The organism is Actinophytocola algeriensis (assembly GCF_014203735.1).
Taxonomy (GTDB): domain Bacteria; phylum Actinomycetota; class Actinomycetes; order Mycobacteriales; family Pseudonocardiaceae; genus Actinophytocola; species Actinophytocola algeriensis.
Genome location: NZ_JACHJQ010000009.1, coordinates 283,063 through 336,078 on the forward strand (window position 1 = coordinate 283,063; position 53,016 = coordinate 336,078).

Annotated in this window: 72 protein-coding genes (2 of these 72 cut by a window edge); 59 read left to right on the forward strand and 13 right to left on the reverse strand. The window is 69.4% G+C overall.

What is annotated here, in order from left to right; translation table 11 throughout:
* From FHR82_RS37330 to FHR82_RS37355, 6 genes are all read left to right on the forward strand, one after another.
* Positions 1–568, forward strand: partial view of a DNA-directed RNA polymerase subunit beta' gene (locus FHR82_RS37330; RefSeq protein ID WP_184815341.1) — the 3' end only. It extends 3,332 nt beyond the left edge of the window; 568 of the gene's 3,900 nt are visible here — the last part of the coding sequence; its start codon lies beyond the left edge, outside the window; the stop codon is at positions 566–568.
* 122 nt (positions 569–690) lie between these two features.
* A complete protein-coding gene (locus FHR82_RS37335) occupies positions 691–987 on the forward strand; it encodes a hypothetical protein (RefSeq protein WP_184815342.1) in 297 nt (98 codons plus the stop codon).
* A 24-nt stretch (positions 988–1,011) separates the two neighbouring features.
* Positions 1,012–1,215: an SseB family protein gene (locus tag FHR82_RS37340; protein WP_184815343.1), complete on the forward strand. Its 204-nt coding sequence runs from the start codon at positions 1,012–1,014 to the stop codon at positions 1,213–1,215.
* A gap of 142 nt (positions 1,216–1,357) precedes the next feature.
* Complete coding sequence (locus FHR82_RS37345) at positions 1,358–2,110, forward strand: D-Ala-D-Ala carboxypeptidase family metallohydrolase (protein ID WP_184815344.1); 753 nt, start codon at positions 1,358–1,360, stop codon at positions 2,108–2,110.
* Positions 2,111–2,339: 229 nt separating this feature from the next.
* Positions 2,340–3,095, forward strand: a complete 756-nt coding sequence (locus FHR82_RS37350) for a D-Ala-D-Ala carboxypeptidase family metallohydrolase (protein ID WP_184815345.1) — start codon at positions 2,340–2,342, stop codon at positions 3,093–3,095.
* Between the two features lie 69 nt (positions 3,096–3,164).
* Complete coding sequence (locus FHR82_RS37355; RefSeq protein ID WP_221464756.1) at positions 3,165–3,677, forward strand: DinB family protein; 513 nt, start codon at positions 3,165–3,167, stop codon at positions 3,675–3,677.
* Here FHR82_RS37355 and FHR82_RS37360 read toward each other — a convergent pair.
* Entirely contained in the window at positions 3,674–4,399 is a 726-nt protein-coding gene (locus tag FHR82_RS37360) for an ABC transporter permease (RefSeq protein WP_221464757.1), read from the reverse strand. The two genes, FHR82_RS37355 and FHR82_RS37360, sit on opposite strands and share 4 nt — an antisense overlap.
* Entirely contained in the window at positions 4,399–5,298 is a 900-nt protein-coding gene (locus FHR82_RS37365) for an ABC transporter ATP-binding protein (protein ID WP_184815348.1), read from the reverse strand. Before FHR82_RS37365 ends, FHR82_RS37360 begins: the two co-directional genes overlap by 1 nt.
* A 112-nt stretch (positions 5,299–5,410) precedes the next feature.
* Between FHR82_RS37365 and FHR82_RS47785 the strand changes: the two genes are divergently transcribed.
* The 29 genes from FHR82_RS47785 to FHR82_RS37510 all read left to right on the forward strand — a co-directional run bounded on the left by FHR82_RS47785 (position 5,411) and on the right by FHR82_RS37510 (position 23,900).
* Complete coding sequence (locus tag FHR82_RS47785) at positions 5,411–6,541, forward strand: sensor histidine kinase (protein ID WP_184815349.1); 1,131 nt, start codon at positions 5,411–5,413, stop codon at positions 6,539–6,541.
* On the forward strand, positions 6,538–7,143 hold the full coding sequence (locus FHR82_RS37375; RefSeq protein ID WP_184815350.1) for a response regulator transcription factor: 606 nt from the start codon (positions 6,538–6,540) through the stop codon (positions 7,141–7,143). Before FHR82_RS47785 ends, FHR82_RS37375 begins: the two co-directional genes overlap by 4 nt.
* A 404-nt stretch (positions 7,144–7,547) precedes the next feature.
* A complete protein-coding gene (gene rpsL, locus FHR82_RS37380) occupies positions 7,548–7,922 on the forward strand; it encodes a 30S ribosomal protein S12 (protein WP_133906284.1) in 375 nt (124 codons plus the stop codon).
* Positions 7,922–8,392, forward strand: coding sequence for a 30S ribosomal protein S7 (gene rpsG / locus FHR82_RS37385; protein WP_184815351.1), 471 nt, complete (start codon positions 7,922–7,924; stop codon positions 8,390–8,392). The genes rpsL and rpsG overlap by 1 nt, the downstream gene beginning before the upstream one ends.
* Before the next feature lie 63 nt (positions 8,393–8,455).
* Positions 8,456–10,555: an elongation factor G gene (gene fusA / locus FHR82_RS37390; protein ID WP_184815352.1), complete on the forward strand. Its 2,100-nt coding sequence runs from the start codon at positions 8,456–8,458 to the stop codon at positions 10,553–10,555.
* Positions 10,556–10,754: 199 nt separating this feature from the next.
* A complete protein-coding gene (gene tuf, locus FHR82_RS37395) occupies positions 10,755–11,948 on the forward strand; it encodes an elongation factor Tu (RefSeq protein ID WP_184815353.1) in 1,194 nt (397 codons plus the stop codon).
* Between the two features lie 295 nt (positions 11,949–12,243).
* Positions 12,244–12,549, forward strand: a complete 306-nt coding sequence (rpsJ, locus tag FHR82_RS37400; RefSeq protein WP_003938093.1) for a 30S ribosomal protein S10 — start codon at positions 12,244–12,246, stop codon at positions 12,547–12,549.
* A gap of 13 nt (positions 12,550–12,562) precedes the next feature.
* Positions 12,563–13,216, forward strand: a complete 654-nt coding sequence (gene rplC, locus FHR82_RS37405) for a 50S ribosomal protein L3 (RefSeq protein WP_184815354.1) — start codon at positions 12,563–12,565, stop codon at positions 13,214–13,216.
* On the forward strand, positions 13,213–14,100 hold the full coding sequence (gene rplD, locus FHR82_RS37410; protein ID WP_184815355.1) for a 50S ribosomal protein L4, sunset domain variant: 888 nt from the start codon (positions 13,213–13,215) through the stop codon (positions 14,098–14,100). Before rplC ends, rplD begins: the two co-directional genes overlap by 4 nt.
* Positions 14,097–14,393, forward strand: coding sequence for a 50S ribosomal protein L23 (gene rplW / locus FHR82_RS37415; RefSeq protein ID WP_184815356.1), 297 nt, complete (start codon positions 14,097–14,099; stop codon positions 14,391–14,393). The genes rplD and rplW overlap by 4 nt, the downstream gene beginning before the upstream one ends.
* Before the next feature lie 33 nt (positions 14,394–14,426).
* Complete coding sequence (gene rplB / locus FHR82_RS37420) at positions 14,427–15,263, forward strand: 50S ribosomal protein L2 (RefSeq protein ID WP_184815357.1); 837 nt, start codon at positions 14,427–14,429, stop codon at positions 15,261–15,263.
* A gap of 19 nt (positions 15,264–15,282) precedes the next feature.
* Positions 15,283–15,564 (forward strand): 30S ribosomal protein S19, encoded by a 282-nt coding sequence (gene rpsS, locus FHR82_RS37425; protein WP_184815358.1) that lies wholly within the window; start codon positions 15,283–15,285, stop codon positions 15,562–15,564.
* Between the two features lie 20 nt (positions 15,565–15,584).
* Positions 15,585–16,016, forward strand: coding sequence for a 50S ribosomal protein L22 (rplV, locus tag FHR82_RS37430; RefSeq protein WP_184815359.1), 432 nt, complete (start codon positions 15,585–15,587; stop codon positions 16,014–16,016).
* The gene (gene rpsC, locus FHR82_RS37435) at positions 16,016–16,870 is read left to right on the forward strand and encodes a 30S ribosomal protein S3 (RefSeq protein WP_311771458.1); all 855 of its coding nucleotides are present in this window, start codon (positions 16,016–16,018) and stop codon (positions 16,868–16,870) included. The genes rplV and rpsC overlap by 1 nt, the downstream gene beginning before the upstream one ends.
* Before the next feature lie 3 nt (positions 16,871–16,873).
* The gene (gene rplP / locus FHR82_RS37440; RefSeq protein ID WP_184815360.1) at positions 16,874–17,293 is read left to right on the forward strand and encodes a 50S ribosomal protein L16; all 420 of its coding nucleotides are present in this window, start codon (positions 16,874–16,876) and stop codon (positions 17,291–17,293) included.
* On the forward strand, positions 17,293–17,541 hold the full coding sequence (gene rpmC / locus FHR82_RS37445) for a 50S ribosomal protein L29 (RefSeq protein ID WP_184815361.1): 249 nt from the start codon (positions 17,293–17,295) through the stop codon (positions 17,539–17,541). Before rplP ends, rpmC begins: the two co-directional genes overlap by 1 nt.
* A complete protein-coding gene (gene rpsQ, locus FHR82_RS37450) occupies positions 17,538–17,819 on the forward strand; it encodes a 30S ribosomal protein S17 (protein WP_184815362.1) in 282 nt (93 codons plus the stop codon). Before rpmC ends, rpsQ begins: the two co-directional genes overlap by 4 nt.
* The gene (gene rplN / locus FHR82_RS37455; RefSeq protein ID WP_184815363.1) at positions 17,816–18,184 is read left to right on the forward strand and encodes a 50S ribosomal protein L14; all 369 of its coding nucleotides are present in this window, start codon (positions 17,816–17,818) and stop codon (positions 18,182–18,184) included. Before rpsQ ends, rplN begins: the two co-directional genes overlap by 4 nt.
* A 1-nt stretch (position 18,185) precedes the next feature.
* Positions 18,186–18,500 (forward strand): 50S ribosomal protein L24, encoded by a 315-nt coding sequence (gene rplX, locus FHR82_RS37460; protein WP_184815364.1) that lies wholly within the window; start codon positions 18,186–18,188, stop codon positions 18,498–18,500.
* Positions 18,501–18,508: 8 nt separating this feature from the next.
* Entirely contained in the window at positions 18,509–19,072 is a 564-nt protein-coding gene (gene rplE / locus FHR82_RS37465) for a 50S ribosomal protein L5 (protein ID WP_184815493.1), read from the forward strand.
* 4 nt (positions 19,073–19,076) lie between these two features.
* On the forward strand, positions 19,077–19,262 hold the full coding sequence (locus FHR82_RS37470) for a type Z 30S ribosomal protein S14 (RefSeq protein ID WP_075126570.1): 186 nt from the start codon (positions 19,077–19,079) through the stop codon (positions 19,260–19,262).
* A gap of 73 nt (positions 19,263–19,335) precedes the next feature.
* A complete protein-coding gene (rpsH, locus tag FHR82_RS37475) occupies positions 19,336–19,734 on the forward strand; it encodes a 30S ribosomal protein S8 (protein WP_184815365.1) in 399 nt (132 codons plus the stop codon).
* Between the two features lie 16 nt (positions 19,735–19,750).
* Positions 19,751–20,290 carry a 50S ribosomal protein L6 gene (rplF, locus tag FHR82_RS37480; protein WP_184815366.1) on the forward strand — a complete coding sequence of 180 codons (540 nt, stop codon included), beginning with the start codon at positions 19,751–19,753 and terminating at the stop codon, positions 20,288–20,290.
* A 2-nt stretch (positions 20,291–20,292) separates the two neighbouring features.
* Positions 20,293–20,697 (forward strand): 50S ribosomal protein L18, encoded by a 405-nt coding sequence (rplR, locus tag FHR82_RS37485; protein WP_184815367.1) that lies wholly within the window; start codon positions 20,293–20,295, stop codon positions 20,695–20,697.
* A gap of 31 nt (positions 20,698–20,728) precedes the next feature.
* Complete coding sequence (rpsE, locus tag FHR82_RS37490; protein WP_184815368.1) at positions 20,729–21,382, forward strand: 30S ribosomal protein S5; 654 nt, start codon at positions 20,729–20,731, stop codon at positions 21,380–21,382.
* 1 nt (position 21,383) lies between these two features.
* On the forward strand, positions 21,384–21,569 hold the full coding sequence (rpmD, locus tag FHR82_RS37495) for a 50S ribosomal protein L30 (RefSeq protein ID WP_184815369.1): 186 nt from the start codon (positions 21,384–21,386) through the stop codon (positions 21,567–21,569).
* Positions 21,566–22,012: a 50S ribosomal protein L15 gene (gene rplO, locus FHR82_RS37500; protein ID WP_221464802.1), complete on the forward strand. Its 447-nt coding sequence runs from the start codon at positions 21,566–21,568 to the stop codon at positions 22,010–22,012. The genes rpmD and rplO overlap by 4 nt, the downstream gene beginning before the upstream one ends.
* An 82-nt stretch (positions 22,013–22,094) precedes the next feature.
* Positions 22,095–22,844, forward strand: coding sequence for a hypothetical protein (locus tag FHR82_RS37505; RefSeq protein WP_184815371.1), 750 nt, complete (start codon positions 22,095–22,097; stop codon positions 22,842–22,844).
* A 12-nt stretch (positions 22,845–22,856) separates the two neighbouring features.
* Complete coding sequence (locus tag FHR82_RS37510; RefSeq protein WP_184815372.1) at positions 22,857–23,900, forward strand: hypothetical protein; 1,044 nt, start codon at positions 22,857–22,859, stop codon at positions 23,898–23,900.
* Here FHR82_RS37510 and FHR82_RS37515 read toward each other — a convergent pair.
* Positions 23,897–25,624, reverse strand: coding sequence for a bifunctional metallophosphatase/5'-nucleotidase (locus tag FHR82_RS37515; protein WP_184815373.1), 1,728 nt, complete (start codon positions 25,622–25,624; stop codon positions 23,897–23,899). The two genes, FHR82_RS37510 and FHR82_RS37515, sit on opposite strands and share 4 nt — an antisense overlap.
* A gap of 265 nt (positions 25,625–25,889) precedes the next feature.
* On the opposite strand from FHR82_RS37515, the gene secY reads away from it, so the two are divergent.
* The 3 genes from secY to map are packed head-to-tail and all read left to right on the forward strand — an operon-like array spanning position 25,890 to position 28,551.
* The gene (secY, locus tag FHR82_RS37520) at positions 25,890–27,191 is read left to right on the forward strand and encodes a preprotein translocase subunit SecY (RefSeq protein ID WP_184815374.1); all 1,302 of its coding nucleotides are present in this window, start codon (positions 25,890–25,892) and stop codon (positions 27,189–27,191) included.
* On the forward strand, positions 27,188–27,742 hold the full coding sequence (locus FHR82_RS37525; RefSeq protein WP_184815375.1) for an adenylate kinase: 555 nt from the start codon (positions 27,188–27,190) through the stop codon (positions 27,740–27,742). Before secY ends, FHR82_RS37525 begins: the two co-directional genes overlap by 4 nt.
* A 41-nt stretch (positions 27,743–27,783) precedes the next feature.
* Entirely contained in the window at positions 27,784–28,551 is a 768-nt protein-coding gene (gene map, locus FHR82_RS37530) for a type I methionyl aminopeptidase (protein ID WP_184815376.1), read from the forward strand.
* Here map and FHR82_RS37535 read toward each other — a convergent pair.
* Positions 28,538–29,092 (reverse strand): hypothetical protein, encoded by a 555-nt coding sequence (locus FHR82_RS37535; RefSeq protein WP_184815377.1) that lies wholly within the window; start codon positions 29,090–29,092, stop codon positions 28,538–28,540. The genes map and FHR82_RS37535 overlap by 14 nt on opposite strands.
* A gap of 319 nt (positions 29,093–29,411) precedes the next feature.
* On the opposite strand from FHR82_RS37535, the gene infA reads away from it, so the two are divergent.
* From infA to truA, 9 genes are all read left to right on the forward strand, one after another.
* Positions 29,412–29,633 (forward strand): translation initiation factor IF-1, encoded by a 222-nt coding sequence (infA, locus tag FHR82_RS37540; protein ID WP_005166804.1) that lies wholly within the window; start codon positions 29,412–29,414, stop codon positions 29,631–29,633.
* Positions 29,634–29,657: 24 nt separating this feature from the next.
* Positions 29,658–29,771 (forward strand): 50S ribosomal protein L36, encoded by a 114-nt coding sequence (rpmJ, locus tag FHR82_RS37545; protein WP_010148647.1) that lies wholly within the window; start codon positions 29,658–29,660, stop codon positions 29,769–29,771.
* A gap of 147 nt (positions 29,772–29,918) precedes the next feature.
* Positions 29,919–30,299 (forward strand): 30S ribosomal protein S13, encoded by a 381-nt coding sequence (rpsM, locus tag FHR82_RS37550; protein ID WP_184815378.1) that lies wholly within the window; start codon positions 29,919–29,921, stop codon positions 30,297–30,299.
* 47 nt (positions 30,300–30,346) lie between these two features.
* Positions 30,347–30,484, forward strand: a complete 138-nt coding sequence (locus FHR82_RS37555) for a hypothetical protein (RefSeq protein ID WP_184815379.1) — start codon at positions 30,347–30,349, stop codon at positions 30,482–30,484.
* Between the two features lie 18 nt (positions 30,485–30,502).
* Positions 30,503–30,910 carry a 30S ribosomal protein S11 gene (rpsK, locus tag FHR82_RS37560; RefSeq protein ID WP_184815380.1) on the forward strand — a complete coding sequence of 136 codons (408 nt, stop codon included), beginning with the start codon at positions 30,503–30,505 and terminating at the stop codon, positions 30,908–30,910.
* Positions 30,911–30,927: 17 nt separating this feature from the next.
* Positions 30,928–31,533 carry a 30S ribosomal protein S4 gene (gene rpsD, locus FHR82_RS37565; RefSeq protein WP_184815381.1) on the forward strand — a complete coding sequence of 202 codons (606 nt, stop codon included), beginning with the start codon at positions 30,928–30,930 and terminating at the stop codon, positions 31,531–31,533.
* Between the two features lie 96 nt (positions 31,534–31,629).
* On the forward strand, positions 31,630–32,688 hold the full coding sequence (locus FHR82_RS37570; RefSeq protein ID WP_184815382.1) for a DNA-directed RNA polymerase subunit alpha: 1,059 nt from the start codon (positions 31,630–31,632) through the stop codon (positions 32,686–32,688).
* A complete protein-coding gene (rplQ, locus tag FHR82_RS46845; RefSeq protein WP_184815383.1) occupies positions 32,688–33,401 on the forward strand; it encodes a 50S ribosomal protein L17, sunset domain variant in 714 nt (237 codons plus the stop codon). Before FHR82_RS37570 ends, rplQ begins: the two co-directional genes overlap by 1 nt.
* A 56-nt stretch (positions 33,402–33,457) precedes the next feature.
* Entirely contained in the window at positions 33,458–34,228 is a 771-nt protein-coding gene (truA, locus tag FHR82_RS37580; protein WP_184815384.1) for a tRNA pseudouridine(38-40) synthase TruA, read from the forward strand.
* A gap of 386 nt (positions 34,229–34,614) precedes the next feature.
* Here truA and FHR82_RS37585 read toward each other — a convergent pair whose 3' ends face one another.
* From FHR82_RS37585 to eccE, 3 genes are all read right to left on the reverse strand, one after another.
* A complete protein-coding gene (locus tag FHR82_RS37585; protein WP_184815385.1) occupies positions 34,615–36,156 on the reverse strand; it encodes a S8 family peptidase in 1,542 nt (513 codons plus the stop codon).
* A gap of 208 nt (positions 36,157–36,364) precedes the next feature.
* Positions 36,365–37,093 carry a hypothetical protein gene (locus FHR82_RS37590; RefSeq protein ID WP_184815386.1) on the reverse strand — a complete coding sequence of 243 codons (729 nt, stop codon included), beginning with the start codon at positions 37,091–37,093 and terminating at the stop codon, positions 36,365–36,367.
* Between the two features lie 64 nt (positions 37,094–37,157).
* Positions 37,158–38,444 (reverse strand): type VII secretion protein EccE, encoded by a 1,287-nt coding sequence (gene eccE, locus FHR82_RS37595; protein WP_184815494.1) that lies wholly within the window; start codon positions 38,442–38,444, stop codon positions 37,158–37,160.
* Positions 38,445–39,144: 700 nt separating this feature from the next.
* On the opposite strand from eccE, the gene eccB reads away from it, so the two are divergent.
* The 3 genes from eccB (at position 39,145) to FHR82_RS37610 (ending at position 42,311) form a co-directional block, all read left to right on the forward strand.
* Positions 39,145–40,770: a type VII secretion protein EccB gene (gene eccB, locus FHR82_RS37600; RefSeq protein WP_184815387.1), complete on the forward strand. Its 1,626-nt coding sequence runs from the start codon at positions 39,145–39,147 to the stop codon at positions 40,768–40,770.
* 118 nt (positions 40,771–40,888) lie between these two features.
* Positions 40,889–41,200, forward strand: a complete 312-nt coding sequence (locus FHR82_RS37605) for a hypothetical protein (protein ID WP_184815388.1) — start codon at positions 40,889–40,891, stop codon at positions 41,198–41,200.
* A gap of 73 nt (positions 41,201–41,273) precedes the next feature.
* Positions 41,274–42,311, forward strand: coding sequence for a WXG100 family type VII secretion target (locus FHR82_RS37610; RefSeq protein ID WP_184815389.1), 1,038 nt, complete (start codon positions 41,274–41,276; stop codon positions 42,309–42,311).
* Between the two features lie 125 nt (positions 42,312–42,436).
* Here the strand turns inward: FHR82_RS37610 and FHR82_RS46850 are convergent, their stop codons facing one another.
* Positions 42,437–42,562, reverse strand: a complete 126-nt coding sequence (locus FHR82_RS46850) for a hypothetical protein (protein ID WP_260418171.1) — start codon at positions 42,560–42,562, stop codon at positions 42,437–42,439.
* Between the two features lie 57 nt (positions 42,563–42,619).
* Positions 42,620–43,696 carry a magnesium/cobalt transporter CorA gene (corA, locus tag FHR82_RS37615; RefSeq protein WP_184815390.1) on the reverse strand — a complete coding sequence of 359 codons (1,077 nt, stop codon included), beginning with the start codon at positions 43,694–43,696 and terminating at the stop codon, positions 42,620–42,622.
* 253 nt (positions 43,697–43,949) lie between these two features.
* Here corA and FHR82_RS37620 point away from each other — a divergent pair, with 253 nt between their 5' ends.
* Both FHR82_RS37620 and FHR82_RS37625 read left to right on the forward strand, forming a co-directional pair.
* Positions 43,950–44,474: a MaoC family dehydratase gene (locus tag FHR82_RS37620; RefSeq protein WP_221464759.1), complete on the forward strand. Its 525-nt coding sequence runs from the start codon at positions 43,950–43,952 to the stop codon at positions 44,472–44,474.
* Positions 44,475–44,478: 4 nt separating this feature from the next.
* Entirely contained in the window at positions 44,479–45,561 is a 1,083-nt protein-coding gene (locus FHR82_RS37625; protein WP_184815392.1) for a DUF2332 domain-containing protein, read from the forward strand.
* A 5-nt stretch (positions 45,562–45,566) separates the two neighbouring features.
* Here FHR82_RS37625 and FHR82_RS37630 read toward each other — a convergent pair whose 3' ends face one another.
* The gene (locus FHR82_RS37630; protein WP_225944062.1) at positions 45,567–45,992 is read right to left on the reverse strand and encodes an NUDIX hydrolase; all 426 of its coding nucleotides are present in this window, start codon (positions 45,990–45,992) and stop codon (positions 45,567–45,569) included.
* Positions 45,993–46,138: 146 nt separating this feature from the next.
* On the opposite strand from FHR82_RS37630, the gene FHR82_RS37635 reads away from it, so the two are divergent.
* The 6 genes from FHR82_RS37635 to FHR82_RS37660 all read left to right on the forward strand — a co-directional run bounded on the left by FHR82_RS37635 (position 46,139) and on the right by FHR82_RS37660 (position 49,705).
* Positions 46,139–46,303, forward strand: a complete 165-nt coding sequence (locus FHR82_RS37635) for a hypothetical protein (RefSeq protein WP_184815393.1) — start codon at positions 46,139–46,141, stop codon at positions 46,301–46,303.
* An 18-nt stretch (positions 46,304–46,321) separates the two neighbouring features.
* On the forward strand, positions 46,322–46,882 hold the full coding sequence (locus FHR82_RS37640) for a PH domain-containing protein (protein WP_184815394.1): 561 nt from the start codon (positions 46,322–46,324) through the stop codon (positions 46,880–46,882).
* Positions 46,883–46,898: 16 nt separating this feature from the next.
* Positions 46,899–47,759, forward strand: coding sequence for a PHP domain-containing protein (locus FHR82_RS37645; protein WP_184815395.1), 861 nt, complete (start codon positions 46,899–46,901; stop codon positions 47,757–47,759).
* A 66-nt stretch (positions 47,760–47,825) separates the two neighbouring features.
* On the forward strand, positions 47,826–48,440 hold the full coding sequence (locus FHR82_RS37650; RefSeq protein WP_311771460.1) for a MarC family protein: 615 nt from the start codon (positions 47,826–47,828) through the stop codon (positions 48,438–48,440).
* An 88-nt stretch (positions 48,441–48,528) separates the two neighbouring features.
* Positions 48,529–49,341: a RecB family exonuclease gene (locus FHR82_RS37655; RefSeq protein ID WP_184815497.1), complete on the forward strand. Its 813-nt coding sequence runs from the start codon at positions 48,529–48,531 to the stop codon at positions 49,339–49,341.
* Positions 49,342–49,366: 25 nt separating this feature from the next.
* The gene (locus tag FHR82_RS37660) at positions 49,367–49,705 is read left to right on the forward strand and encodes a hypothetical protein (RefSeq protein ID WP_311771461.1); all 339 of its coding nucleotides are present in this window, start codon (positions 49,367–49,369) and stop codon (positions 49,703–49,705) included.
* 7 nt (positions 49,706–49,712) lie between these two features.
* Here the strand turns inward: FHR82_RS37660 and FHR82_RS37665 are convergent, their stop codons facing one another.
* Positions 49,713–50,231 (reverse strand): TetR family transcriptional regulator, encoded by a 519-nt coding sequence (locus FHR82_RS37665; protein ID WP_184815396.1) that lies wholly within the window; start codon positions 50,229–50,231, stop codon positions 49,713–49,715.
* 24 nt (positions 50,232–50,255) lie between these two features.
* Here FHR82_RS37665 and FHR82_RS37670 point away from each other — a divergent pair, with 24 nt between their 5' ends.
* A complete protein-coding gene (locus FHR82_RS37670; RefSeq protein WP_184815397.1) occupies positions 50,256–50,678 on the forward strand; it encodes an SRPBCC family protein in 423 nt (140 codons plus the stop codon).
* Positions 50,679–50,730: 52 nt separating this feature from the next.
* Here FHR82_RS37670 and FHR82_RS37675 read toward each other — a convergent pair whose 3' ends face one another.
* The gene (locus FHR82_RS37675) at positions 50,731–51,612 is read right to left on the reverse strand and encodes an alpha/beta fold hydrolase (RefSeq protein ID WP_311771462.1); all 882 of its coding nucleotides are present in this window, start codon (positions 51,610–51,612) and stop codon (positions 50,731–50,733) included.
* Between the two features lie 220 nt (positions 51,613–51,832).
* Positions 51,833–53,016, reverse strand: partial view of an Rv3212 family protein gene (locus FHR82_RS37680; RefSeq protein ID WP_184815398.1) — the 3' portion only. The gene runs 196 nt beyond the window's last position; only the last 1,184 of its 1,380 coding nucleotides appear in the window; its start codon lies off the right edge, out of view; its stop codon occupies positions 51,833–51,835.

The window sequence follows — 53,016 nt, forward strand, 5'->3', positions numbered from 1 at the left end:
TCAGCTGCACCTGGTGGACGAGGTCCAGAAGGTGTACCGGGCCCAGGGTGTGTCCATCCACGACAAGCACATCGAGGTCATCGTCCGGCAGATGCTGCGCCGGGTCACGATCCTCGACAGTGGTTCCGCCGAGTTCCTGCCGGGTGCGCTCATCGAGCGGGCCCAGTTCGAGACGGAGAACCGCAGGGTCGTGGCCAGTGGCGGCGAGCCGGCCTCCGGCCGCCCGGTGCTGATGGGTATCACGAAGGCGTCGCTGGCCACGGACTCGTGGCTGTCGGCGGCCTCCTTCCAGGAGACCACGCGTGTCCTGACCGACGCCGCGATCAACGGCCGGTCGGACAAGCTGGTCGGCCTGAAGGAGAACGTGATCATCGGCAAGCTGATCCCGGCCGGTACGGGTATCAACAAGTACCGCAACATCCAGGTGCAGCCGACCGAGGAGGCACGGGTCGCGGCGTACGCGATCCCGAGCTACGACGACGGCTACTACACCCCGGACGTGTTCGGTACCGGCACCGGTGCCGCGGTTCCGCTGGACGACTACGACTTCGGTCGCGACTACCGCTGAACCTGACACACGAAGGAGCCCCCGGCCACCAGGCCGGGGGCTCCTTTCGTTTGCCGGAACGCCTTGGCAGCAAAGGGACACGGCGGCTGCCCTCGGCGCCGGGTCGCTCGCAAGCTGGTGGCATGACCGGGTTCCACATGGTGCCGGACGTGGTGTCCGCCGCCGTGACGGCGTTGTCGGACCAGGGCAAGCACCGGGACACGGGGTGGCAGGGCTGCAAGTCGGCGATCGCGGGCAACGAGGGCGGCATCGGTCCCGACCCGCTCGGGCAGGCCTTCCGCGCGATCTACGGCCGGCTCTCGCCGGCGCTGCGCGAAGGCGCCGACCGGGTGCCGGGGCTGATCATGGACGTCGCGGGCAGGGATGCGCGCAGCGTCGGCGACTACGTCGGCTCCGACGCGGTGGCAGGCCCCGCCTAGAAGCCCGGCTCGTCGGAGCTGTACGTGACGCGGACCGAGGCGGGTGAGACGGTGCTGCAGGCGTTCACATCCGACGCGGCGCTGCCCTCGGGCTGGTCGACCTGGCAGCGGGCCACGGGCCGGGAGCTCGCCGGGGTGCTGGCAGGCAAGCGGCTCCAGCTGAACCCGGGCAGCGCGGTCACCGCCACCATCCCGGGCGACGACGTGGCCGCGCGCGTACGGGGGTAGCCGGGCCCGCCGATCGTCGTGGGACACATGGCGGGACTTGATCGGCGAAGCGGGGCATTTGTCCGTTGAGCCGTTGACACCGCCGATGTCACACCGTGATCTTCGGGGACGCCACCTACCCCTGCATGAGAGGTGCGTCCCCATGAAAGCCTTCCTGGCCGTCCTCACCGGACTGGCCGCCGCACTGGCCGTGTTCGTGGTTCCCGCGTCCGCCGATCCCGGCCCCGTGACGCCTGCCGACGTCGAGGCCGCCGACGGTTGCTACACGTGGAACCGCACGTTGTCCGAGGGGGCGTCCGGTGAGGACGTCCGCCAGCTGCAGATCCGCGTCGCCGGCTACCCGGGCTACGGCGGGGTGCTCGGCCTCGACGGTGCGTTCGGCCCGGCCACGAAGGCCGCGGTGACCCGCTTCCAGCAGGCTTACGGCCTGGCCGCCGACGGTGTCGCCGGGCCTGCCACGTTCGGCAAGATCTACGAGCTGCAGGACGACGACTGCACGCCGGTCAACTTCACCTACGCCGAGCTGAACCGCTGCAACGGCGACTGGTCGGGCGGCAACGTCTCGGCGGGCCAGGCGAGGGCCAACGCGTTGGTGTCCATGTGGAAGCTGCAGGCCATGCGGCACGCGATGGGCGACCGGCCGATCACCGTGAACGGCGGTTTCCGCAGCGTCGCCTGCAACAACGCCGTCGGCGGCGCCCCGGCGAGCCGCCATCTCTACGGTGACGCGGTCGACCTCGGCGCAGGCTCGCAGGGCTTCTGCGCGCTGGCGCAGCAGGCCCGCAACCACGGTTTCGCGGAGATCCTCGGCCCCGGCTACCCGGGCCACGACGACCACACCCACGTCGCCGCGCGCTCCGGCCAGTTCTGGTCGGCGCCGAGCTGCGGCATGTGACGACGAACCGGCCGGTGACCCCGCCACCCCGCACGGGTGGCGGGGTCACGCTGTGTGAAGGCGCGTGCGGGCCGGGGCTTAGCCCGTCAAGAGTCCGTTCGTTAGGCCGACCGGCCCGGTGAGATACGACCGAAATACGGTTTCGTGTCGTGATTCATTGACCAAACCATGATCCTCAGACAGTCTCCGAAGGTCACCTTTTCACCCTGCCCCGAAAGGTGTTCCTCTCATGATGCGAAAAATTCTGTTCGCACTGCTGGCGACTTTCCTCACCGTGACCGGCGTGGCGACGGCCGCGTCGGCCGACCCCGGCCCGGTCACGGCCCAGGACGTCCAGGCCGCGGACGGCTGTTACACCTGGAACCGCACGCTCTCCGAGGGTGCGTCCGGTGAGGACGTCCGCCAGCTCCAGATCCGCGTCTCGGGCTACCCGGGCTACGGCGCGGTGCTGGCGCTGGACGGTGCGTTCGGCCCGGCCACGCGGTCCGCGGTCGTCCGCTTCCAGCAGGCCTACGGCCTCGCCGCCGACGGCGTCGCGGGCCCGGCGACCTTCAGCAAGATCTACTCGCTGCAGGACGACGACTGCACCCCCATCCACTTCACCTACGCCGAGCTGAACCGCTGCAACAGCGACTGGTCGGGCGGCATGGTCTCGGCGTCCACCGCCAAGGCCAACGCCCGCGTCACCATGTGGAAGCTCGAGGCCCTGCGCCACGCGCTCGGTGACCGCCCGCTCGTCGTCAACAGCGGCTTCCGCAGCGTCGCGTGCAACAACGCGGCGGGTGGCTCCTCGACCAGCCGCCACATGTACGGCGACGCCGCCGACCTCGGCGCCGGCTCCCAGGGCTTCTGCACGATCGCCAAGCAGGCCCGCAACCACGGCTTCACCGAGATCCTCGGCCCCGGCTACCCCGACCACAACGACCACGTCCACGTGGCGCTGCGGTCGAACCGGTTCTGGTCCGCCCCGAACTGCGGGATCTGAAGTACTGCTTGACGAACGATGAAGGAACCGTTGCTGGTGCCGGGCCCGCGTCTCGCCCAAGCTGACGCCATGGAACCCGACACCAAGGACTGGACTTGGGTCCTGGACCGTCCGTGCCCCGAGTGCGGGCTCGACACCAGCACGTTCGACCACGACGACATACCCGCCATGCTCCGCGCGAACGCGGTGGCGTGGCGGGACGTCCTCGCCCGCCACGACGTCGGCACCAGGCCGGACCCGGACACGTGGTCACCGCTCGAGTACGCCGCCCACGTGCGCGACACGTGCCGCGTCTACACCGAACGCCTCCGCCTGATGCTCACACAGGACGGTCCCGCCTACCCGAACTGGGACCAGGACGCGACCGCCGTGGCGGACCGCTACGGCGAGCAGGACCCGGCCACCGTCGCCGACGAGCTGACCGCGGCCGCGAACCTGCTGGCCGACCGCTTCGCCGAGGTGTCCAGCGACCAGTGGCAGCGCACCGGCATCCGCAGCGACGGCGCCCACTTCACCGTGGACACCTTCGCCCGCTACTTCATCCACGACCCGCTCCACCACCTGCACGACGTGCACCGTTAGGCACGCGGCTCCCAGCGGAAGGCGCGGTGGAACACGAAGCCCGCCACCGCGAGCCAGAGCACCGTCGACGCCAGGTCCAGCGGCACCACCGGCACGTCCGCGACGGTGGCGCCCGCCGACCAGCCACGCGCCACCAGGTCCGCGGGGCCCGCGATCGGCATCGCGAGTCCCAGCGCCGCCACCGCCGGATCGTTCGACGACGTGAGGAACGTGCTCGCCACCGCGGCCAGCAGCACCGGCGTGCCGGTCACCTGGGTCGCCTCCACGCTCCTGCTGAGACAGGCGGTCGCGACCCCGGCCGCGGTCGCGACCGCCACGCTCAGCAGCACGCCCGCGACGACCGCCGCCGGATCACCGGGCGCGGGCGCACCGGTCGCGATGCAGAACACCAGGAACGCCACCGTCTGCGCGAGCCCCACCGCCACGACCGGCAGCAGCACCCCGCCGAGGACCGCCGCGTCGGACAGCTCCGTGGTGCGCAGCCGCTTCAGCACCCGCGACTGGCGGCGCGAGGTGAACACCGTGACGCTCACCAGGAACACCGACATCATCATCAGCAGCGCGACGTGCGTCGACAGCAGCCGGCCCCACTCGGCGGTGCTGCCGGGGCGTTCCCCGAACAGCACGAGCGCGGCCAGCCCGACCGGCACCACGACGACCGAGAACGCCGTGATCCGCCTGCGCAGCAGCAACCGGAGCTCCACGAGGGAAAGCTGGAGCATCACGCCGCCCCCATCCTGGCCGAGGCGAGCTCGAGGAAGACCTCTTCCAGCGAGGCCTGCGTCGCGTTGAGACCGTCGAGCCGCAGCCCGTGCCGGTCCGCCCACACCAGCAGCGCGTGCAGGTCGTCCTGCAGCGCCTCCGTCTCGACGGCCAGCGCCCGGCCGTCGAGGTCGACCGTGCCGGAAACCGCGGGCAGCGCGGGAAAACCCGGGGGCAGTGTGGCCGTGATCCGCGCGGGCCGGGACGACAGCACCGCCGACAGCGTCCCCGCGACCCGCACCCGCCCGGCGTGCATGATCGCCACCCGGTCCGCGAGCGCCTCCGCCTCCTCGAGGTAATGGGTGGTCATGAGCACGGTCGTGCCGGTCGCCGCCAGGTCCTCGACGAGCGCCCAGACGCGTTGCCGCGACTCGGGATCCAGGCCCGCGGTCATCTCGTCGAGCACCACCAGCCGAGGGCGGCCCCAGACCGCGAGCGCCACGTCGAGCCGCCGCCGTTCGCCACCTGACAGCCGTTCGGCCTGCACGTCCGCGCGGTGCGCGAGCGCCAGCCGGTCCATCAGCTCGGCGGGGGAGTCCTTCCTGCTGGACAGGCGCTGCCACAGCGACAGGGTCTCCGCCACCGTCAGCTCGCCGATCAGCCCGGACTCCTGCGGCAGCACCCCCATCGACGGGGCCAGTGCCGCCCGCTCCGTGCGCGGGTCGCGCCCCAGCACCCGCACGGTCCCCTCGGCGGGCCGCAGGAAGCCCTCGACGACCTCCAGCGTCGTCGTCTTCCCCGCGCCGTTCGTGCCGAGCAGCGCGAACACCTCGCCCTCGGCGACGGTGAAGCCGACGTCGTCGACCGCGACCACGTCCCCGTAGACGTGCGTCAGGCCGGTCACCTCTATCGCGTTCATGCCGCACACCGTGCCCGGCCAGCGGATCTCCGCAGTAGTGCCCGCGTGCACCGGCTCGCGTGACAGCTGTCCGCGAGCGAGGTGACAGCTGTCATTCCGCTACGGTCGCCCCGTGCCAGAACGCGATGCGCTCGCCTCGCTGCACCGCTACACGCGGCTGACGCTGCTCGCGACGGTGCCGATCATCGGCCTCGCGCCGTTGCTGGTCGCGTTCGGCGACTTCGAGCGGTGGGACCGGTTCGTCCCACTGGTCGTCGCCGTGGCCGTGTTGCTGGTGGTGCACTGGCGGCGGGTGGCCCGGGCCATCGAGGCGCCCACCGAGGTCCTGCCGTGGCGGCCGTCGGCCGTGACGCTGGTGCTGTCGTTCGCGGTGTACGGCTACGCGTACACCTACGGCGACGCCGGCAACACGTGGTGGATGTTCCTGCCGTCGGCGCCGCTGGCCGAGCTGCAGTTCGGCCGGAAGACCTCGGCCGCGCTGCGGCTGTCCGCACCATTCGTCCTGTTCGCCTGCGTCCTGGCGGTGGCGCTGGCCGAGGTCGTGCCGCCGGACACGGAGGGGAGCCCGGTCGCGACCGGGCTCGTCGCCGCCGTCGTGATGCTCGTGCTGCCGTTCGGTGAGCTGGTGGCGCTGCGGCAGTGGCGGATCGCGGTCGAGCTGGACCAGGCGCGCCGCACCGCGGCCGAGCTCGGCGCGACCCGCGAGCGGCTGCGGTTCACCGAGGACCTGCACGACATCCTCGGCCACGCGCTGGAGGTGGTGTCGCTGAAGGCCGAGCTGGCGGCCCGCCTTGGCACGGCCGCCCCCGAGCGCGCGCAGGCGGAGATGGCCGAGGTGCAGCGGCTGGCGCGGGGCGCCCTGCGTGACGTCCGCGCACTGGCCAGGGGACAGCGGCCGCTGCGGCTCGACGCGGAGCTCACCGGTGCGCGCACCCTGCTTACGTCGGCGGGCATCGAGTGCGAGGTGGACGGGGCCGCGACCGGCGGCGAGCACAGCGAACTGCTCGGCCGGGTGCTGCGCGAGGCGGTGACGAACCTGTTGCGTCACGCGGACACCCGCCACTGCCGGATCACCGTGCGCCCGTCCGCGCTGACCGTCGTCAACGACGGCGCGGCCGCCGCGACGGCGGGGGAGGGCACCGGCCTGGCCGCTCTGTCGCGCCGGGTCACCGAGGCTGGCGGCACCTTCCTGGCTGGCCCCGGCGAGACACCGGGCACGTTCGTGGTGGAGGCGGCGCTGTGATCACCCTGGTACTGGCCGACGACGAGCGCCTGACCAGACAGGCGGTCGCCGCGCTCCTGGGCCTGGAACCGGACCTGACGGTCGTCGAGGACGTGGCCGACGGCGTGGCGGCGCTCCGCGCGATCGCGGAACACCGCCCGGACGTGGTCGTGCTCGATGTCGAGATGCCGGGGATGGACGGTCTTGCCGTGCTGGCACGCCTCGCGGAGGAGGGCTCACCGGCCCGCTGCGTGATGGTCACCCGGCACGCCCGCCCCGGCGTACTGCGGCGGGCGCTGTCGCTGGGTGCCAAGGGTTTCCTGGCGAAGACCGCGCCCGCGTCCCTGCTCGCGGAGGTGATCCGCCGGGTACACGCGGGCCTGCGCTACGTCGACCCGGACTTCGCGGCCGAGGCACTGGCCGAGCCGGACTGCCCCCTCACCGAGCGGGAGCTGGCGGTACTGCGGCTGGTCGACGACACCACCACGGCCGCCACCATCGCGGCCGAGCTGCACCTGTCCGCGGGCACGGTCCGCAACTACATCTCCTCGGCCATGGCCAAGCTGTCGGCCCGCAGTCGCTCCGAAGCCGCCCGCACCGCCCGCGACCAGGGCTGGATCTAGGGCCGGCACCACCAGGCCCAGGGGTGCCCGCACGTCCCGCGACCAGGGTTGATACACTGAGCGGTGATCATCGTGCCGGGTCGGCAACGGCTCGCGCGGTGGGCGGGAACAAGCCCCGCTTGACGAGCGTTTGGGCATAGGTCGACCCCGGTTTTGACCCTCTCAGGAGCGCCGGGTATCTTGAGTACTCGCGCCCGACCTATGTCGGGTCGATCCGCGTGCCTGTGCGCGGAGTTCGCGTCAGCGGACACCTCGCAGTAACCGCGGAGTTCCTTCCGAGCCTCGTAGGGATGATTCAATCCTGCCCGGGCGTTATGAGGGAAGGGCGACACGCCCGACCTCGTGATACGGCGGGAGCACCAACCACACAAGCAAGAAGTAGTACACCAGGAGAAAGCCGGTCCATGCCCACGATCCAGCAGCTGGTCCGTAAGGGCCGCCAGGACAAGGTCGCCAAGCAGAAGACTGCGGCCCTCAAGGGGAGCCCGCAGCGGCGTGGCGTGTGCACCCGTGTGTACACCACCACCCCGAAGAAGCCGAACTCCGCGCTGCGCAAGGTCGCGCGCGTCAAGCTGACCAGTGGCATCGAGGTCACCGCTTACATCCCGGGTGAGGGCCACAACCTCCAGGAGCACTCGATGGTGCTCGTGCGAGGCGGCCGAGTGAAGGACCTGCCTGGTGTTCGCTACAAGATCATCCGCGGCTCGCTGGACACGCAGGGCGTGAAGAACCGCAAGCAGGCGCGCAGCCGCTACGGCGCGAAGAAGGAGAAGGCCTGATGCCTCGCAAGGGACCCGCTCCTCGGCGGCCGCTGATCACCGACCCGGTCTACAGCTCCCCGCTGGTCACTCAGCTGATCAACAAGGTGCTGCGGGACGGCAAGCGCTCCGTCGCCGAGAAGATCGTCTACAGCGCGCTCGAGGGCGCGCGCGAGAAGACCGGTACCGATCCGGTGGTCACGCTCAAGCGTGCGCTGGACAACGTGAAGCCGACCATCGAGGTCAAGAGCCGCCGCGTCGGTGGTGCCACCTACCAGGTGCCGATCGAGGTCAAGCCCGGTCGTTCCACGACGCTGGCGCTGCGCTGGCTGGTCACCTTCTCGCGGGCGCGCCGGGAGAAGACCATGCAGGAGCGGCTGATGAACGAGCTGCTCGACGCGAGCAACGGTCTCGGGGCGAGTGTCAAGCGCCGCGAGGACACGCACAAGATGGCGGAGTCGAACAAGGCCTTCGCCCACTACCGCTGGTGACAGCCCGCGGCCAACAGCCGTGCGGGCCGCACCAACGCTGATTGAAGACAGGGGAAGAGACCCGTGGCACAGGACGTGCTCACCGACTTGGCCAAGGTGCGCAACATCGGCATCATGGCCCACATCGACGCGGGCAAGACCACGACGACCGAGCGGATCCTGTTCTACACAGGCATCAGCTACAAGATCGGCGAGGTGCACGACGGCGCCGCCGTCATGGACTGGATGGAGCAGGAGCAGGAGCGCGGCATCACGATCACGTCCGCCGCGACGACCTGTTTCTGGAAGGACCACCAGATCAACCTGATCGACACCCCGGGACACGTCGACTTCACCGTCGAGGTGGAGCGCAACCTCCGGGTGCTCGACGGCGCGGTCGCGGTGTTCGACGGCAAGGAGGGGGTCGAGCCGCAGTCCGAGCAGGTCTGGCGGCAGGCCACCAAGTACGACGTCCCGCGCATCTGCTTCGTCAACAAGATGGACAAGCTGGGCGCGGACTTCTACTTCACCATCCGCACCATCTCCGAGCGGCTCGGCGCGAAGCCCCTGCCCATTCAGCTGCCCATCGGCGCGGAAAGCGACTTCACCGGTGTCGTCGACCTGGTGAACATGCGCGCGCTGACGTGGCGTGGTGAGGTCAAGAAGGGCGAGGACTACACGGTCGAGGACATCCCGGCCGACCTCGTCGAGAAGGCGAACGAGTACCGCGAGCAGCTGATCGAGGCAGTGGCGGAGACCGACGACGAGCTCATGGAGCTCTACCTCGGTGGCGAGGCGCTGACCGTCGACCAGATCAAGCAGGGCATCCGCACGATCGTGCGTGAGGGCACGGCGTACCCGGTGCTGTGTGGTTCCGCGTTCAAGAACAAGGGCGTTCAGCCCATGCTCGACGCGGTGATCGACTACCTGCCCGCGCCGCTGGACCTCCCGCCGGTCGAGGGCACGCTGCAGGACGGCGAGACGCCGGCCTTCCGCAAGCCGAACACCGACGAGCCGTTCTCCGCGCTGGCGTTCAAGATCGCCGTGCACCCGTTCTTCGGCAAGCTCACCTACATCCGGGTCTACTCGGGCAAGGTCGCGAGCGGCGCCCAGGTCATCAACTCGACCAAGGACCGCAAGGAGCGCATCGGGAAGATCTTCCAGATGCACGCCAACAAGGAGAACCCGGTCACGGAGGCCCTCGCCGGTCACATCTACGCGGTGATCGGCCTGAAGGACACCACGACCGGTGAGACCCTGTCGGACCCGGCGAACCCCATCGTCCTCGAGTCGATGACGTTCCCGGAGCCGGTCATCCAGGTGGCGATCGAGCCGAAGACCAAGGCTGACCAGGAGAAGCTGTCCACCGCGATCCAGAAGCTCGCGGAGGAGGACCCGACGTTCCGGGTCCACCAGGACGACGAGACCGGTCAGACGATCATCGCCGGCATGGGCGAGCTCCACCTGGACATCCTGGTGGACCGCATGCGCCGCGAGTTCAAGGTCGAGGCCAACATCGGCAAGCCGCAGGTGGCCTACCGCGAGACGATCCGCAAGACGGTCGACAAGCACGACTACACCCACAAGAAGCAGACGGGTGGGTCGGGCCAGTTCGCGAAGGTCGTCATCAAGATCGAGCCGATGTCGACCGCCGACGGCGCGCTCTACGAGTTCGACAACAAGGTCACCGGTGGCCGGGTGCCGAGGGAGTACATCCCGTCGGTGGACGCCGGTGCGCAGGACGCCATGCAGGACGGCGTGCTCGCGGGCTACCCGCTGGTCGGCGTCAAGCTGACGCTGCTGGACGGCGCCTACCACGAGGTCGACTCCTCGGAGATGGCGTTCAAGGTGGCCGGCCGGATGGCGCTCAAGGAGGCCGCTCGCATCGCGAGCCCGACTCTCCTCGAGCCGATGATGGCGGTCGAGGTGACGACGCCCGAGTCCTACATGGGCGACGTCATCGGTGACCTGAACTCCCGCCGTGGCCAGATCCAGGCCATGGAGGAGCGCAGTGGTGCCCGCATCGTCAAGGCGCTGGTGCCGCTGTCGGAGATGTTCGGCTACGTCGGCGACCTCCGGTCGAAGACCCAGGGCCGGGCGAACTACTCCATGCAGTTCGACTCCTACGCCGAGGTTCCCGCGAACGTCGCGAAGGAGATCATCGCGAAGGCGACGGGTGAGTGAGCACCGTAGCGAGCGTCAGCGAGCGAGGCGCGGCGCGAACCCGAAGCCGAGCAGTGATATCGCCAAGGCAACCGGCGAGTAACTGAATCCGGTGCGGGCTGCGTGGGTAGCGCCCCCTATGGTTCGCACAACTGACCTTAAGAACTGCCGTCGCTGAAAGTCAGACGGCGGAAAGAACAAGTCCAGGAGGACGAGAGAAGTGGCGAAGGCGAAGTTCGAGCGGACCAAGCCGCACGTCAACATCGGGACCATCGGTCACATCGACCATGGGAAGACCACGCTGACCGCGGCCATCTCCAAGGTTCTGCACGACAAGTACCCCGAGCTGAACCCCTTCACGCCGTTCGACGAGATCGACAAGGCGCCGGAGGAGAAGCAGCGCGGTATCACGATCTCGATCGCTCACATCGAGTACGAGACCGAGAAGCGGCACTACGCGCACGTGGACTGCCCCGGTCACGCGGACTACATCAAGAACATGATCACCGGTGCCGCCCAGATGGACGGCGCGATCCTGGTGGTCGCCGCGACCGACGGCCCGATGCCGCAGACGAAGGAGCACGTGCTCCTCGCCCGCCAGGTCGGCGTGCCCTACATCGTTGTCGCCCTGAACAAGGCCGACATGGTGGACGACGAGGAGATCATGGAGCTCGTCGAGCTCGAGGTCCGTGAGCTCCTGACCGAGTACGAGTTCCCGGGTGACGACCTGCCGGTGGTCCGCGTCTCCGCGCTGAAGGCGCTGGAGGGCGACGCCGAGTGGGGCGCCAAGCTCCTCGAGCTGCTCGACGCCGTCGACGAGAGCATCCCCGAGCCGGAGCGCGAGATCGCGAAGCCGTTCCTCATGCCCGTCGAGGATGTCTTCACCATCTCCGGCCGCGGCACCGTGGTCACCGGTCGCGTCGAGCGCGGTGTCCTCAAGCCGATGGAGGAAGTCGAGATCGTCGGCATCCGCGAGAAGGCCCAGAAGACCACCGTCACCGCCATCGAGATGTTCCGCAAGACCCTCGATGACGCGCGCGCGGGGGAGAACGTGGGTCTGCTCCTGCGCGGCATCAAGCGCGAGGACGTCGAGCGCGGCCAGGTCGTCGTGAAGCCCGGCACCACGACTCCGCACACGGAGTTCGAGGCGACGGTCGTCATCCTGTCCAAGGACGAGGGTGGCCGTCACACGCCGTTCTTCAACAACTACCGTCCGCAGTTCTACTTCCGCACCACCGACGTGACCGGCGTCGTGACCCTCCCCGAGGGCACCGAGATGGTCATGCCGGGTGACAACACCTCCATGCTCGTGAAGCTGATCCAGCCGATCGCCATGGACGAGGGTCTGCGGTTCGCCATCCGTGAGGGTGGCCGGACGGTCGGCGCGGGTCGCGTCACCAAGATCATCAAGTAGCTAGCCCGGCTGGGGCCCCAGGTCAAGCACCTGGGGCCCCCCGGTTTGGGTGTCGCAAAACGTGTGTGGCATCCTTGACAGGTTGCTCGTTGCGGACGGTCATGCGATCGGTCGTGTTCGAGCGGGCTCGCGGCGCGTGTTCTGCAAGGCACAGTTCCGCCGGGCCACTTATGACCACTCCTCTAGGACAGAAGTCCAAGGGGCCGGTCTGTGCGTAGGGCGCGACACACCCGACCGCGTGGACCGGAGCGGCACGAGTCTTAAGACTGATCGAAGAAACGGACGGCAAGCCACCATGGCGGGACAGAAGATCCGCATCCGGCTCAAGGCCTACGACCACGAGGCGATCGACGCTTCGGCGCGCAAGATCGTTGAGACGGTTACCCGCACGGGTGCTCGGGTCGTCGGTCCGGTGCCGCTGCCCACCGAGAAGAACGTGTACTGCGTCATCCGGTCTCCGCACAAGTACAAGGACTCGCGCGAGCACTTCGAGATGCGTACGCACAAGCGTCTGATCGACATCCTCGACCCGACGCCGAAGACGGTTGACGCTCTGATGCGCATCGACCTCCCGGCCAGCGTCGACGTCAACATTCAGTGAGGCCTGAGCACCAATGTCTGACCGGCAGATGAAAGGAATCCTGGGCACGAAGCTCGGGATGACCCAGGTCTTCGACGAGAACAACCGGATCGTCCCGGTGACCGTCGTCAAGGCCGGCCCGAACGTCATCACCCAGATCCGCACCCAGGACACCGACGGGTACACCGCGGTGCAGCTGGCGTTCGGCGAGATCAAGCCCCGCAAGGTGAACAAGCCCGAGAAGGGCCACTTCGCGAAGGCCGGCGTCACGCCGCGCCGCTACCTCGCCGAGCTGCGCACCACGGACGCCGACAGCTACGAGCTCGGCCAGGAGATCACCGCCGAGGTGTTCGAGGCCGGCACGGTGATCGACGCGACGGGCACCACCAAGGGCAAGGGCACCGCGGGTGTCATGAAGCGTCACGGCTTCAAGGGCCTGTCCGCTTCCCACGGCACGCAGCGCAAGCACCGCTCGCCCGGCTCCATCGGTGGCTGCGCCACCCCGGGCCGCGTGTTCAAGGGCCTGCGCATGGCCGGCCGCATGGGCCACGTGAAGGTCACCACCCAGAACCTCCTCGTCCACCGCGTGGACGCCGAGGACGGGCTGATCCTCCTCAAGGGTGCCGTTCCCGGCCCCAAGGGCGGCGTGGTGTTCCTCAAGACCGCCGCGAAGGGGGAAGTGAAGTGACCTCCATCGATGTGAAGACGCCCGACGGCAAGACCGACGGTTCGGTCGACCTGCCCGGGGAGATCTTCGACGTGCAGGCCAACGTCGCGCTGATGCACCAGGTGGTCGTCGCGCAGCAGGCCGCGGCCCGTCAGGGCACGCACTCCACGAAGACCCGCGGCGAGGTCAGCGGTGGCGGCAAGAAGCCGTACCGCCAGAAGGGCACCGGTCGTGCTCGCCAGGGTTCGACCCGCGCTCCGCAGTTCGCGGGCGGTGGCGTCGTCCACGGCCCCCAGCCGCGTGACTACGCCCAGCGCACCCCCAAGAAGATGAAGGCCGCCGCTCTGCGTGGCGCTCTCTCCGACCGGGCGCGCGCGGGCCAGCTGCACGTCGTCTCCTCGCTGGTCGACGGGGACACCCCGTCCACCAAGTCGGCGCTGAAGGTCCTCGGCTCGGTCTCCGAGTCCAGGAACCTGCTCGTCGTGCTGACCCGCGACGACGAGACCAGCTGGCTGTCGGTGCGCAACGTGCCGACCGTGCACGCGCTCGTCGTCGACCAGCTCAACACCTACGACGTGCTCGTCAACGACGACGTGGTGTTCACCAAGGCCGCGCTCGACGCGTTCCTCGCCGGTCCCGGCAAGGCCGTCAAGGCGTCCGCCCGTTCCAGCGAGGTCGCCGGTGACGCGGCGCCGTACGGCGCGGGCAGCCACGCCCCGCTGGCCGACGACGCGGAGCCCGAGGGCTTCCCGGTGAAGGGCAACGAGAGCAGCAAGCTCTACCACCTTCCTGGTACCTCGTTCTACAACCGCACGGTGGCCGAGGTCTGGTTCGCCAGTGCTGAGGACGCCGAGAAGGCAGGCTTCCAGCTGCCGCCGTCGCAGCGGAAGGAGGAGGACAAGTGATCCCCGACCCCCGCGACGTGCTGCTCGCGCCGGTGATCTCCGAGAAGTCCTACGGGCTACTCGAGGAGAACAAGTACACGTTCGTCGTCGCTCCGCACGCGAACAAGACCGAGATCAAGATCGCGGTCGAGAAGGTGTTCGGCGTGCAGGTCGTGAGCGTGAACACGCTGAACCGGAGCGGCAAGCGCAAGCGCACCCGCACCGGTTACGGCAAGCGCAAGAACACCAAGCGAGCGATCGTGACGCTTTCCGCGGAGAGCAAGCCGATCGAGATCTTCGGCGGACCGGCCTGAGCCGGCGAGTAGAGACATAGGGACTGCGTAGAGATGGGCATTCGCAAGTACAAGCCGACGACGCCGGGGCGTCGTGGGTCCAGCGTCTCCGACTTCGCCGAGATCACCCGATCGGAGCCGGAGAAGTCACTGATCCGTCCGTTGCACGGCCGCGGTGGTCGCAACGCGCACGGCAAGATCACCACCCGGCACAAGGGTGGCGGTCACAAGCGGGCGTACCGGCTGATCGACTTCCGGCGCCACGACAAGGACGGCGTGCCGGCCAAGGTCGCGCACATCGAGTACGACCCGAACCGGACCGCACGCATCGCGCTGCTGCACTACGCCGACGGTGAGAAGCGGTACATCCTCGCCCCGGACAAGATCAAGCAGGGCGACCGGATCGAGAACGGGCCGAGCGCGGACATCAAGCCGGGCAACGCCCTGCCGATGCGCAACATCCCGGTCGGCACCGTGATCCACGCGATCGAGCTGCGGCCGGGCGGTGGCGCCAAGATCGCCCGCTCCGCTGGGGCGCGTGTCCAGCTGGTCGCGAAGGACGGGCCCTACGCACAGCTGCGTATGCCGTCCGGCGAGATCCGCAACGTGGACGTGCGCTGCCGCGCCACGGTCGGCGAGGTCGGCAACTCCGAGCACGCCAACATCAACTGGGGCAAGGCAGGCCGCATGCGGTGGAAGGGCAAGCGCCCGACCGTCCGCGGTGTCGCCATGAACCCGGTGGACCACCCGCACGGTGGTGGTGAGGGCAAGACCTCCGGTGGTCGCCACCCGGTGAACCCGGCAGGTAAGCCCGAGGGCCGGACCCGCCACAAGGGCAAGGAAAGCGACCGGATGATCGTCCGCCGTCGCCGGACCGGCAAGAAGCGCTAAGAGCAGGAGGGAGTGACAGATGCCTAGGAGTTTGAAGAAGGGCCCGTTCGTCGACGACCACCTGCTCAAGAAGGTGGACGCGCTCAACGAGTCCGGCAAGAAGACCGTCATCAAGACCTGGTCACGCCGGTCGACGATCATCCCCGACATGCTGGGCCACACGATCGCGGTGCACGACGGCCGCAAGCACGTGCCGGTCTTCATCTCGGAAGCCATGGTCGGCCACAAGCTGGGCGAGTTCGCACCGACGCGGACCTTCAAGGGTCACGTGAAGGACGACCGCAAGGCGCGCAGGCGCTAAAAGGACGAAGGAGTAAAGCGATGAGTGACGAGACCGCGGCGGTGGAAGAGCTTCCCCGCGCGATCGCTCGGGCTCGCTACGTCCGCGCCACGCCGATGAAGGTGCGCCGGGTGGTCGAGCTGATCAAGGGCCGCAGTGCCGAGGAGGCACTCGCCGTGCTCCGGTTCGCGCCGCAGTCCGCGAGCGACCCGGTGGCGAAGGTGCTCGCGAGCGCCGTGGCCAACGCCGAGAACAACCTGGACCTCGACCCGGACACGCTCTGGGTCAGCCAGGCTTACGTGGACGAGGGCCCGACCCTCAAGCGGTTCCGCCCGCGGGCCCAGGGCCGTGCGTACCGGATCCGCAAGCGGACCAGCCACATCACCGTCGAGGTGGAGTCGCGGCCGAAGGCGGAGCCGAAGAAGGCGGCTGCCAAGAGCCGTAAGTCCAGTGCGAAGAGGAGTGCCAGCTAGTGGGTCAGAAGATCAACCCGCACGGCTTCCGGCTCGGGATCACCACTGACTGGAAGTCCCGCTGGTATGCCGACAAGCAGTACGCGGAGTACGTGGCAGAGGACGTGAAGATCCGTCGTCTGCTGTCCAAGGGCATGGAGCGCGCCGGTATCTCGAAGGTGGAGATCGAGCGCACCCGTGACCGGGTCCGCGTCGACATCCACACCGCCCGTCCCGGCATCGTCATCGGCCGCCGCGGCGCCGAGGCGGACCGGATCCGCGGCGAGCTCGAGAAGCTGTCGGGCAAGCAGGTGCAGCTGAACATCCTCGAGGTCAAGAACCCCGAGGCCGACGCCCAGCTGGTCGCGCAGGTGACCGCTGAGCAGCTGTCCAACCGCGTGTCCTTCCGCCGCGCGATGCGCAAGGCCATCCAGTCGGCCATGCGCAGCCCGCAGGTCAAGGGCATCCGCGTGCAGTGCGGCGGCCGCCTCGGCGGCGCCGAGATGTCCCGCTCCGAGCACTACCGCGAGGGCCGGGTGCCGCTGCACACGCTGCGTGCCGACATCGACTACGGCTTCTTCGAGGCCCGTACGACCTTCGGCCGGATCGGCGTGAAGGTGTGGATCTACAAGGGTGACGTCGTCGGCGGCCGCCGCGAGGTCGAGGCACGCAGCCAGGCCCCGCAGGAGCGCGCGCCGCGCCGGGAGCGGCCCACCAGGGCTCGCCGTTCCGGTTCGTCGGGCACCACCGCGACCAGCACCGAGGCCGGCCGCGCAGCGGCAGAGGCGTCGGTGCCAGCAGCAGAGCAGGCCGAGCCGCAGACCCCGTCTGTCAACGGGACCGGCGACGCCAAGACGACCAACGGGGAGGGCTGAGCAGTGCTCATCCCACGCAAGGTCAGGCACCGCAAGCAGCACCACCCCAAGCGGGCCGGTGCTGCCAAGGGCGGTACCAAGGTCACCTTCGGTGAGTTCGGTATCCAGGCGCTGCAGCCTGCCTACGTGACAAACCGGCAGATCGAGTCCGCTCGTATCGCCATCAACCGGCACATCCGTCGTGGCGGCAAGGTCTGGATCAACATCTTCCCGGACCGCCCGCTGACCAAGAAGCCCGCCGAGACCCGCATGGGTTCCGGTAAGGGTTCGCCGGAGTACTGGATCGCGAACGTCAAGCCCGGCCGGGTCATGTTCGAGCTGAGCTTCCCGAACGAGACGGTCGCGCGCGAGGCGCTCACCAGGGCGATCCACAAGCTCCCGATGAAGTGCCGCATCGTCACGCGTGAAGGTGGTGACTTCTGATGGCCGCTGGTACGCAGGCGTCCGAGCTGCGCGAGCTGAACGACGAGGAGCTGGTCCTCCGCCTCCGCGAGGCGAAGGAGGAGCTGTTCAACCTCCGGTTCCAGATGGCGACCGGACAGATGGACAACAACCGCAGGCTCCGGATGGTCCGGCACGACATCGCCCGGATCTACACCGTGATGCGAGAGCGTGAGCTGGGCCTCTCTGTGTCCCCCGACGAGGTTTCCAGTGATGAGGGTGCCGCATGAGTGAGACGACCGAGACCGCACAGCAGGCGCGCAACCGGCGCAAGGTCCGCGAGGGCCTGGTCGTGTCGGACAAGATGGACAAGACCATCGTGGTCGCGCTGGAGGACCGCAAGAAGCACGCGCTGTACGGCAAGGTGCTGCGGTCCACCACCAAGGTGAAGGCGCACGACGAGGAGAACACCGCAGGCGTCGGTGACCGCGTGCTGCTGATGGAGACCCGCCCGCTGTCGGCGACCAAGCGCTGGCGGCTCGTGGAGATCTTGGAGAAGGCAAAGTGATTCAGCAGGAGTCGCGGCTGCGCGTCGCCGACAACACCGGTGCGAAGGAGATCCTCTGCATCCGGGTGCTCGGTGGCTCGGGCCGGCGCTACGCGGGAATCGGCGACATCATCGTCGCCACCGTCAAGGACGCGATGCCCGGCGCCGGCGTGAAGAAGGGTGACGTCGTCAAGGCGGTCATCGTTCGTACGTCGAAGGAGCGTCGTCGCCCGGATGGCTCGTACATCCGCTTCGACGAGAACGCCGCCGTGCTGATCAAGCAGGACAACGAGCCGCGCGGGACGCGCATCTTCGGTCCGGTCGGTCGCGAGCTGCGCGACAAGAAGTTCATGAAGATCATCTCGCTGGCTCCGGAGGTGCTCTGACATGAAGATCAAAAAGGGTGACACGGTCGTCGTCATCGCCGGCAAGGACAAGGGCGCCAAGGGCAAGGTCATCCAGTCCTACCCCGAGCGCGGCAAGATCCTCGTCGAGGGCGTCAACCGGATCAAGAAGCACACCCGCATCTCGCAGACGCAGCGCGGTGCCCAGTCCGGTGGGATCGTCACCCAGGAGGCGGCGATCGACGTGAGCAACGTGATGATCGTCGGCGACGACGGCAAGCCCACCCGGGTCGGCTACAAGTTCGACGACGAGGGCCGCAAGGTCCGGATCTCGCGCCGCACCGGGAAGGAGATCTGATGACCACGGTGACTTCCGAGGAGAAGACCATTCCCCGGCTCAAGACCCGGTACCGCGAGGAGATCGTGCCCGGGCTGCGCGAGGACTTCACCTTTGACAACGCGATGCAGGTGCCTCGCGTGGTCAAGGTCGTCGTCAACATGGGTGTCGGCGACGCCGCCCGTGACGGCAAGCTGATCGAGGGCGCACTGCGCGACCTCTCGCTGATCACCGGCCAGAAGCCGCAGGTGCGGCGGGCCACCAAGTCCATCGCGCAGTTCAAGCTGCGTGAGGGCATGCCGATCGGCGCGAAGGTCACCCTGCGCGGTGACCGCATGTGGGAGTTCCTGGACCGGCTGCTGACGATCGCGCTGCCGCGTATCCGCGACTTCCGGGGCCTGTCGCCGAAGCAGTTCGACGGCAACGGCAACTACACGTTCGGTCTCAACGAGCAGTCGATGTTCCACGAGATCAACCCGGACTCGATCGACCGGCCGCGCGGTATGGACATCACCGTCGTCACCACCGCGACCAACAACGAGGAAGGGCGGGCGCTGCTGCGGCGCCTGGGCTTCCCGTTCAAGGAGAACTGAGCCCATGGCGAAGAAGGCCCTGGTTCACAAGGCGGCGCAGAAGCCGAAGTTCAAGGTGCGGGGCTACACCCGCTGCCAGCGTTGCGGCCGGCCGCGTGCGGTGTTCCGCAAGTTCGGCCTCTGCCGCGTCTGCCTGCGGGAGATGGCCCACCGCGGCGAGCTCCCCGGCGTGAACAAGTCCAGCTGGTAATTCCACCAGGCATATCCATCCCGCCACAGGCCCCGGACAGGGGAACCATGGCGAGAAAGGTTGACAGGTCACCATGACGATGACCGACCCGATCGCAGACTTCTTGACCCGTCTGCGTAACGCCAACTCGGCGTACCACGACGAGGTCGTGCTGCCGCACTCGAAGCTCAAGGCCAACATCGCGGAGATCCTCAAGCGCGAGGGCTACATCTCGGGCTACCGCGACGAGGACGGCGAAAAGGGCAAGAACCTTGTCGTCGAGCTGAAGTACGGCCCGAACCGGGAGCGCAGCATCGCCGGTCTGCGCCGGGTTTCCAAGCCCGGTCTCCGGGTGTACGCGAAGTCGACCAGCCTGCCCAAGGTGCTCGGTGGCCTCGGCGTGGCGATCATCTCCACGTCCGCGGGTCTCCTGACGGACCGACAGGCCGGCAAGCAGAAGATGGGCGGGGAAGTCCTCGCCTACGTCTGGTAGGGAAGGGGAGTAGTAGATGTCTCGCATCGGTAAGCTGCCGATCCCCGTCCCGGCCAATGTGGACGTGAAGATCGACGGCCAGAGCATCAGCGTGAAGGGGCCCAAGGGCACCCTGGCGCACACGGTCGCGGAGCCGATCGTCGTGGAGCGCGGCGAGGACGGCGTCCTCGAGGTCAAGCGCCCCGACGACGAGCGAACCAACCGCGCGCTGCACGGTCTGACCCGGTCCCTGGTGAACAACCTGGTGGTCGGTGTCACCGACGGCTACGAGAAGAAGCTCGAGATCCACGGCGTGGGTTACCGCGTCCAGCTCAAGGGCTCGGACCTGGAGTTCTCACTCGGCTTCAGCCACCCGGTCAAGGTCTCGCCGCCGGAGGGCATCACCTTCGTGGTCGAGAACCAGACCCGGTTCTCCGTCCAGGGGATCAACAAGCAGCTGGTCGGCGAGGTCGCCGCCAACATCCGCAAGCTGCGCAAGCCCGACCCGTACAAGGGCAAGGGCGTGCGGTACGCGGGCGAGAAGATCCGCCGCAAGGTCGGAAAGACGGGTAAGTGATCATGAGCGAAGCGACTGTTACCAAGCGCCGCAAGCCGCTGGGCAAGGACATCTCGACGCGTCGTCGGGTGTCCAAGGCCCGCCGCCACTTCCGGGTCCGCCGGAAGGTCAGCGGTACGGCCGAGCGGCCGCGTCTGTCGATCACGAAGTCGTCGCGGCACATCGTGGCGCAGCTGGTCGACGACCTGGCGGGCAAGACGATCGCGTCGGCGTCCACCCTCGAGGCGGACGTGCGGGCGATGGACGGCGACAAGAAGGCTCGTGCGGCCAAGGTCGGCCAGCTCGTCGCCGACCGCGCCAAGAACGCAGGCGTCTCGAAGATCGTGTTCGACCGCGGTGGCAACGACTACCACGGCCGGATCGCGGCCCTCGCCGACGCGGCGCGCGAAGCCGGGCTGGAGTTCTGATCATGTACGAGTACACGGGAAGGATCGCCTGATGCCGGGACGTTCACGGCAATTCGGCGGCGGCCAGCAGGGCGGTCAGGGCGGTGACAACCGCGGAGATCGCGGTGACCGCCGGGACCGCAGGGACCGTCGCGATGGGGGCCGTGGCGGGGCGGCCCAGGACAAGACCGCGCACATCGAACGCGTGGTGGCCATCAACCGGGTCGCCAAGGTCGTGAAGGGTGGTCGCCGGTTCAGCTTCACCGCGCTGGTCGTGGTGGGCGACGGCGACGGCATGGTCGGTGTCGGCTACGGCAAGGCGAAGGAGGTGCCTGCCGCGATCGCCAAGGGTATTGAGGAAGCGAAGAAGAACTTCTTCAAGGTCCCGAGGATCGCCGGCACCATCCCGCACCCGATCCAGGGTGAGCGTGCCGCCGGTGTCGTGCTCCTTCGTCCGGCTTCCGCCGGTACCGGCGTCATCGCCGGTGGCCCGGTGCGTGCCGTGCTGGAGTGCGCCGGTGTCCACGACGTGCTGTCGAAGTCGCTGGGCAGCGACAACGCGATCAACATCGTGCACGCCACGGTGGCCGCGCTGAAGGGCCTGCAGCGTCCGGAGGAGGTGGCCGCTCGCCGCGGTCTGCCGCTCGAGGACGTGGCCCCGGCCGGCATGCTGCGGGCGCGTGCCCAGGCGGGTCAGGGGAAGTGACATGGCACAGCTCAAGGTGACCCAGGTCCGCAGTGTCATCGGGACCAAGCGCAACCACCGGGAGTCGCTGCGCACACTCGGGCTGCGGAAGATCCGCCAGTCCACCGTGCGTGAGGACACCCCGCAGGTTCGCGGCCTGATCCACACCGTCCGTCACCTGGTGACGGTCGAGGAGGTCGAAGACTGATGGCCATCAAGATCCACCACCTCCGTCCCGCGCCCGGCGCGAAGACGGAGAAGCACCGGGTCGGCCGTGGTGAAGGCGGCAAGGGCGGCAAGACCGCAGGCCGCGGCACCAAGGGCACCAAGGCACGGAAGAACGTGCCTGCCCGTTTCGAGGGTGGGCAGATGCCCATCCACATGCGGCTGCCGAAGCTGCGTGGCTTCACGAACCGGTTCCGCACCGAGTACCAGCCGGTGAACGTGGGCGACATCGCCCGCGTGTTCCCCGACGGTGGTTCGGTCGGCGTGGCCGAGCTGGTCGAGGCCGGTCTCGTCCGCAAGAACGAGCTGGTGAAGGTCCTCGGCGACGGCGACCTGTCGGTGAAGCTGGACGTCACCGCGCACAAGTTCTCCAAGTCCGCTTCGGAGAAGCTGGCGGCGGCGGGCGGCAGCGCCACCACGCTGTAACGAACACACGAAAGCGGCCGGCAGGTTCTCCTGCCGGCCGCTTTTCGTTGTGCGGGCGGCGTTCGCGGGCCATGCTCCGTTCATGACCAAGGCCCGCCGGGTCACCGCCGCGCTCGCCGTCGCGGCGGCGGTGCTGGTGATCGTCGGCTCCGCGCTGCCGTTGTTCTCCGTGACGTTCCTGATGGGCGCTGGTCCTGTCGAGTTCACCATGACGGCGTGGGGGATCGAGTCCGACGGCGGCATCTTCCCGATCGGCGACGTCCCGGCGAACGGTTTCCCGCTGGTGCTCGCCGGCGTCCTCATGGCCTTCGCGGCTGGGGCGCTGCGGGCAGCCGCCCGGCCCGGTGCGCTTCCGCGCACCGAACGCGTGGGGGTCCTCGCCGTCGTGGCCGGGGGTGCGTTCCTGGCGTGCGCCGTGTGGATGGTGGCGGCGCAGTCGGTCAACTGGGAGGACACCTACGGGCCGCCCGACGACGCCGAGGACCTCAGCTTCGGCGGCGAGACCGGTTACGGCGCCGGACTGTGGATCCTGGTGCTCGCGGCTCTGCTGGGTGTGGCGGCCGCGGTGCTCGCGCAGCTGCCCGGCACGCGGCCCGCGCCGGTGGTGACGGCGGACCCGGACGCGCCGACCCCACCGTTCGGCATCGTGCTGCCGGTGCCGGCGGAGGAACCCCCGCCGGAGCTGCCCGAGCCCGAGCCGGAGCCGGCACCCGAGCCGGAAGTGCCGGTGCTGGGCCCGATCGTGATCCCCGAGGCGCCACCGCCGCCCGCACCAGCGGGCCCGGCGGTGCCGCTGGTGGAGGACCCTCTGGACGAGCCGCGTCGCGACTGACACGCTCCAGGCATGACCATGGGGGAACCGCTGCCGGTCTACCCGGCTGCGATGTCCACGCTCGCGCAGCCGACGACAGGTCCGGCGCGCTGGCACGCGACCCGCGTGACGGCGGCGCTGTTGTCGTTCTGCGCGGTGGTGATGGTGATCGTCGGGTCGTTCCTCCCGCTGTACTCGGGCACCCTCAGCTTCGGCGGCGACGACATCGAGGTGACGATCTCCCCGTGGAGCGCCGACGTCCAGGGCCCCACCGCACCCGGCGACGTCCCGACGATCGGCTACCCCCTGGTCTTCGCCGCGATAGTGCTGGCCTGTGCGGCGGCCATCAGCTGGTACGCGGCGACCCCGGCCGCCACCCAGGGCGTCGGGAGAGTGGCCGGCCTGACGACGGCGATCGGCGGCGCGTTCCTCATCGGCACGGTGTGGACCGCGTCCCTGATGGTGATGAACGGCGTGGACAGCGCCCTGCTCCTGGGCACGGTGACCCCGGGCCTGCAGACCGACGCGACCTACCTCGCCGGGTACTGGCTGCTGCTGGTGGCCGCGCTGCTGAGCCTGGGCGCGGCCGTACTGGCCCTGATCCCGGTCCGCACGCCGACGTGGGCCCAGGCCAACCCGGGCGTGGCGACCCCGCCGTACGGCATCGCCCCGGTGGCACTGCCGGTCCAGCAGGCGGGGACGCTCCAGGTGGACCCGCTGACCGGACACCCACTGCACAGTCCCCCCACGGGCAAGGCCTACCCGCCACCCTCGGCGGCCTGGGCGCCGCAACCGCACTGGCAGGCACCTGCGCCGACGGCCGCCCAGCCACCGCGGGCTTCTCCGCCGCCGACCGCCGAGGCACCGGGAACCCAGCCCCAGCAGTCGGCCCCGCAGCCTCCGGCCGCGCCCGCGTCTCCGGCTGCCGCGCCTCCCGCCGCCGCGGAGGCGACGCCGCAGCCCGCCCAACAGGCGCCTGCTGGACCGGAGCCCGTCGAGCCGGTGGCCGCCCGGCCACCCGCCGCCGTCCCGCCGCCGGGCGAGGACCAGGACCCGGCGGCCGGACAGAAGCCCTAGAACACCGGCGCACCTTCCCGGACCAGCCGCCAGTTCGGCACGAAGAACTCCGACTCGTCGATGACCCCGGCGTCCTGCGCGTAGTCGATCAGCGCCTGCCGGATCTCCACCTGCGCGTTGTGGACCACCGGTGCCGCCGACACGTGCGGAAACCCGCCCCAGCCGGACCGCCGGTAGTTGTTGACCGCCACCACGACCTCCTGCGCGGGGTCCAGCGACAGGTTCACGATCCGCGAGCCCACCGGCTTCGAGATGTCGATGTCGTAGGTGACACCGGACAGCACGTCGTAGTTGTAGTCCGGCTTGCCGCCCGCGTTGGTCAGCGTCTGGGGATCGACCGGCGCGCCGGCCGCCGTCTGGGTGAAGTACTTCGCCGAGTACTCGAGGTAGTCCTTCACCTGCGCGCCGGTCATGGTCACGGCTTCGAGGGTGTTGTCGTAGATGTACAGCCCGGCGATGTCACGGATGGTCACCTGCCCGGCCGGGAACACGGCCGTCCGCGAGAACGGCGCCGCGATCGACAGCACCGGCTTCCCGGAGCCGACGGCCTGGGTCACCACGGACGTCTGGACGGCGTTGATGTAGTCCAGGATCGCCGTGTCCTTGTACCGCGACTCGGCCGCCGACAGCTCCGACACCGACTCCGCCACCGGCTGGTTCACGTACGCGACCGTCTTGTCGTGCTGCTCGGCCATGAGCGACACGATCTTCGGGTCCTCCGGCACGGTGTTGGTGTTGAGGGTCGTCGACGACTTCGACGACACCTGCCACGTGCCGCGCGACCACGACAGGGTGAAATCCACGACCGACAGCCGCTGGCCCCACTTGCCCGGTTCGGTCAGCAGCACCTGCTTCCCGGTGGCCTTGTTGGTCACGAACCGTTGCGGCACGTCGTTGTGGGCGTGCCCGAACAGCACGGCGTCGATGCCCGGCACCTCCTCGGCGACCATCGCCGACGCGTTCTCCACCGGGATGTCGCCCTGGTAGGAGGACATGCCGTTGTCACCGGCGTGCGCGGTCACCAGCACCACGTCCGCACCGAGCCCGCGCATCAGCGGCACCCAGAACTTCGCCGACTCGACCAGGTCGGTGAACCGCAGCTTGCCGTCGACGTTCGCCTTGTCCCAGATGGCGATGCCCGGGTTGGTGAGCCCGAGGACGCCGACCCGGACGGGCCGCTTCCCGTGCACCGGCATGGTTTTCATGGTGAACGGCAGGTAGGCGGGGATGCCGGTGCGCGCGTCGACGGCGTTCGCGCCGAGCACCGGGGCCTTCATCTGCCTGATCCATTTCGCCAGCAGCGGAAGGCCGTAGTTGAACTCGTGGTTCCCGAGGGTCACGGCGTCGTACCCGATGGCGTTCATGGCGCGGGCCATGGGATGCGTCGCGCCGGTCTCCGTGATCGGCTCGACCTTCGCGTAGTAGTAGTCCAGTGGCGTGCCCTGGATCGTGTCGCCGGAGTCGAGCAGCATGGTCTTCTCCCGGCCGCGGTCGGCCCGGATCCGGTTCACCAGCGTCGAGACCTTCGCGAGGCCGACGTCGTTGTGAGCGCTGTCGTCGTACTCGGCGTTTTTGAAGTAATCCCAGTTCAGGGCGTTGCCGTGCAGGTCGGACGACTCCATGACGGTGATGGTGACGTCGTGGGTGGACGCGGCCGCCGGGGTCGCCGCGGCCGTGCCCGCGGCGGTGGCGAGAGCGACCGCCATCGCGAGAGGTTTGCGCATGCGTGCATCCCACCCGATGCGAAACCGCACGTCCACGCTCCGAAAGGACTAGGCCGAACGGATGCGCCGGATTCCTTAACGGCCAGGGGGTGCAGGAGCCCTCCGGGGTCCTGTTAAAGTCGGGAGCACGCTTCGGGTGGAGTGCCCCCCGAAGCGTTCCTGGCTTGCCAGCACCTGGCAGCCGGGTGAGTGTGTTCCGGCCGGTAACCAACCGGCAAAGCCGATCGCCGGCGAGAAGCGCCGGCGACGCCGAGGAGGTCCTTGCGTGCTCAGCGCCTTCCGCTCGGCTCTCGCGACGCCGGATCTGCGCCGCAAGATCCTTTTCACCCTGATGATCATTGGGGTCTATCGGGTCGGCGCAATGCTGCCCTCCCCGGGTGTGTCGTACCCGAACGTGCAGAAATGCATCGCCGATGTCGACAACCAGAGCATCTACCAGCTGCTGAACCTGTTCAGCGGCGGTGCGCTCCTGCAGTTGTCGGTGTTCGCGCTCGGGATCATGCCCTACATCACGGCGAGCATCATCATCCAGCTGCTGACCGTGGTCATTCCGCGGTTCGAGCAGCTGAAGAAGGAAGGCCAGTCCGGCCAGGGCAAGCTCACCCAGTACACGCGCTACCTGACCATCGGTCTCGCGGTCCTGCAGGCCACCGGCATCATCGCCATGGCCAACCGGGGCGGCCTGTTCGGTGACTGCCAGGACCCGATCATCCCGCAGAACGGCGTGTTCGACCTCGCCATCATCGTCCTGACGATGACCGCGGGCACCGCCGTGATCATGTGGTTCGGCGAGCTCATCACCGAGCGCGGCATCGGCAACGGCATGTCCCTGCTGATGTTCGTCAACATCGCGGCGCGCATCCCGGCCGAGGGTGGCAACATCCTCGAGAACAACGGCCCGCTGGTCTTCACCATCGTGTGCCTGTTCGGCCTCGCGATCATCGTCGGTGTGGTGTTCCTCGAGCAGGGGCAGCGCCGCATCCCGGTGCAGTACGCGAAGCGCATGGTCGGCCGTCGCATGTACGGCGGTACCTCGACCTACCTGCCGATGAAGGTCAACCAGGCAGGCGTCATCCCGATCATCTTCGCGTCCTCGCTGCTGTACCTGCCCGACCTGATCACCAGGCTCGCGGGCAACAGCAACAACTGGTGGACCCGGTTCGTCTCCGAGCACCTCACGAAGCAGTCCGACTGGGTGCACATCCTGGTCTACTTCGCGATGATCATCTTCTTCACGTACTTCTACATCAGCATCCAGTTCAACCCGAACGAGCGTGCTGACGACATGAAGAAGTACGGCGGCTTCATCCCCGGCATTCGCCCTGGTCGGCCGACCGCCGAGTACCTGCAGTTCGTGCTGAGCAGGATCACCCTCCCCGGGTCGATCTACCTCGGCATCATCGCGGTGTTGCCCAACTTCTTCCTGGACATCACCGGTGACGGCCAGAACCAGAACTTCCCCTTCGGTGGTACAGCTGTTTTGATCATGGTTGGCGTCGGCCTTGACACCGTCAAGCAGATCGAAAGCCAGCTCATGCAACGCAACTACGAAGGGTTCCTCAAGTGACACGACTCGTTCTCGTCGGTCCGCCGGGTGCGGGCAAAGGCACTCAGGCGACCGCGCTGAGCGAGAAGCTGAGCATTCCGCACATCTCCACCGGCGACCTGTTCCGCAAGAACATCGCCGAGGAGACCGAGCTCGGCAAGCAGGTCAAGCACATCCTCGACAGCGGTGGCCTCGTCCCGGACGAGGTCACCAACCAGATGCTGATCGAGCGGCTCGAGCACCCCGACACGGCGAACGGCTTTCTGCTGGACGGTTTCCCGCGCAACATCGGGCAGGCCGAGGTCCTGTCGAAGGAGCTCGCGGAGTCCGACCAGAAGCTCGACGCGGTCGTACAGCTCGTGGTCGACGAGGAGGTCGTCGTGAAGAGGCTGCTCACCCGCGGCCGCAGCGACGACAACGAGGACGTCATCCGCCACCGGCAGCACGTGTACCGGTCGGAGACCGCGCCGCTCCTCGACTACTACCGGGACGTGCTGATCACCGTCGACGGCGTCGGCGCGGTCGACGAGATCACCGACCGGGTGCTTGCCGCGCTGCGCGACCGGACGTGACCGGTGGCCTGTTCGGCACGTTGCTCCGGCGGCGTGACAGCATGATCGAGCTGAAGACCCCAGCCGAGCTGGAGGCGATGCGCGCGGCCGGCCTGGTGGTGGCGAAGGCGCTCGCGGCGGTCACGGCCGCCGTCCGCCCCGGTGTCAGCACGGGGGAGCTGGACGAGGTGGCGTTCCAGGTGATCCGCGACGCCGGGGCCGTTCCGTCGTTCCTCGGCTACCACGACTACCCGGCCACGATCTGCGCGTCGGTGAACCACCAGATCGTCCACGGCATCCCGTCGACCGACCAGGTCCTGGCAGAGGGCGACCTGATCTCGGTGGACTGCGGCGCCATCCTCGACGGCTGGCACGGCGACTCGGCCGTGACGCTGCCGGTGGGCACGATCTCGGCGGCCGACCAGGCGCTGTCCGACGCGACCAGGGCGTCGATGGAGGCCGGCATCAAGGCGGTCCGCCCGGACGGCAGGCTCACCGACATCTCACACGCCATCGAGGAGTCGGTCCACCGGTCCGAACGCGCGTCCGGCACGACGTACGGCATCGTCCGCGAGTACGGCGGCCACGGCATCGGGCGGGCCATGCACATGGAGCCGTTCCTGCCGAACTACGGCAAGCCGGGCAAGGGCCCCCGCCTCCGGGCCGGCATGGCGATCGCCATCGAACCGATGCTGACCATCGGCGGCGAGCAGACCCAGGAGCTCGACGACGGCTGGACCGTGGTCACCGCCGACGGCTCCAGGGCGGCCCACTGGGAACACACGGTGGCCATCACCGAAGACGGCCCGTGGGTGCTCACCGCGCCGTAGCGGCACGGCGGGCGCGCTTGGCGGCCATGCCCCGGCCGATCGCAGGCAGGCACCACAGCACCGTCAGCAGGATGAACGGGACGAGGAACACCAGCGCGTACAAGCTGTCCGAGCCGCCGTCCACCACGCCGTAGACGACCACGCCCATGGGGCCGAGCGTCAGGAATACGGTGAGGACGCGGGCCCACCGCAGGCCGAAGCCCGCGAGCAACGCCATGACTCCCAGCAGGGCGACCGCGACCAGCGTCGCGGTCACGATGACGATGTCGGCCTCCGCGCTGGCGATGGCCTCCTTCCCGCCCTTCAGCCCCTTGCCGTCGCCGGAACCGCGGCCGGCCATGCCGTCGAACTGCTCCAGGAACTCCTTCTTGCGGTACATCTCCTGCACCCAGAACATGGAGGCCACGGTCAGCAGCGCGGAGAGCACCACGGTGACCCACTTGACCACCGTCAGTGTCCGGGTCGACCGCGGCGGCACAGGTCCGTAGCCGTAGCCGTACGGTCCGGGCGCGGCAGGCGCCCACTGCTGTGGCTGGTGCATTCGGTCAGGCTAGGTAGCCCAGCCGGGTGGCTGGGTCAGGCGATCGCCTGACATCGGGCCGCCGGAGATGACAGAGGGTGAGAAAACGTCACCCCAGGGGGTCAAGTGGGCGGGTTACCATGGCGGGTAGGCCTCGTCTTCACGTGTACATAACCCCCTGAGTGCCGCTCCGTCAACAGCACGCGTACACTAGATCGGTGGCGCACTCGTTGCGCCGTCTCCGTCGTGCGTGTGAGCAGTTGGATACATGCGCGGCGGGCTGCGTAAATCAGGACACGTAGACCAAGACGCGTAGACCAAGAAACGAAACGCGGAGGACATGGGCAAGAAGGACGGGGCCATCGAGGTCGAAGGCCGTGTGGTGGAGCCGCTCCCCAACGCGATGTTCCGTGTCGAGTTGGAGAACGGACACAAGGTCCTTGCACACATCAGCGGCAAGATGCGGCAGCACTACATCCGCATCCTGCCCGAGGACCGAGTGGTCGTGGAGCTGTCGCCCTACGACCTGTCCCGCGGCCGAATCGTCTACCGCTACAAGTAGAGCCACCGATAGAGAGACAGGGACGTGAAGGTCCAGCCGAGCGTCAAGAAGATCTGTGACAAGTGCAAGGTGATCCGCCGTCACGGCCGGGTCATGGTGATCTGCGAGAACCTGCGCCACAAACAGCGTCAGGGCTGATCACAGCACAACACAAGAGGCCCTCCCCACACCTGCCGAGCCACACGGGCTCGGTTCACCTCCGGACCAGGCCGGAGCCCGTCTGAGCACCGCTCAGGCACACGGGGCGGTAGGGGAGCAGACCTGGAAGAACCTTCAAGAGGAGATATGGCACGCGTTGCTGGCGTCGACCTCCCCCGCGAAAAGCGGATGGAGATCGCGCTGACCTATATCTACGGCATCGGCCGTACCCGCTCCAAGGAGCTGCTGACCGCGACGGGCATCAGCCCGGACCTGCGGGCCAAGGACCTGTCCGACGAGGACGTGGTCAAGCTTCGTGAGCACATCGAGACCAACTTCAAGGTCGAGGGTGACCTCCGCCGCGAGGTGAACGCGGACATTCGCCGGAAGATCGAGATCGGCTGCTACGAGGGCCTTCGCTGGCGCCGCGGGCTGCCTGTCCGAGGCCAGCGCACGAAGACGAACGCTCGCACCCGCAAGGGCCCCAAGAAGACGGTCGCCGGCAAGAAGAAGGCTGGGAAGAAGTGAGCACGGTCGTATCGGTCGTCCCGCAGCGGCGACGCAACCGTCAGTTCGTGGCACTGCAGGTGGCCCCCAAGGCCCGCCCGCAGGCACTTCGCGACCTGTACCGGGATTACGGCACGGTCATCCGTCACGCGGACCGCGACTCGTCCACCGAGTCCGAGTCCGCCACCACCCAGACTTCGCGCTAACAGGAGCTCCCGAAAGACATGCCACCCAAGTCCCGTCAGGGCGCCGGGGTCAAGAAGGTCCGGCGCAAGGAAAAGAAGAACGTCGCTCACGGCCACGCGCACATCAAGAGCACGTTCAACAACACCATCGTCTCCATCACGGACCCGAGCGGCAACGTGATCAGCTGGGCGTCCAGCGGCCACGTCGGCTTCAAGGGCTCGCGCAAGTCCACCCCGTTCGCCGCTCAGATGGCCGCCGAGAACGCGGCCCGCAAGGCGGCCGAGCACGGCATGCGCAAGGTCGACGTCTTCGTGAAGGGCCCCGGCTCCGGCCGGGAGACCGCGATCCGCTCGCTGCAGGCGGCGGGCCTCGAGGTCGGCACCATCCAGGACGTCACGCCGCAGCCGCACAACGGGTGCCGCCCGCCCAAGCGGCGCCGGGTTTGAGGGGGGACTGAGAAAAAATGGCTCGTTATACCGGACCTGTCACCCGCAAGTCCCGCCGCTTCAAGGTCGACCTGGTCGGCGGCGACCGCTCGTTCGAGCGTCGTCCGTACCCGCCCGGTCAGCACGGCCGCGGCCGCATCAAGGAGAGCGAGTACCTGCTTCAGCTTCAGGAGAAGCAGAAGGCTCGCTACACGTACGGCGTGCTGGAGCGTCAGTTCCGCCGCTACTACGAGCAGGCCGCGCGCACCAAGGGCAAGACCGGTGAGGCACTGCTGCAGCTCCTCGAGGCCCGCCTCGACAACGTGGTGTACCGCGCGGGCCTCGCCCGCACGCGCCGCCAGGCCCGGCAGCTCGTGTCGCACGGTCACTTCATCGTGAACGGCAAGAAGGTCAACGTCCCGAGCTTCCAGGTGTCGAAGTTCGACATCATCGACGTGAAGCAGAAGTCGCTGGGCACGCTGCCGTTCGTGGCCGCCAAGGAGTCCTTCGGCGACCGGCCCATCCCGGGCTGGCTGCAGGTCGTGCCGAACACGCTCCGCATCCTCGTGCACCAGCTGCCCGAGCGCGCACAGATCGATGTGCCCGTGCAGGAGCAGCTGATCGTCGAGTTCTACTCGAAGTGATCCATGCCTGGCGGTGGCCCGTTCCCGGGCCGCCGCCGGGTTCATCTCCGGTGGGCGTCAAATAGCGGTCGCCCCTGAGGTAAAGGAAACAAGAAAGTGCTGATTTCTCAGCGGCCCTCGCTCGGCGAGGAGCCGGTCAACGAGACGCGCTCCCGGTTCACCATCGAGCCGCTGGAGCCGGGTTTCGGCTACACGCTGGGCAACTCGCTGCGGCGGACCCTGCTGTCGTCGATCCCGGGTGCGTCCGTCACGAGCATCCGCATCGACGGTGTGCTGCACGAGTTCACCACCGTGCCGGGCGTGAAGGAAGACGTCACCGACATCATCCTGAACCTCAAGGAGCTCGTCGTCAGCTCCGAGGAGGACGAGCCGGTCACGATGTACCTGCGCAAGCAGGGCCCGGGTGAGGTCACCGCGGGCGACATCGTGCCGCCGGCCGGTGTCACCGTGCACAACCCCGATCTCCACATCGCCACGCTGAACGGCAAGGGCAAGCTGGAGATCGAGCTCGTCGTCGAGCGCGGCCGCGGTTACGTGCCCGCGGTGCAGAACAAGCAGGCTGGCGCCGAGATCGGCCGCATCCCGGTCGACTCGATCTACTCGCCGGTGCTGCGGGTCACCTACAAGGTCGAGGCGACGCGTGTCGAGCAGCGCACCGACTTCGACCGGCTGATCCTCGACGTCGAGACGAAGCCGTCGATCACCCCGCGGGACGCCGTCGCGTCGGCCGGCAAGACGCTGGTCGAGCTGTTCGGTCTCGCCCGCGAGCTGAACGTGGACGCCGAGGGGATCGAGATCGGTCCGTCGCCGCAGGAGGCGGACACCATCGCCGCCTACGCGATGCCGATCGAGGACCTCGACCTCACCGTGCGTTCGTACAACTGCCTCAAGCGCGAGGGCATCCACACCGTGGGTGAGCTCGTCTCGCGCAGCGAGGCCGATCTGCTGGACATCCGCAACTTCGGCGCGAAGTCGATCGACGAGGTCAAGATGAAGCTCGTCGGTCTCGGCCTGGCACTGAAGGACAGCCCGCCCGGGTTCGACCCGACCACCGCCGCCTCGGACTACTCGAGCGAGGGCTGGTCGGACAGCGGCGTTGGCGCGGACACCGGCAGTGACGATGGCCAGGACTACGCGGAGACGGAGCAGCTGTAATGCCCACGCCAACCAAGGGCGCCCGCCTGGGCGGCTCGCCGGCCCACGAGCGGCTGATGCTGGCAAACCTCGCCACATCGCTGTTCCAGCACGGCCGGATCACCACCACCCAGGCCAAGGCCAAGAAGCTGCGGCCGTACGCGGAGCGCCTGATCACCAAGGCGAAGGTGGGTGACCTCCACAACCGCCGCATGATCATGAAGGTGATCCGCGACCAGGAGGTCGTGCACCGTCTCGTCACGGAGATCGGCCCGTTCTTCGCGGACCGCAACGGCGGCTACACCCGCATCCTGAAGACGATCCCGCGCAAGGGCGACAACGCCCCCATGGCGATCATCGAACTGGTGCAGGAGAAGACCGTCACCGCGGAGGCCGAGGCCGCGCGCAAGACGAAGTTCGCCAAGGACGAGAAGCCCGCCGCGACCGAGGCCCCCGCCGAGGACACGGCTGCTGCCGAGGCCCCGGCGGACGTCGAAGTCGAGGAGAGCACGTCGGACGACGAGCACCCCTACGGCGCGGGCAGCCGCGCCGCGCTGGAGGACGGTTCGCAGCCCGAGGGCTTCCCGATCAAGGGCAACGCCGACTCGATGCTGTACCACGAGCCGGACACGCAGTACTACGACCGGACCGTCGCCGAGGTGTGGTTCGCCACCGCCGAGGACGCGGAGGCCGCGGGCTTCAGCAAGCCCACGTCGCAGGAAGACGAGTCCTGACCGGTTTCGCTCCGCACGAGCCCGTCACCCCCAGGGGTGGCGGGCTCGTCCGGTTCATGCTCGGCATCGCCTACGACGGCACGGATTTCTCCGGCTGGGCGCGGCAGCCCGGCCGCCGCACGGTGTGCGGGGTCATCGAGGACACCCTGTCGATGGTCCTGCGCCACGACGTCCGCCTGACGGTCGCGGGCCGCACCGACGCCGGTGTGCACGCGTCGGGCCAGGTGGCGCACACGGACGTGCCCGCGGTGCCGGATCTGAACCGCCTGGCCCGCGCGCTGCCCTCGGACGTCCGCGTCCACTCGATCTCCGTGGCACCGCCGGGCTTCGACGCCCGCTTCTCCGCGGTGCGCAGGCACTACCGCTACCGGCTGTGCGACCGCCAGTGGTCCGCGGACCCGTTGCGCCGCAACGACACGGTGACGTGGCCGCGCCTGCTGGACGTGCCCGCGATGAACGAGGCGTCGGCGCGTCTGGTCGGCCTGAACGACTTCGTGGCCTTCTGCCGCCGCCGCGAAGGCGCGACCACCATCCGCGACCTGCAGCGCCTGTCATGGACACGCGACGGCGACGTGGTGACGGCGCACGTGTCCGCGGACGCGTTCTGCCACTCGATGGTGCGCAGCCTCGTCGGTGCGCTGCTGGCGGTGGGCGAGGGCCGCAAGGCCGCGGAGTGGCCGGGTTCGCTGCTGACGGCGGGAACCCGCCCGAGCACGATCACGGTCGCGCCCGCGCACGGCCTGACGCTGACAGGTGTCGACTACCCGCCGCCGGACCAGCTGGCCGCCCGCGCGGAGCAGACCCGCAACATCCGCGAACACCTCTGAGGCCGGCCGTCGCGGTCGGGTGACACTCCAGCGGAACCCGCGCTGCGCCGCTGCGACACGGCTCAGGGAACGCAACCACCGCCTCGGCGGCCACCTGCCGACGCCACGTTGGCTCGCCGGGCCCGCGCTCGCCCGCCGCGCGCCTGTCCGGCGCCCCGGCTGGCCTCCGGCCCCCTCGAACCACGCTACGGCACGGCACCGACAGCAACGGGTCGCTGAGCCCCGCCCTGTGGACAACCAGCCCACCTGTGGACAACCGCCCTCGGAGCCGACGGGAGTGTCGGTGGTCCGTGCGAGGCTTGAACCGGGGGCCGGAGGCCAGAGGCCACACGTGGAACGGCGCTCCCCACCACGAACGGGCGGGGAGCGCCGGAACAACTGCCAGGTCAGACGTCCAGCGTCCAACCCGTCAGCGCGCCTGTGTCAGCGCCGTACAGGTCCTGCACGCGCAGCGTCCACACGCCGTTCGCCGCCTTCGCGGACGCGTCGACCGTGAAGGTCTGGTTCACGTTGTCGGCGCCGTCGAACGCGTTGGCGTCCTTCAGGCGGTAGGCGGTGCCGTCCGGCGCCACCAGGTCGACGACCAGGTCACCGCGGTAGGTGTGGGTGATCTGCACGTTCGCGGCGGCCGTGGCCGACGCGTTGCCATCGCAGCCGGTGATCTCGATGGCGCTCGTCACCGCGGCGCCCGCGTCCGGGATCGTGACGCGGGTGGCGTTGCTCGCGGCAGCGCAGCCCGTCGGCGGCTCGGGGTCGGTGCCGCCCGCCCCGGTGTGCAGAAGCACGTTCGGCGAGCCGGCGCCCGCGTCCGTGATCTTGTCCGGGGTGCCCGCGGCGACCAGGGCGTCGCGCACCGCTGCGGGGGCGGCGTCGGGGTGGTCGGCCAGGTACAGCGCGGCCGCGCCCGCCACGTGCGGGGTCGCCATCGAGGTGCCGCTGATCGTGCTGGTGCCGCCGTCGAGCCACGCGGACGTGATGTCCTGGCCCGGCGCGTAGATGTCGGTGCAGGTGCCGATGTTCGAGAACGACGCACGTGCGTCGGTGTCGGTCGACGCGTTCACGGTGATCGCCTCGGGCACCCGGGCCGGGGAGTAGTCGCACGCGTCGGCGCCGTAGGAGTTGCCGGACGCGATCGCGTACGTGACGCCAGAGGCGATCGAGCGCTGCACGGCCTCGTCGATCGCGGCGTCGACGCCGCCGCCGAGGCTCATGTTGGCCACGGCAGGCTTGGCCGCGTTCTCGGTCACCCAGTCGATGCCCGCGACGACCTGCGCGGTGGTGCCGGAGCCGTTGCAGTCCAGCACCCGCACACCGACGAGGCTGACCTCCTTGGCCAGACCGTGGGCGGTGCCGCCGACGGTGCCACCCACGTGCGTGCCGTGGCCGTGGCAGTCCTCCGCGGTGTCACCGTCGACCGCGTCGAAGCCGGAGGTCGCGCGGCCGCCGAAGTCGGGGTGGTCGAAGTCCAACCCGGTGTCGATGATGTACGCGTGCACGTTCGACGCGGTCGTCGAGGCCGTGTAGCTGCCGTCCAGCGGCAGGTCGCGCTGGTCGACCCGGTCGATGCCCCACGACGCGACGTCGGTGATCCGGACCGTCTGGTTCTGCTGCACGAACGACACGCTCGGGTCGGCGGCGAGCTCCTGCGCCTGCTGCTCGCTCATCGACGCCGCGAACCCGTTCAGCGCCTGGTACAGGTGCGTGACCTGCCCGCCGAGCGTGGCGGCGACGGACGCCGCCGCCGTGCCGTCCTCGTAGACGACGATGTAGCTGCCCTCGACCGCGGTGGCCGAGTCGGCACCGAGGATCCTCACCCCGGGTTCGGCGGCCGCCGGAGCGGCAGCCACGACGGCGAGCCCGACCGCCGCCGCGGTGGCGGCACCACCCGCCACCAGCCGCCTCATCGAGGCAGCACGAGACCTACTCATGTGTGTTTCTCCTTGTCGCAGGGCACGTGCGGCCTCAGCCCTCGATGAGGTCCCGCCCGTGTGTTCAAGGTCAACATTCGCTGGAAATGATCACTCGAACAAGAAACGCAAGTAGGTACTTTTGAACAACCGACCACGCTGTGGGAAGAGGTTCGGCTGAACGGTCCTGGAAGTTGGCCCGGGTGCCGCGTCCCGGCCGGGCCGTTCCTCAGTCGCCGCGCCGGACCGGGCCCAGGATCTGCTGTTCCTTGGTGTTGGTGATCAGCTTCATCCGCTTCCACAGCATGTGCCCGAGCGCGACGACCTCGTCGTCGGCGAGCGTGGTCAGCTCGTGCACCATCGGCGGCGGCAGCCGCCACACGCGTGCCGCGAGCTGGGCCTGACCGACCGGCAACCGCTGCAGCAGCACCAGGTCTGCCGCGTTCGCGGTCGCCCCGGCCTGCGGGTGCATGTACGGCAGCACGTAGACCGTGGTCTGCCACGGTGACCGCGGCGGGAACAGTTCCTGCGGGGTCGGGCCGCCGTCGTGCACGACGAGCAGCGGGCCGTCCTCCGAAGGACGGGGCAGCTCGACCGGCGAGAGGCGCCGGATCTGCACGAGCGGCGCGGGCCGCCCGTCCGGTCCGGTGCCCGCGGCCTTCTGCAGCACCTGCCACGAGGCGGGCCGCCCGGTGGCGACGACCACCCACGCGCCGACCGCCATGGCACGCAGCGCCACCTGCCGCGCCAGGTACAGCCCGCCGACCAGCACGAGGCGGGTCGGCGCGGGCCGCAGCGCGGAGATCGTCATCGGCTCGCCCTGCAGCGACGAGCCGAGCATCATGCCGCCCCGGTCACCGGTCGGGCTGATCGCGTCGAGCATCGTGGGCGACATCAGGAACTCCTGCGTCAGCCCGTTGCCGGTCTGGATGTCGAGGAGCCTCGACGATTCACTCATGACGCCCCCTCGCAGGCGCCGGGGCGTGCCGGTGCCTCATGGTTCGCTCCGCAAGCTCCGCTCACTACGCCCGGCCTCCCAACGGCAGCGTCGCGGCGAGCCCAGCGACCTGCAGCCCGCGCAGCGGGGTCAGGGTGATGCCGAGCCGGTCGGAGATCGTGGTCAGCCGCTCGTCGGCGTACTCCAGCTCACCGGGTGTGCGGGCGCTGACCCGCACCAGCCCGCGGATGCCGACCTGGTCCTCCTCGGCGCCGGGCGAGATCGACACGGCCACCGTCGACGACAGTGCGCGCACGCCGGTCAGCGCGTTCAGGCTGGTGGCGGGCTTGCCGCGGGACCAGCCGGTGATGGCGTAGCTCGCGTGGCCGATGCCGGCGACCGTGACACCGGTCCACCGCTCGGTGAGCCGCGCCCTCGGTGTCTGCGGTTGCTGCGGTACCGGGCCACCCGCCTGCGTCGGCGGCGCCACGTGCAGCGCACCGGTCAGCTCCGAGGCGGAGATACCGGCCTTGAGCAGCTCGTCCGGGTCGAGCGGACGGGTCGGCACACCACGCGACTCGAGTGCGTTGCGCACGCGGGAGAGTGCACCGATCAGCGCGCGGTGCGCACCGAGCACGCCGCCACCACGCTCGCGGACCGCCGCGGGGCAGCGGCGCGGGTCCAGCCGCACGGCGACCCACGTGGTGCGGCGCGCGGCCGCGGGCAGCGGGCCGAGCAGCTCCATGTAGGAGGCCAGGGCGGGGGAGTTCGGCGGCAGCGCGGCGCTGCCCGGGTAGCAGTGCCAGATGACCTGGATGGCGTCCAGCACCACACCGCGGTCCTCGAGGCAGGGCGCGAGCGCGCCGAGCGGCAGGTTCGGTGCGCCGCCGAGTTGCGTGACCAGGCCCGGTGCCGGGTCGACGAGCAGGACCGCGGTCCACGTGCCGTCGTGCCACGCGAGGCCGAGCGGCCTGCGCTCGTGGTCGGTGCCGTGCGCGACGACCAGGTCCGGCACGGCGAGCCGCAGCAGGCTGACGCGCGGGTCGTCGGGGCCGGTGACCGGCGTGGCGTCGGAGTCCGCGATGCCTTCGATGCCCTCGATGCTGACCGGCTTGGTCGGCTTGGACAGCCGCGCGTGCGAGCGCATCGCGTACCGCATCGTCAGGCCGATCCACTGCGTGAACCAGCGGCCGCGCCAGCGGATGGCGGCGACCAGCAGCCCGATGACCGCGATGCCCATGGAGACGTAGACCAGGTCGATGTCGATCGCGAGCAGGACCAGCCCGATCGCGACGGCGACCTCGAGCACGACCAGGTTGCCGACGGGCAGCGCGCCGAGGCTCGAGCCCCGCGTGCGCCGCCGTGCCGACATCGGCGGCCGCGGCGGGCCTGCCGGGGGCCGTGCCCCGGACCCGCCGCCGTTGCCACCCGGGCCGCCGGGACCACCGGGTCCGCCACCCGAGCCGCCGCCGGAACCACCAGGGCCACCTGGCCCACCGGGACCGCCGGGGCCACCAGGACCGGGAGCGGCGGGCCTGCCAGGGGCGCTGCCCTGACCGCCGCGACCGCCAGGTCCACCAGGCCCGGCGGGCACGCCAGGACCACCAGGACCACCAGGACCGCCGGGCACGCCAGGACCGCCGGGCACGCCAGGACCGCCGGGCACGCCAGGACCACCGGGCACGCCAGGACCACCGGGCACGCCGGGTCCGGCCGGGCGACCAGGTGCCGCGGGCCGCGCGGGCATGCCGCCGGGCGGCGTGCCACGGCCGGGCGTGGCGCCCGGCGCAGCGGGTGCGCCGGGCATGGCCGGTCGTGCGGGGGCACCTTGTCCTCCGTGCCGACCAGCGGGGGCCCCGGACCCCGGCGGTCTCGGCGGCTGGGCCGGAGGAGGCGTTCCGCCGTTCCCGCGCCGTGGAGGAGTGCTCACCGACATCCGCTCGATCTTTCCCCTCGTCCCTGTGTGCCCACCGGACCGTGATTCTGCCGTTGGTCCGGAACCGCCGTGCAACCGACGCCGGTAGGGCTATCCTGCGGAACCGTACCGCGATCGGGGAGCTGCAGAGGCGGAAATGCCATCTACACCGACTACCAAGTCACAGGTTCAGGCGTATCGGTTCGTGCTGCGCAGGATGCAGTCGGCCCTGGTCCGCAAGGACGCGGTGATGTTGCACGACCCGATGCGGACGCACAGCCGTGCGACCGTCGTGGGTGTGTGCATCGCCGCACTCGGTCTGCTGGGTTTCCTGATCTGGGGGATCCTGTCGCCGAAACCACAGGCGCCGACCAAGGACGGCATCGTCATCGGCAAGCCGTCCGGCCAGGTCTACGTGCTCATCGCCCAACCGGACAAGAAGCTCTTGCCGGTGTTCAACATGGCATCGGCGCGGCTGCTGCTCATGGCGCAGCAGCAGAAGGACACGCCGGGGGGTGACAGCCAGCCCGCCGCCAACCAGCAGGCCGCGCCCGTCGAGGTCGTCGCGCCGACCGTGGTCGACGACAACGAGCTGCGGGACATCCCGAAGGGCCGCAAGGTCGGCATCGCGGACGGGCCCGACCTGCTGCCGAGCGCGGACCAGCGCATCGAGTCCCGGTGGACGGTCTGCGACCAGTACATCCTCGACCGCGGTCTGCCCGACCCGGCGAAGGAGAACAAGGTCGAGACCACGGTGATCGCCGGGGTCAAGGAGCTGGGGCCGCAGCTGAAACCGAACGAGTCGCTGCTGGTGCGCGCCCCGAACGGCAAGACCTACCTCGTCTACCGCACACCGGGCACGGCGAACCTGCCGAACACCAGCGCGGTGCGCGCCGAGGTGAACATCGAGGACGACGCGGTGGCCGCCGCGCTCGAGCTGGAGGGCGTTGAGCCGCGCACGATCACGACCGGCATGCTCAACGCCATCCCGGAGAAGGCGCCGCTGCGGCCGCCGGGCATCACCGGCCGCGAGACCGACTCCAACGTGGACCTCGAAAACCCGGAGCTGCGGGAGGTCGGGTCGGTGTTCGAGGTCGAGCGCGCTGGCGACGTGACCAGGACCTACGTGTTGCTCAAGAACGGCATCGAGGAGATCAAGCGGTCGACGGCGAACCTAATCCGGTACTACCGCAACCTCGGCGGGGAGCGGATCGCCGCGGTCAGCCCGGCGCTGATCGCGAACGTCGAGCAGAGCAGTGACATCGACGACTCGACGTTCCCCGAGCGGGACACCGAGGTGCTCGACCCGGAGAACTTCCCGGTCGCCTGCCTCGGCTGGAGCTACTCCGGTGCGGGTGACAACGCGGAGGAGTTCACGTCGGTGCACGTCGGCAAGGCCCTGCCGGGCATCAAGCTGAACCGGGACGGCTCGCCGCAGACCGTCCCGATCTCGAGCCCGAACGCGGACGGCGTGCGGATCGACCACTTCTACATGCCCGCGGGCCGGGGTGCGGTGGTGCGGCAGTCGACGTCGCCGGAGGACTTCCAGCGCGGGCAGATCACGCTGATCTCCGACCGCGGCGTGAAGTACGGCGTGCCGGACCGGGCGACCGCGGAGGGGCTGGGTCTGTCCGACCAGAAACCGGCGCCACGCAGCATCATCCAGCTGTTGCCGGACGGCGCGTCGTTGAGCGTGAAGGACGTGGAACAGAGCTACGACTCGACACCGATCGGGCCGGGGCAGTACCCGTCCGACACACCGGACGCGCAAGGCGGGGGCTGACGCCCCGGGTCCGTTCTGTTCGCAAAGTCCTGTCCCCGCGTGGTGACCTCGTTGCACAAGCATCGATGGGAACCACGCGGGGTCACCTATCGTCGGAGGCCTGACGAAGGGTGGACTTGTGACGGGGATCAAGTTCGACGCGACGTGGGTCGGCGGGTACGCGCAGCTCGCGGGCAACAGCGCGGACGCGCTGGCCGAGGGCGTCAAGACGATGGGCATCGAGCCGCTGGACCAGGAGTCGTTCGGGCAGCTCGGGCGGACCGTCAACACCACCCAGGCCTACGGCAAGGCCGCGCAGCTCCTGCGTGAGCAGCTCGCGCGTGCCGTCGACGCGCTCGCGTCGGCGTCCGACGGGCTCGACAAGGTCACCGCCGGCTACGTCGACACCGACGACGACGGTGGCGTCACGATCCGTCGGGAGGAGCGGTGAGCGGAGCTTGCGGAGCGAACCATAAGACGCAGGGCGACCGCGAGCGGCGACACGGAGCCTGCGAGGGGTCGTCGTGAGCTACGAGGTCACCGACGTCGCGACAGCGCCGGACGGCAAGGAGATCGAGAACCGGATCGCCGCGCAGCTCGACTACCTGTCGAAGCTCGCGCGCCACCTGGGCATCGCCGACCCGGTGGAGGAGTACTTCGCGCCGGTCGTCGGCCGCTGGAGCGACCTGCACGCCGAAGCCGGGCGCTGGCGCCTCGTCGGCGAGGGCGCCGAGCAGGTGACGGAGGCGTTGACGACGCCGCTGGGCAAGCTGGACGCCGCGTGGGACGGCGAGGCCGCGGACTCGTTCATCGCGTACATGCAGAAGGTCGGCCTGGCGGGCAACGACCTGTCGGACGCCATGATCGCGATGGCCGACGTGCTCGACAAGATTGCGGACGGCATCCGCGAGGTCGTCGTGCAGCTGGCCACCGTCATGGCGGAGACGGCGGAGACCGCGTCGGACGCGATGGCACTCCCGGTGCAGGGCGACGACCGCACCCGCGAGTACCTCGACCTGATGCGCAGGCCGTCCAAGGAGCTGTTCGAGGCCGTGCGGCAGATCCTCGAGGCGTTCGTGCAGCTGTGCGAGGGCGTCGACGGTTCCGACGCCTTCCAGGGCGTGACGATGGCGCACACGTTCCCCGAGGACAACTGGGCGATGCCCGCGCCCGCTGCTCCGCCCACGGTCCCGCCCCCCGGAGAGCCGATCGACACGAGCACCGACAAGGCAGGCGCCGGTGGCGGTGGGTTCGGCGGTGGCGGTGGTCTGGGCGCGGGCGACTCGGCGAAACCCTTGGCGGCGGGCAACTTCACGGTCGCCGGGGAGCAGGCACCGCGCCTGGAGAACCCGCCCGCGGCCGGGGCCGCCGCGGCGAGCGAGCCGAAGAGCGCCGGCCGCGGCGGCATGGGCATGATGCCGATGATGCCGATGGCCGGCGCACAAGGCGGCGGCGGGGACGGCGACCACAAGTCCCGCAGCCGCGTGGTGGGCAACCCCCTCGACATCTTCGGCAAACCGGAGAAGGCCAGCACCCCGGTCATCGGCGGCGACGACGACTGACCTCGGACGAGAGTCCCACCGGCTCGGTTTCGCGGCGGTTTCTGTCGGTGCCGCTGCCTAGGCTGGATCCCGGGGCCGGAGGCCGCCGGGGAGTTCCCGGCGTGCGGTTCCTCGCGGTCGCGTCGTCAGCGAGCGCCCGCGGTGTCCGGGGCGATGTCCGGCCCCATGGCGATGAGCACGGTGACGACCACGAGCCAGGTCAGGACGAACGACAGCATCCAGAAACGGGGGTTGGTGAGCAGCTTCGACACGGGGAACCTCCCTCGACACACATGGACGGGTGAGCTCGACAGCTGGGTGCGACCCAGCTACAGCCATCGGTTCTTCCGGAAGATGCGGTAGAGGATGAAACAGGCGGTCACGATCACGCACATGACGAGCGGGTAGCCGAACCGCCAGTGCAGCTCCGGCATGTAGTCGAAGTTCATGCCGTACACGCCGACCCCCATGGTCGGCACGGCGATGATCGCCGCCCACGCGGTGATCTTGCGCATGTCGGTGTTCTGCTGCAGCGAGATCTTCGCGAGCGTGGCGTCCACCAGCGTGGTCAGCAGCTCGTCGTAGCTCGCGACGCGCTCGGACACCGTGGTGAGGTGGTCGTCGACGTCGCGGAAGTACGACCGGACCTGCTCCGGCACCAGCGGCGTGTAGCCCTCCGCGAGCCGTCGCAGCGGCACGGCGAGCGGCATGACCGCGCGGCGCAGCTCCAGGATCTCCCGCTTCATCAGGTACATCTGCTCGGCGCCGATCGGGCTGCGCGGCGCGAACACGCTGGCCTCGATGACGTCGATGTCGCCCTCGAACGCCTCGCTCACCGCGAGGTAGGAGTCGACGATCCGGTCCGCGATGCCGTGCAGCACCGCGGCAGGCCCGATCTGCAGCCGGTCCGGCTGGCCTTCCAGCTCCTCGCGCAGCGACTGCAGGCCGGAGTGCTTGCCGTGGCGCACGGTCACGATGAACTGCTTGCCGAGGAACGCCATGATCTCGCCGGTCTCGACGATCTCGTTGGCGGTCGTCGGCGACTCGTGCGCGATGTACCGGACGGTCTTGAGCACCATGAACAGCGTCTCGTCGTACCGGTCCAGCTTGGGCCGCTGGTGCGCGGTGACCGCGTCCTCCACGGCCAGCTCGTGCAGCCCGAACACCTCGGCGATGCCCTGCAGCTGCTCCTCACCCGGCTCGTACAGCCCGATCCACACGAACCCGTCGCGCCTGCGCCGGGCCTCGGTGATCGCGTCCACCGGCGACCACTGGCCAGGCAGCCGCAGCCCGTCGACGTACACACCGCAGTCGACGACGTGCGCCTGCTCCTCGGTGGGCGCGGGATGCTGATGGCGCCGGTTGTTCCGGCCCCGCAGGTTGCCGAGCGAGGGGATGGCGGGCATGGTGACCTCCAGCTGGGAGACAGGACGGCACGCGCCACGAAGGCGCCGGAGCGTCCGGCCGGATCCAGCGGGAACCTGCTGCCTTAGCTGGTGACCCCTCCGGCGGGAACGCGGGTGCTACTGCGACTTGTCACGCCGGAATGGTTATGCGGGTCGCTCACGCGTCCTCACCTCCTCGGGTCATGTTGGTGCGGGCTCACTCACACACCAGTTGTCGAGGGTACTCCACCTGACAGACTGCCTGCGTCCGGTCATGACAAGGAGGTTCGCCGTGCAGTTCGGTCGGTACTACGAGGAGTTCGAGGTCGGGGCCGTCTACAAGCACTGGCCCGGCAAGACCGTGACCGAGTACGACGACCACCTGTTCTGCCTGCTCACCATGAACCACCACCCGCTCCACCTGGACGCGAACTACGCGGAGAACACCACCGACTTCGGCAAGAACGTGGTCGTCGGCAACTACATCTACTCGTTGCTGCTCGGCATGTCCGTGCCCGACGTCTCCGGCAAGGCGATAGCGAACCTGGAGATCGAGTCGCTGCGGCACGTGAAGCCGACCTTCCACGGCGACACCATTTACGGCGAGACCGAGGTGCTGGACAAGACGCCGTCGAAGTCGAAGGACGACCGCGGCGTCGTGTACGTCGAGACCCGTGGCTACAAGCAGGACGGCACCGTGGTCTGCGTGTTCCGGCGCAAGGTGATGGTCCCGAAGCGCTCCTACGGTGACGCACGGGGAGGCGAGCAGCCCGGCCGGCCGGAGCCTGCGGCAAACTAGGGGTATGAGCGCCGCGCTTGACGGGATCCGGGATCGGTTGCGGCGGTTCGCCGACGAAGCAGCGGAAGTTTCGCCCCTCTACAGCCATCTGGCCGCGCACGCGGCGGACGACGACGAGGTCGCGAAGCTGCTCACGGACGCGGCCTCGCCCGATCCGGCACTGTTGCTCGCCGCCGTCCAGCGTGTGCTGCAGGCGGAGCCGTTCCACGAGCTGACGAACTACTACCCGGCGCTCGGCGGTTCGTACGGGCCGGATCCGAGCCTGTGGCCGATGTTCCGGACGTTCGTGCTGGACCGGGCCGACAAGATCCGCGTGCTCGTGGCGAGCCGGGTGCCCCGCAGCAACGAGGTCGGCAGGGCCGCCCTGTTCTACCCGGCCGTCGCGCACGCGGCGCGGCTGGCGGGTGGCGGGCCGGTGGCCCTGCTCGAGGTGGGCGCGTGCGCCGGTCTGCTGCTGGGCATGGACCTGTACTCGTACCGGTACCAGTCGGAGCAGTCCGGGCAGATCGTGGCGGGCCCTGGGCGGGCCGCCCTCGGGCTGCACTGCGCGCTGAAGCTCGAGCCGGGGCAGAAGGGGCCCACGATCCCCAAGCGGTTGCTGGTGTCCGCGAAGGTCGGCCTCGACACCGATCCGGTGGATCTCGACGACGAGGACGAGTACGCGTGGCTCGAGGCGTGCGTCTGGCCGGACCAGCCCGACCGGCTGCGTCAGCTGGGTGCCGCGGCCACCGCACGCAGGAAGAAGCCGCCGACGATGATCGCGGGCGACCCGGTCACCGACCTCGCGGCCGCGGCGGCCCGGATCCCCCTCGAACTGCCGGTGATCATGCTCACCAGCAACGCACTGCGATCACTTTCGGCCGAACGGGTGACGGCTTTCCGGACGGCGGTCGCTGAGTTGGCCGCCGCACGACCGGCCTACTGGGTGAGCCTGGAGGCCTACGGCGTCGGCCTGTGCCCGGACCGCCCTGACCTGGACACGGGCCTCGCGGTCCTGGCGGCCACCCGGTGGGTCGACGGCGAGGAGCAGACCACCCCGCTCGCGCGGACCTCGTGGCACGGCGAACGCATGCACTGGCTCGCCTGAGCCCGCTAGCGGCGAGGGAGCACCTGCCAGCCGGTCAGCGTCTCCGCCAGCTGGTCCACCAGCAGACCGCGCCGGTCGAGGTCGGTGAATGTGACGAGGTCCACCCACGCGACATCGGACGCATCGTCACCTGCGGAAAGCCGTCCGCCGACGACGCGCGCGACGTAGTCGAAGATCAGGTAGACGCCCTGTGGAGCGGGTCGCGATACGCTCCCGGCCAAGGATCCGGCCAGCACCTCGAGGCCGGTCTCCTCACGGAGTTCGCGGGCGACGGCGGAAGCGTCGCTCTCCCCGGGCTCCACGCGGCCACCGGGTAGCGACCACTGCCCCCGGCCGGGGTCGTTGGCCCGCTGGACCAGCAGCAACCGCCCCTCCGCGTCGTGCACGACCGCCCCGACACACCGGATCATCGGAACGTCGGAGTCGGTCATGAACACGAAGCGTAGCCGCTGGGCAGCGAGTTACCCGACCCTTGCCCCAAGAGCAGTACTACCCTCCCGTTTGGCCGCACCGTGCTGTACAACGGTTTTCAAGAACGACAGTCAGCAACCCACCCAAGGACACGGAGTAACACCCGGTGAAAGCCAAGAAGGTCCTGATTATCTCTGGCGCGGCGTTGTTGGTGTTCTTCCTCGTCACCCAGCCCGTCCAGTCGGCAGCGCTCGTGACGTCCATCCTGAACACCCTGAGGGACGCGGCAGAAGCGGTGATCACGTTCGTACGCTCGGTATTCCAGACCTGATCCGAGTAACGTCGAACCATGTTCGCCCCACGGGATTCAGACGAGTACCTGCTTGACTCTGAACGTCGGGTCATTCGGGTGCGCCTGCACTGGGCATGCCTTGCCTGGGAGATCTTCGAGACGATCGCGTTGCTCGCGGTCGCGGTGATGGTGTCCTACCTGCTACCGCCGTCGATGTGGCTCGTTCAGAACATCCTGTGGTACGCGGCGCTGTTCGTACTGCTCCGCTTCGCCTACCAGGTGGTGTCCTGGTGGGTGGAGCGGATCGTGGTGACCGACAAACGCATGATGATGACGACCGGCATCATCACCACCAAGGTGCTGATGATGCCGATCGGCAAGGTCACCGACCTCACCTACGAACGACCGCTCATGGGCCGCGTCCTCGGCTACGGCACGATGATCGTCGAGTCCGCCGGTCAGATCCAGGCACTGAACCGCCTCGAGTACCTGCCCAAGGCCGAGCAGGTCTACGACGCGATCTCGGAACTGGTCTTCGGTGACAAGGACGCGCAGAAGGCCCGCTTCTCGATGATCAAGGCGCAGCGCCTGGCCAGGCGGAAGCCGATGGTGGGCTAGAGCGTTCAATAGGGGTGTGAGGATTGATCTGCACACCCACTCGACGGCGTCCGACGGCACCGACACCCCGGCCCAGCTGGTCGCCAACGCGGCCGGGGCGGGGTTGGACGCACTGGCCATCACCGACCACGACACGACGGCCGGGTGGGACGAGGCATTCGATGCGCTCCCACCCGGTCTCCGTCTTGTCCGGGGGGCGGAGCTGTCGTGCGTCTCGCCCGACGGGCGCGGTGGCCAGTGCACCGTGCACCTGCTGGCCTACCTGTTCGACCCCGCTGCCGACGCGGTGGTCCGGGAGTACGCGCGGGCACGGGCCGAGCGGCGGGAGCGGCTGGCCCGGATCGCCGACCTGATGGCCGCCGACGGGTTTCCGATCTCTGCCGAGTCGTTGCTGGAGTCCGTGCCGGAGACGGCCACCGCGGGCAGGCCGCACCTCGCCATGGCGTTGATGCGGGCCGGGGTGGTGTCGTCGGTGGACGAGGCCTTCGCCCGGTTCCTGAACGATCGGGGGCGGTACTACCTGCCGAGCTCGCGGACACCCATCTTCGAGTCGATCGAGATGATCGAGCGGGCCGGCGGGGTGACCGTGCTCGCGCATGCCTTCGCCACGCACCGGGGGCCCACCGTGACCGCTTCGGTGATCAAGGAGCTGGCCGGGGTCGGGCTGGGCGGGGTGGAGGTCGATCACCCCGACCACGACCAGGATGCCCGCAAGCGTTTGCGCGACCTCGCCGACGAGATGGGGTTGATCACGACCGGGTCCAGTGACTACCACGGGACCAACAAGGTGATCCGGCTCGGACAGGAGATGACTGCTCCGGAGGCGCTGGAGGAGATCGCCCGGCGGGCCACCGGGGTGCCTGTCGTGTCCGGATAAGTGGTCCGGTCCTCCGGTTGCTCGTCGGTGTCGTCGGTGTGGTCGCCGGCATGGCAGGCTGACGCGGTGCTGTTCGATGCCCGTCTGTTCGCCGAGGCCACGATCACCCTCGTCGTGATCATGGATCCGCCCGGCACCATTCCCGTCTTCCTCAGCCTCGTCGGCAGGAAGGCACGGGCGGCACGATTGCGGGCAGCGCGGCAGGCGGTCCTCGTCGCGCTCGGGGTCATCAGCCTCTTCGCCGTCGGCGGGGAGGCGATCCTCTCCTACCTCGGCATCGGGATTCCCGCCGTGCAGGGGGCGGGCGGCCTTCTCCTCCTGCTGATCGCGCTCGACCTGCTCACCGGGCGGGACACGACGCAGCCCCAGGAAGTCGACGACGTCAACGTCGCGCTCGTGCCGCTGGGCACTCCGCTGCTGGCCGGGCCGGGTGCCATCGCCGCCACGATCGTCTTCGTGCGGCACGCAGAAGGGCAGGCCGGGTCGTACCTCGCGCTCGCGCTCGCGATCGTCGCCGTGCACCTGATCCTGTGGCTGTGCCTGCGGTTCTCCGGGTTGCTGATCCGCATCTTCAAGGACAGCGGCATCACGCTCCTCGCGAAGATCGCCGGCCTGCTCCTGGCGGCGATCGCGGTGCAGCTCATCGCCGACTCCGTGCAGGGGTTCGTGAGCGGCGCGTAACTCCGCCGGGGATCCGGGGGATCGCTCCCCAGAAGTTTCTGTCGGTGGTGTCCTCTACCGTGGCACCGTGCAACTCGGGTTCGACGCCATGCCGCGCAGGCTCATCAAAGTCACCCCCTCCCGGCTCTCCACCTGGGTGGACTGTCCGCGCCGTTTTCGCATGGCCTACCTCGACCGGCCCACGCCGCCGCGGGGCGGGGCGTGGGCGCACAGCACGCTGGGTGCGGTGGTGCACAACGCTTTGCGCGCCTTCTTCGACCTGCCCGTCGCCAAGCGCACGCCCGAAGCGGCGGTCGCGCTCGTCGGGCAGCACTGGAGCGACGAAGGGTTCGCCGGGCCCACGCAGGCCGCGGAGTACCGGACCCGTGCCGCGGGCTGGGTCGCCGACTACGTGGCCGAGAACGACGTCTCGATGGACCCCGTCGGGCTGGAGCGGTGGGTGTCGGCACCCGTCGGCACGATCGTCGCCGAGGGGCGGGTCGACCGGATCGACGAGCGGGACGGCGAGGTCGTCATCATCGACTACAAGACCGGGCGGTCCGCGCTGACCACCGACGACGCGCGGTCGTCGCAGGCGCTGGCGCTCTACGTGCTGGCGGCCCGGCGGACGTTGCGCAGGCCGTGCACCCGCGTCGAGCTGCACCACCTGCCGACCGGCACGGTCGCGGCGTGGGAGCACACCGAGGAGTCCCTCACCCGGCACCGCACGCGGGCCGAGGAGGCGGCGGAGGAGTTCCACCTCGCCACGGACACCCTCAACGCAGGCGGTGACCCGGACGTGCTGTTCCCCGCGCAGGTCGGCCGCCAGTGCTCCTGGTGCGACTTCCGCCGCAGCTGCCAGGAAGGCCAGGCGGCCGGGCCCGCGATGGAGTCCTGGGCGATGCTCGCGCCGTTGGGTTAGAGTCGCCCGGACTTGTGGAGGTCCTGTGGACTACTCGAACGCGACCACGGTGGAGCTGCCTGTGGGACCACGACCCACCCCGCCCCCCGCGCATCGCGGTGGGCCGTGGCGTGAGCTCTCCGGTGCGCTGGCGGTGGGCATGTCCGTGCTCGCCGTGGTCGTCGTCGTGTTCCAGGTGCTCGCGTTCTTCCAGGGGATGCCGGGGCCCGGCCCGCTGACCGTGTTCGGGCACATCGCCGCCGCGGTGCTCGCCGTGTTCGTGCAGCGGTTCGCCGACCGCCGCACCGGGTGGCAGGCCGCGTTGTCCGTGCTGGGCGTGGTGGCCGTGTCCGCCGCCGCGCTCTGGCTCTTCTGGTGGTCCTGACCAGGGCTTACTCCGGCCAAGCCAGGTCGATGAACTCCTGGACCGACGCGTCCACGGCCTCCCGGTCGCCGGTCGCGAGCAGGTCCAGCAGCGCGCCGCGGGCGAACGCCAGCGTCATCCGCGCCTGTGCGAGCGACTGGCCCGCGAACCGTGACTCGTCCGCCAGCCACGACGTGACGATCCCGTCCAGCACCGGCGCGAACGACTCCTGACCCGCCAGCGCCGCCCCGTACAGCTCGAAGAACAGCCGCTCGTACGGGGCGAGCGCCGGGTCGCTCAACCGCTGCCAGAACTCCGTCGCCTGCTCCCTCGGCGACCTGGCCCGCAGCGACGCGAGTGCCTCCCGCGTGCGTTCCTCCACCGCGCGCACGACCTCGACGAGCAGCGCCTCCCGCGTGCCGAAGTGGTAGATCAGCATGCGGTGGCTCGTCCCAGCGCCCGCCGCGATCCGGCGCAGGCTGCGGTCACCGACACCCGCGTCCGCCAGATAGGTGATCACGCGCTCGAGAAGGTCCGCTCGCGACATGTACCAAATGGTACAGTCGCGGATATGAGACACGAGGTGACCACCACCATCGACGCCCCGGCCGACCTGGTCTGGCGCACCGTCAAGGACATCGAGAAGTGGCCGGAGTGGACGCCGACGATGACCGAGGTCCGGCTGACGGGCGACAGCCTGCGCGCGGGCAGTGTCGCCAGCGTCCGGCAGCCGAAGCAGCCCGCGCGGACCTGGACCGTCACCGCGCTGAACGACGGCCACTCGTTCACGTGGGCCAGCGCGGGCCGCGGGCTGCGCATGTCCGCCGACCACGTCGTGACCGAGGACGACGGCCGCACGACCGTGCTGCTCACGTTCGACCTTGCGGGGCCGATGGCGCCGCTCACGAGCCTGCTGGTGGGCAGGCTCATCCGGCAGGCCGTCGACACGGAGGCGGCGTCGCTCAAGAAGTGGTGCGAACGTACGTCGCGATGAGCACGCCGGTGCCGGTGGTGACCGACCCGGCCGGCTCGATCGACAGGCAGCGTCAGGTGAGCCAGGTGCGCCAGGTGGGTAGGAGCGTGGCGAGCAGCCCCTCCGGGTTCTCGGTGTTGGGCGAGTGGCGGGCGGCGGGGATGACGGCGAAGTCCGTGTCGAGGCGGTCGGCCATGTCGCGCTGCGCCGAGACGGGCCACGCGTCGTCGAACTCGCCGCAGCACACGAGGCACGGCGTGCCGGAGGTGTGGAGGACGCGGGCGAGTGCGCTGACCAGGTCGGGTTCGCTGCGCAGCGCGCGGGCCTTGCCGAGCAGGGCGGCCGGGTGCGAGCGCAGGAACCGGTCGCGGAAGAACGTCGCCAGCTCCGGGGTGCGCCCCGGCTGCGGCGGGGCCATCGCGTCGAGCTGTTCGCGCAGCTTGTAGGCGGCTTCGATGCCGTGCTCGCGCATGGTGGGCTCGCCGTACTCCAGTGCCTGGCGGCGCAGGCCTTCCGGCAGTTCGGCTGGACCGGAGGCCATGAGCGTCAGGCCGGCGACGGGCGCGCCCGCGAGCACGGCGGCCCGTGCGACAAGGCCGCCGTACGAGTGGCCGAGCAGCACGACGGGGCTGCCTTCGGCGGCGAGCTTGCCGACCAGCTCGGCGATGATCCCGCCGAGCGCGGCCGGCTGGTAGGCGGCTTCGTCGTCGGGCCCGTCGGACTCGTTCTGCCCGGGGAGGTCGACGGCGATGGCCTCGAACCCGGCGGTGGCGATGGGGTCGAACAGCGGCGAGAAGTCCTCTTTGGACCCGCCGTAGCCGGGCAGGAGGAGGGCGGTCGGCTTGGGGTCCGTCGCGCCGACCGCGCGCCTGCGCAAAGCGGCGAGGCGCCCGTACCGACCCGGCAGATCGACCCGGTCCGCCCCGTGCGGCGACAACTGCGACGGGATGTTCACGTTCTGAGTGTGCCTCAAGGTCACTCGTGAACGTGTGGAATCACGCCGGACTTCACTCACACCGTCACAATGCGCCCGCACCCGGCGTCACCGCCGAAACGGCTGGATGCCAAACCCCACCCTGTCCCGGGGGCGTCCCGCCTTGCCAGTCTATCAGTTATCGCCGATTACACAAGGTGTGTGGGGCCAACTGTGGACAACTCGCCCTGCTGTGGATAACTCAGCGGAGCGCGACCAGTGTGTCGCCGCGCTGTTCGAAGACCATCGGGCCCGAGGCCGACATGGTGATCTCGCCGTCGTAGCCCTCGCGGTCCAGCGGGGTCGTCGCCACGATCTCGCCCGTAGCCGGGTTCAGGACCTCGATCGCGCCCTTGACCGGGACCAGGATCTTCCCCGCGAACGCGGTGCCGGGGCCCATGGCGTCGTCGATTGTCCACAGTGGACGTAGGTCGTCCAGGGACAGGGCGATCGTGCGCGAGCCGGTGAACCAGTAGACGGCGCCGGTCACGCGGTTCACCGACATCACGTGGTCCGCCGGGTCGCCGCGCAGGTCGCCCGGGCCGATGTCCAGGGGGTACGACCGGATCTGGCTGCCCTTCTCGTTCAGCAGCACCAGCCGGTTCGGGTTCGGCAGCGCCACCGCGGTGCACTGCTGCACCTCGTCCGGTTGGGAGGCGTCCAGCCGGCACTGCTCGCTCATGGCGACGACCTTGGCGCCGTTGCCGACCACGACGCTGGACACGACCACCGGCTTCTCGGAGTCGTCCTCGCCGGTCGCCTTGTAGACCGTCACCCGGTCGCCCGGGTCCGTCGGGCAGCGTTCCACCACCGCGATCTTGCCGGTGACCACCGCGGTCGTGCCGTACTCGCAGCCGTTCCTCGGCTGCTTGTCCGGGTTCTGGATCGCGCCGACCTTGCCGTACTCCATGGTCAGCACCAGGTCGGACCGCCACGTCGTCAGCAGGTGCGCGCCGGTCGTCGTCAGGTACGTGCCGTCCGACAGCAGCCGGGTGCCCAGCTCCGCGTCGGAGTTGCGGGTGCCCAGGTACGGGCTGTCGCGCTGCTCGTCCTGGCGAGCGGGGCGGCCGCGCTGACCGGTTTCCGGCCACAGCGCGGTGACCTCGCTGCAGCCACCCGCCTTGCGCGGGTCGCCGTCGGGCAGGAGGTTGTCCTTCTTCGCGTACACGGCGATCGCCAGCTGCCACGCCGACGACACCGTGCACAGCGGCAGGTCGCGGTTGTAGCGCCAGCGGACGTCACCGGTGAGCGGGTCGCGGCCGGCCACCTCGCCGCCGTTGCCGGTCACCACGGCCGGGCCGACCGTCACCGGCTCCGGGGTCGCGGGCGACCGGGCACGCCACACCTCGGCGAGCGACGGCGGGAACACCGGCGGCCGGGCGGGTG

Excerpts from the sequence above, each read along its gene's own strand:
- FHR82_RS37335 (WP_184815342.1), top strand. The coding sequence starts at position 691 with ATGACCGGGTTCCACATGGTGCCGGACGTGGTGTCCGCCGCCGTGACG.
- FHR82_RS37345 (WP_184815344.1), top strand. The coding sequence starts at position 1,358 with ATGAAAGCCTTCCTGGCCGTCCTCACCGGACTGGCCGCCGCACTGGCC.
- FHR82_RS37350 (WP_184815345.1), top strand. The coding sequence starts at position 2,340 with ATGATGCGAAAAATTCTGTTCGCACTGCTGGCGACTTTCCTCACCGTG.
- FHR82_RS37355 (WP_221464756.1), top strand. The coding sequence starts at position 3,165 with ATGGAACCCGACACCAAGGACTGGACTTGGGTCCTGGACCGTCCGTGC.
- FHR82_RS37360 (WP_221464757.1), bottom strand. The coding sequence starts at position 4,399 with ATGCTCCAGCTTTCCCTCGTGGAGCTCCGGTTGCTGCTGCGCAGGCGG.
- FHR82_RS37365 (WP_184815348.1), bottom strand. The coding sequence starts at position 5,298 with ATGAACGCGATAGAGGTGACCGGCCTGACGCACGTCTACGGGGACGTG.
- rpsL (WP_133906284.1), top strand. The coding sequence starts at position 7,548 with ATGCCCACGATCCAGCAGCTGGTCCGTAAGGGCCGCCAGGACAAGGTC.
- rpsG (WP_184815351.1), top strand. The coding sequence starts at position 7,922 with ATGCCTCGCAAGGGACCCGCTCCTCGGCGGCCGCTGATCACCGACCCG.
- rpsJ (WP_003938093.1), top strand. The coding sequence starts at position 12,244 with ATGGCGGGACAGAAGATCCGCATCCGGCTCAAGGCCTACGACCACGAG.
- rplC (WP_184815354.1), top strand. The coding sequence starts at position 12,563 with ATGTCTGACCGGCAGATGAAAGGAATCCTGGGCACGAAGCTCGGGATG.
- rplB (WP_184815357.1), top strand. The coding sequence starts at position 14,427 with ATGGGCATTCGCAAGTACAAGCCGACGACGCCGGGGCGTCGTGGGTCC.
- rpsS (WP_184815358.1), top strand. The coding sequence starts at position 15,283 with ATGCCTAGGAGTTTGAAGAAGGGCCCGTTCGTCGACGACCACCTGCTC.
- rplV (WP_184815359.1), top strand. The coding sequence starts at position 15,585 with ATGAGTGACGAGACCGCGGCGGTGGAAGAGCTTCCCCGCGCGATCGCT.
- rpmC (WP_184815361.1), top strand. The coding sequence starts at position 17,293 with ATGGCCGCTGGTACGCAGGCGTCCGAGCTGCGCGAGCTGAACGACGAG.
- rpsQ (WP_184815362.1), top strand. The coding sequence starts at position 17,538 with ATGAGTGAGACGACCGAGACCGCACAGCAGGCGCGCAACCGGCGCAAG.
- rplX (WP_184815364.1), top strand. The coding sequence starts at position 18,186 with ATGAAGATCAAAAAGGGTGACACGGTCGTCGTCATCGCCGGCAAGGAC.
- FHR82_RS37470 (WP_075126570.1), top strand. The coding sequence starts at position 19,077 with ATGGCGAAGAAGGCCCTGGTTCACAAGGCGGCGCAGAAGCCGAAGTTC.
- rpsH (WP_184815365.1), top strand. The coding sequence starts at position 19,336 with ATGACGATGACCGACCCGATCGCAGACTTCTTGACCCGTCTGCGTAAC.
- rplF (WP_184815366.1), top strand. The coding sequence starts at position 19,751 with ATGTCTCGCATCGGTAAGCTGCCGATCCCCGTCCCGGCCAATGTGGAC.
- rplR (WP_184815367.1), top strand. The coding sequence starts at position 20,293 with ATGAGCGAAGCGACTGTTACCAAGCGCCGCAAGCCGCTGGGCAAGGAC.
- rpsE (WP_184815368.1), top strand. The coding sequence starts at position 20,729 with ATGCCGGGACGTTCACGGCAATTCGGCGGCGGCCAGCAGGGCGGTCAG.
- rpmD (WP_184815369.1), top strand. The coding sequence starts at position 21,384 with ATGGCACAGCTCAAGGTGACCCAGGTCCGCAGTGTCATCGGGACCAAG.
- FHR82_RS37505 (WP_184815371.1), top strand. The coding sequence starts at position 22,095 with ATGACCAAGGCCCGCCGGGTCACCGCCGCGCTCGCCGTCGCGGCGGCG.
- FHR82_RS37510 (WP_184815372.1), top strand. The coding sequence starts at position 22,857 with ATGACCATGGGGGAACCGCTGCCGGTCTACCCGGCTGCGATGTCCACG.
- FHR82_RS37515 (WP_184815373.1), bottom strand. The coding sequence starts at position 25,624 with ATGCGCAAACCTCTCGCGATGGCGGTCGCTCTCGCCACCGCCGCGGGC.
- map (WP_184815376.1), top strand. The coding sequence starts at position 27,784 with ATGATCGAGCTGAAGACCCCAGCCGAGCTGGAGGCGATGCGCGCGGCC.
- FHR82_RS37535 (WP_184815377.1), bottom strand. The coding sequence starts at position 29,092 with ATGCACCAGCCACAGCAGTGGGCGCCTGCCGCGCCCGGACCGTACGGC.
- infA (WP_005166804.1), top strand. The coding sequence starts at position 29,412 with ATGGGCAAGAAGGACGGGGCCATCGAGGTCGAAGGCCGTGTGGTGGAG.
- rpsM (WP_184815378.1), top strand. The coding sequence starts at position 29,919 with ATGGCACGCGTTGCTGGCGTCGACCTCCCCCGCGAAAAGCGGATGGAG.
- rpsK (WP_184815380.1), top strand. The coding sequence starts at position 30,503 with ATGCCACCCAAGTCCCGTCAGGGCGCCGGGGTCAAGAAGGTCCGGCGC.
- rpsD (WP_184815381.1), top strand. The coding sequence starts at position 30,928 with ATGGCTCGTTATACCGGACCTGTCACCCGCAAGTCCCGCCGCTTCAAG.
- rplQ (WP_184815383.1), top strand. The coding sequence starts at position 32,688 with ATGCCCACGCCAACCAAGGGCGCCCGCCTGGGCGGCTCGCCGGCCCAC.
- truA (WP_184815384.1), top strand. The coding sequence starts at position 33,458 with ATGCTCGGCATCGCCTACGACGGCACGGATTTCTCCGGCTGGGCGCGG.
- FHR82_RS37585 (WP_184815385.1), bottom strand. The coding sequence starts at position 36,156 with ATGAGTAGGTCTCGTGCTGCCTCGATGAGGCGGCTGGTGGCGGGTGGT.
- FHR82_RS37590 (WP_184815386.1), bottom strand. The coding sequence starts at position 37,093 with ATGAGTGAATCGTCGAGGCTCCTCGACATCCAGACCGGCAACGGGCTG.
- eccE (WP_184815494.1), bottom strand. The coding sequence starts at position 38,444 with ATGTCGGCACGGCGGCGCACGCGGGGCTCGAGCCTCGGCGCGCTGCCC.
- eccB (WP_184815387.1), top strand. The coding sequence starts at position 39,145 with ATGCCATCTACACCGACTACCAAGTCACAGGTTCAGGCGTATCGGTTC.
- corA (WP_184815390.1), bottom strand. The coding sequence starts at position 43,696 with ATGCCCGCCATCCCCTCGCTCGGCAACCTGCGGGGCCGGAACAACCGG.
- FHR82_RS37620 (WP_221464759.1), top strand. The coding sequence starts at position 43,950 with ATGACAAGGAGGTTCGCCGTGCAGTTCGGTCGGTACTACGAGGAGTTC.
- FHR82_RS37625 (WP_184815392.1), top strand. The coding sequence starts at position 44,479 with ATGAGCGCCGCGCTTGACGGGATCCGGGATCGGTTGCGGCGGTTCGCC.
- FHR82_RS37630 (WP_225944062.1), bottom strand. The coding sequence starts at position 45,992 with ATGACCGACTCCGACGTTCCGATGATCCGGTGTGTCGGGGCGGTCGTG.
- FHR82_RS37640 (WP_184815394.1), top strand. The coding sequence starts at position 46,322 with ATGTTCGCCCCACGGGATTCAGACGAGTACCTGCTTGACTCTGAACGT.
- FHR82_RS37655 (WP_184815497.1), top strand. The coding sequence starts at position 48,529 with ATGCCGCGCAGGCTCATCAAAGTCACCCCCTCCCGGCTCTCCACCTGG.
- FHR82_RS37665 (WP_184815396.1), bottom strand. The coding sequence starts at position 50,231 with ATGTCGCGAGCGGACCTTCTCGAGCGCGTGATCACCTATCTGGCGGAC.
- FHR82_RS37670 (WP_184815397.1), top strand. The coding sequence starts at position 50,256 with ATGAGACACGAGGTGACCACCACCATCGACGCCCCGGCCGACCTGGTC.